Below are 57671 nucleotides of genomic sequence, written 5' to 3' on the forward strand. Positions count from 1 at the left end.
ATAAGCAATTGGATCACCACTGCAGAGCCTCTTCCTATGGTTGTGGCAATGGCTGCTCCCTTTACCCCAAATCCTGGAACAGGACCCCATCCGAAGATGAAAAGGGGATCCAACATGATGTTCAGCAGGTTGGAAATGATCAGCACCCGCATAGCGACAGAAGCATCTCCAGCACCTCGGAAAATGGCGTTGATCAGAAATAGTAACATGATCGTTATATTCCCTCCCAACAGAATCTGGGTATAGCCATAACCCTCCTCTATCAATTCAGGAGAACCGCCCATCAGACTGAGAATTTCCTTAGGAAATACAATCCCAATCGCACTGATCATGGCAGCAACGAGTACTCCCAAAAATATGGCTTGTACTGCCGTTTTACCAGCTCCGGGCAGATCCTTCTCACCAACACGCCTGGCAACTATTGCTGTTACACCCATACTTAAGCCAATGGCAATGGCATAGACGAGAGTGAGAACAGACTCTGTTAGCCCCACTGTTGCTATCGCATTGGCACCCAAGCTGGAAACGAAATAGGCATCCACCAGGAAGAAGATAGACTCCATCATCATTTCCATAACCATCGGTACGGAGAGCATAAAGATGGCCTTCCGAATGCTACCAGATGTATAGTCCTGATGTTCTCCTGCCAGGGCTTGCCTGAAGTGACGCAGGAATCGTTTGATCGTCATGGGATAGGTTGTTGAGCCAAGATAAGAAAAAACCCTCCGAAGCTTGTGCCAGGAGGGTTTTCAATACGGTTTCGAATGACTCTAATGGTTGAGCTCTTCTTCGTTTTCTTGTAAAGGAACGTCTTGAGGAACGAAGTCCTGACCTGGAATCACATAATCCGATTCGTCCTTGTTCAGTTTACTGTAATCATAAGCCCAGCGATACACATGCGGAATAGGACCATCCCAGTTTCCGTGGATGTGCTTAACCTCTGCAGTCCATTCCAGCGTGTTGGAATTCCATGGGTTCTTAGGCCCTTTCTTGCCGTAGAACATAGAGCTGATAAAGTTATAAAGGAACACCAATTGAGCAGCACCAGCAATAAATGCAAAGATGGAGATGACCACGTTTACATCGGCAAGATCATCGAAATATGGGAATGCTGTGTTGGTGTAATAACGTCTTGGCAAACCAGCCATACCGATAAAGTGCATGGGGAAGAATACCCCGTAAGCACCGATGGCCGTTACCCAGAAATGTACATACCCCAGGTTCTTGTTCATCATTCTCCCTTCGAACATCTTAGGGAACCAGTGATAAACTCCGGCGAATAGACCATATAAGGCCGAAATACCCATTACCAGGTGGAAGTGAGCAACTACAAAGTAGGTGTCGTGAACATTAATATCCAGTGCGCTATCACCAAGGATGATACCTGTCAAACCTCCTGTGATGAAGGTAGATACCAAACCAATAGAAAACAGCATTGCTGGATTCAGTTGCAGGTTACCCTTCCAGAGTGTTGTGATATAGTTAAACGCTTTTACAGCTGATGGAATCGCGATAAGTAAGGTTGTAAATGTAAATACAGACCCCAGGAATGGGTTCATACCAGAGATGAACATGTGGTGCCCCCAAACAATTGTGGACAGGAATGCAATTGCCAGGATAGAGGCAACCATAGCCCGGTAACCGAAGATCGGTTTCCTGGAGTTGGTAGCTATCACCTCTGACGTAATTCCTAAGGCAGGAAGCAGTACGATATATACCTCGGGGTGACCCAAGAACCAAAATAAGTGTTCGAACAGTACTGGCGACCCTCCCTGGTTATGTAACACTTCCCCTGCTATGAATATATCCGAAAGGAAGAAGGAAGTTCCAAAGCTTCTGTCCATAATCAGCATCAAAGCTGCCGATAGCAGTACAGGGAAGGAAACCACCCCAATGATTGCCGTGACAAAGAAAGCCCAGATCGTCAATGGAAGACGGGTCATGGACATCCCCTTAGTTCTCAGATTGAGTACAGTTACAATATAGTTTAGCGATCCCAGTAGTGAAGAAGCAATAAAGACTGCCATGGATACCAACCAAAGCGTCATCCCCGCACCAGATCCTGGCATCGCCTGAGGCAACGCGCTCAATGGTGGGTAGATCGTCCAACCAGCCGAAGCAGGTCCAGCCTCTACAAAAAGTGACATAACCATGATCACACTAGACAGGAAGAACAACCAGTAGGAGATCATGTTCAGGAAACCGGAAGCCATATCTCGGGCTCCGATCTGCAAGGGAATCAATAAGTTACTAAAGGTACCGCTCAATCCTGCTGTCAGGACAAAGAATACCATAATGGTTCCGTGAATGGTAACCAGCGCCAGATAGACGTTGGGGTCCATCACACCGCCTTCACCCCATTTTCCCAAAAGGATCTCATAAATTCCGAATTCCTTATCCGGCCAAGCCAGTTGCAAACGGAATAATAACGACATGGCGATCCCAATAAAGCCCATGATCAGACCAGTGATCAAATACTGTTTAGAGATCATCTTGTGATCTTGGCTAAAGATGTATTTGGTCACAAAGGTCTCTTTGTGGTGGTGCTCATGATCATCGTGATGATCAATGGCTGCTGCTGGTGCGTGTGCTGACATATCTTCTCTAGCTTTTTTTTTATTATTGGTTCAATGCCTCGGCCAAAGTTGCTTGCTCGGCCATCCAGGCGTTGAAATCTTCTTCAGATTCTACGATGATCTTCATCTGCATGTTGTAGTGGTTACCACCACAGATCTTGTTACACAATAACAGATAATCAAATTCGTAAGGCTCTAGTTCCTCTTCTCCATTGGCGAGAAGTTCCTGACTCTTATCTCTTCGGATCTGGTTGATGTGATTCACTTTTGCAACGATCTCATCGTTCATTCTCATCTCCTCTGTGGTGATGGTCGGTGTAAAACTGAATTGGGTAACCATACCTGGTACACAGTTCATCTGAGCACGGAAGTGTGGCATGTAGGCTGAATGCAGAACATCCTGAGAACGCATCTTAAACAAGACCTTTCTGCCTACCGGCAAGTGCAATTCATTAACCACTACATCATCCTGAGCATTTGGATCTGAGGCATCAACTCCGAGTTGGTTAACTCCCTCGATCAAACGAACGTTGGCTTCACCCAAAGTGTTGTCACCTCCTCCATAGCGGGCTCTCCAATCGAACTGGTAAGCGTATAGCTCGACCACCATCGGATCGTCCTCTGTATTCACATTCATGATATCAGTCCAGGTAAACAGACCGTAAATGATCAGACCTGCCAAAACGATCACCGGGATGATGGTCCAGATGAATTCGAGTTTGTCATTGTCTGCATAGAAAGTCGCTCGCTGCTCTTTTTTACCTCTGTACTTAAAGGCAAAATAGTGGAGTAACCACTGGGTTATGATTCCTACTATAAAAATGATGATCATAGAGATCAGCCACAACTGATCGATCTGCAGACCATGCTCCGAAGCGGACTCGGGCAACATAACATCACCCCACTTGTAAAAGGAAACAATACACAAGACATAAATGAAGAGCACAAACCCCAACATGAGGTATCCATTGACATTATTGTCCTTGTCGTTAGCAATCTCGGCATTGGCGTCGATCTCAGGGTTGGCCAGTCGCATGATCTTGCCCATCTGCATCACGGCAACTCCGAAAAGAATGATTACTAGAACTACTAAAAATGCGGTCATCTTTATTTTTCTTCTATGCGATTATTAATAATGGAATACTTCACTTTCCTTCAACAATGGGTGACGCTTGACAACAAGCGGCGCTTTACTCAGAGCCGTAAACACGACATAGACAAACAGTCCAAGGAAGAACATAACGGCTCCGATCTCCGGCAAGCCAATACCCCATGAGGTACCTACCGTCGCCGGCATCACCATATTGAAAACATCCACGTAGTGTCCGATCAAAATGACGATTCCGGTCATGATCACAAACCAGTTAACTCGTTTGAAATCAGAATTCATTAGCATGAGAACCGGGAAAATGAAATTTAACGCGACCATTCCAAAGAATGGAAGATTGTAATCCTCTATTCGAGTTACAAAATAAGTAACCTCTTCAGGGATGTTCGAGTACCAGATCAACATGAACTGGGAGAACCAGAGGTAGGTCCAGAAAATACTGAAACCAAACATGAATTTAGCCAGGTCATGAATGTGACTGTCGTTGACCATCTCCAAATGACCTTGAGATTTCAGGTAGATCGTGACCATTGCTATTACAGTAATGGCGCTTACCATCATTCCTGCAAATACATACCATCCAAATAGTGTGGAGAACCAGTGAGGATCAAAGCTCATGATCCAGTCCCAGGACATCATGGATTCTGTAACGATAAAGAATACCAGGAATCCAGCGGATAGTTTGAAATTCTTTTTAAACCAGGTGTTATCCTCTGCATTGTCATTGTGTAGCAGATACTTTCTGGATAGGAATCGATATAGGTTCCATCCAAGCAAGTAGATCACCGCACGGATCAGGAAGAAAGTAGTATTGAGAAAACCACTTTTCCCGGCTATGAGTTTGTCATAATGGTCACTTTCCGGGTCGATCAGTTCTGGGTCCATCCAGTGGAAGATGTGATTGACGTGGAAAGTAGACAACAGCAACAAAACCACAATAATAACCGAGGCAACCGGCAAATAAGCTGTAATTCCCTCCATGACACGAAACAGTACTGGAGACCAACCGGCCTGGGAAGCATGTTGAATGGCATAAAATGCCAGAGTCCCTAACGCAATCATGAAAAAGAAGAATGATGCCACATATAGGGCAGACCATGGCCGGTTCTGCATCTGATGCAAGGTGTGCTCTAGATGCTCGGCCTCGCTGCCGTGACCACCTTCGCCATGATTGGTTCCATGGGCCTCGCTGGAGACTCCGTGTCCACCGGCTTCACCGTGATCTGCAGTTTCTCCATGGCCATCGCCATGAGCAGCCTGCATGGCCGCAACCTCATCGGTATTTGCGGGAACGCTCATGAAACCAGCACCGATACCAATGGCACCCAATACCATAAATACCAGGGCAAAAAGTTTGACTTTGTTCGATAGTGTATACATATCCTTAACTCTTCTCTGTGGTTCTAGTGGTTGTTGTCTTCGTGTTCTTCATCGTGTGGCTCCTCACCTTCCTCGCCCTCAGTATCATTGCTCGGCAAATAAGACAAGGCTTCGGCTACATCGGCCATAGGAACTCGTTCCGGCTCTCCCAACAGGGCAGCCTTAAGATTCATGACGTGATGTGTGATCTGCCAACGCTCTTCTTCAGATGTCTGAGAAGCGTAGGATCCCATGGAATTCAGACCGTACATCTGGACGTGATATACACCTCCGTCTGTGATCTTCCGTCCCGGATCGGCATAACTCGGAATACCAAGGAAAACCTCATTCTTCATGAGTATACCTTGTCCGTCTCCTTTATCCCCGTGGCAAACTCCACAATAAATATCGTATAACTCTTTTCCTTTGGCCAGATTCTCTTCGGTCACAGGAAGCGGGTTCATCAATTCGTCCTTGGCCAGTTCCAGATCGGCAGTTGTGTTCTTGTAATCGTACGGTTGCCATCCTCTTGGGATACTCCCTTCTGCAGGTAGCATGGCGGCCTGGTCATTCGGGAAGATGCCGTATTCTCCGTAGGTCTCATAGCCTACTGGCTCGTACATGTTTGGCATGTACTGGTAGTTGGGCTTGGCCGTGTCAAAACACGATACCAGTGTCAACGACGCTATCGCAGCTATTGCCAGTGAAATATTTTTCATATTAATGTGCATCTTCGTTATCCATTATATTGATTTCTACGGCACCTGTTGTTGCCAAGAAATCGGTAACATCTTTTACTTCACTCTTCCCTGTGTCCACAGCCATTAGGAAGTGGTCATCTGTCGTTCTCACATCTGGATTTTCGGCTTTCTTGAAGGGCCAAAGCTTAGATCTCATGTAAAAAGTGATCACCATTAAGTGAGCCGCAAAGAAAACAGTCATCTCGAACATGATCGGTACAAAGGCAGGCATGTTCTCGATATAACTGAAGCTTGGCTTTCCACCAATATCCTGTGGCCAGTCCTCGATCATGATGAAATTCATCATGGTGATGGCTACAGACAGTCCAACCAGTCCGTAAATGAAGGAACAGATCGCGATCCGGGTATATGGTAGCCCCATGACTTTATCCAGTCCGTGAACCGGGAAAGGGGTGTACACCTCTTCGATATGATAATGCTGCTTGCGGACTTCTTTGACAGCATTCATCAGAATATCGTCGTCGTTGTATATAGCGTGAATGATCTTCGACATAACTGAGTCTTTAGGCAGGGTTGTTTTCGTTATTTTCTGCGGCTGCTGCGGTCAGATCACGAATGATCGGGGCCTCAGTTACCGGCACATAATGCTTGGCATCGTCTCCTTTATCTGCACGTAGATTCTTGTATCGATCACCGGAGCCCTTCAAAATGGACTTAACCTCCGCCTGTGCGATAACCGGGAAGGTTCGCGCATAGAGCAGGAAGAGTACAAAGAAGAATCCGATGGTTCCAATAAAGATCCCAATATCTACAAAGGTTGGTGAGAACATGGTCCAAGAGGACGGCAGGTAATCCCTGTGAAGTGAGGTAACGATAATCACGAAACGCTCAAACCACATACCAATGTTTACGACAATTGAGATAAAGAAGGAGAACATGATACTGGTTCTCAATTTCTTGAACCACATGAACTGTGGTGAGAATACATTACAGGTCATCATGGCCCAGTAAGCCCACCAGTAAGGACCGGTTGCCCGGTTCAGGAAGGCGTATTGCTCGTATTCCACTCCGGAATACCAGGCGATGAAAAGCTCTGTGATATAAGCAACACCAACAATAGAACCTGTAATCATGATTACAATGTTCATCAACTCGATGTGCTGAATGGTAATGTAGTTTTCCAGGTTGGAAACCTTTCGCATAATGATCAACAAGGTGTTTACCATGGCAAACCCTGAGAAGATCGCTCCCGCAACGAAATAAGGTGGGAAGATGGTGGTGTGCCATCCGGGAATCACCGAGGTTGCGAAGTCAAAGGATACGATGGTGTGTACAGAAAGTACAAGTGGCGTTGCCAAACCGGCCAGTACAAGAGAAACCTCTTCAAAACGTTGCCAATCCTTTGCTCGTCCACTCCATCCGAAAGATAGTATGCTGTAAACTCGTTTGGTAAATGGTGTAATGGCACGGTCCCGAATCATTGCGAAGTCCGGAAGTAATCCTGTCCACCAGAATACAAGGGATACTGATAAATAAGTAGAGATCGCAAATACGTCCCACAATAGTGGTGAGTTGAAGTTCACCCATAGCGATCCAAACTGGTTCGGGATCGGCAGTACCCAGTACGCTAACCAGGGACGCCCCATGTGAATGATCGGGAATAACCCGGCCTGAATTACAGAGAAAATGGTCATGGCCTCGGCCGATCGGTTGATCGCCATTCTCCATTTCTGACGGAAGAGCAGGAGTACAGCCGAGATCAAAGTACCGGCGTGACCAATACCTACCCACCAAACGAAGTTGGTGATATCCCAGGCCCAGTTTACCGTGGTATTCAATCCCCAGACACCGATTCCTGTGGAAATGGTGTAAATGATACATCCAATTCCCCATAGGAAGGCCGTCAGGGAAATACCAAAGACGATCCACCAGGATTTATTGGCCTGTCCCTCTACAGGAGCCGCAACATCCACGGTCACATCGTGGTACGTTTTGTTTCCCGTAACCAGGGGTTTTCTAATAGGTGCTTCGTAATGCGACGCCATATCTATTTTTTACTTATTCTATTGATGATATTTAAGCTTCGGTTGTATTTCTGACCTTAGTCTGATACATGACATTAGGCTTGGTTCCGACCTGTTCCAGCAGGTGGTACATACGGTCATCTTTGGACTTCTTGTACACTTCACTGTCGTGATCGTTCACATCACCGAAAACAATTGCCCCGGTATTACATGCTGCAGAACATGCGGTCTTGAACTCACCGTCCTTGACAGGTCGTCCATCGCGTTTGGCATCCAGGATGGTCTTCTGTGTCATTTGGATACAGAAAGAGCACTTCTCCATCACACCACGAGAGCGAACCACAACATCTGGGTTAAGTACCATTCTACCCAGATCATTGTTCATATGGTAATCGAACTCATCGTTCTCTGCATACAGGAACCAGTTAAATCTTCTTACTTTGTAAGGACAGTTGTTGGCACAGTAACGGGTACCTACACAACGGTTATAAGCCATATGGTTTTGACCTTGACGACCGTGAGAGGTTGCAGCAACCGGACAAACAGTCTCACAAGGAGCGTGGTTACAATGTTGACACATAACCGGCTGGAATGCTACCTGAGGATTAGCCGCGGCAACTTCCATCTCACCAAAGTCTGAAAGAGAGCTACCCAATCCGGAAATGCCTTCTTTCTTCTCGGTATCTCCGGAAAAGCTCTCTTCACTGGAGTAGTAGCGGTCGATACGCAACCAGTGCATATCCCGACTCTTTCTCACCTCATTCTTACCGACTACAGGAACATTGTTCTCCGCATGACAAGCGATCACACAAGCCCCACAACCGGTACACGCGTTCAGGTCGATAGACAAGTTGAAGTGGTGACCGATCGAACGATCAAACGAGTCCCAAAGATCGGCATCCGGAGAAGTCACAGGGATCTCTTGGTGATCTTTGGACACTTCTGGAATTGGGTTCCAATCGTGAACGTTCTTGGTATTAAATATCTCTAATGTGGTTTCGCGAATAATATCGCGACCCATCATAGTATTGTGAAGCTGAATACAAGCAAACTCATGCTCTCCTGCAACTTTCTCGATCTGCACGTTCTGAACATTACTAAAGTTCTGATACAGGATATTAGCATTTACTCCTGTCTGCATCTCTTTTTGTACAGCATCGGTTTTCCCGTATCCAAGGGCTAGTCCAACAGAACCTGGAGCCTGACCCGGTTGGATCAGAACAGGAACTTTTTCGATGACCTGGTCGCCAGATGTGATCTTGGCATAACCACCATTCAAGGCGCCATTGGCCACGTTGTAATTGGTGATCCCTAAACTGGCAGCATCAGTTGCAGACATGGTCAGGTAATTATCCCATGATGCACGGGTAATTGGATCTGGCATTTCTTGCAACCAAGGGTTGTTGGCCATCTGGCCATCACCCATTGCTGTCTTGGTATATAAGGTAAGTTCAAACCCTCCGTCTTGTGGTAAGGCCATTGAAGCGGCATCATTGGAGGCAGACTCCATTTCATCAGCAGGCATGACCAGTTCCACATCGGCTGTGTGAACTCCATCGTGAAGCGCCTTGTTCCAAGAAGCCGACCCAAGAATATTGGTTTCCCAATTCTCACGCAGGTACTCGTAGAACGATTGATTACTTCCAGTCCACTTCAATAATGAATCTTCAAATTGACGCGTGTTGAATAAAGGACGGATAGTCGGCTGTGTTAATCCGAAGCTACCCTTTTTGATCTGGGAATCACCCCAAGCCTCCAGGTAATGTGGTACAGCTGCCACCATCTTAGAGGCTGAAGCTGTCGCATCTTTCTTCATGGCAAAGGCCAATGAGAAACTCAGATTACCATATGCTTCGGCAAACTGGGAGGTTGGAACGGCGTAGACTGGGTCTACACCAACTGTGATCACTCCTTTGATTGATCCATTCTGAATCCCGTCGATCACACTATTCATAGCGGAAGCACTGGCCGAGCTGGTCATTTTAGGACGAGCTGTGTCAATTACTTCACTATTGCTGTTGATATTATAGTTAAGGGCAGCGGTTTGAGAGCCAGCATCTGGCAAACCTGTAACGACGACACCCTTGCTCCCTGCCTTGCTCAAATGAGCTTTTGCTTTATTGATGGTTTCAACCACTGATTCAGGTAGACCTGAGGTACTACCATTGGCAACGATCGCATTCAGCACCTTGGCCTGTTGTGAAGGTGTAACAGGCACGCGGACATCCGCATTGGCACCAGAAAGACTCATATTGGCCTCAAACTGGAAGTGCTTTGACATCTTACCTTGATGAGGTACGCGGCTTTTAGCATAGGCGCCTTCGTATCCTCCACCTTGCCAGTCTCCGATAAAGTCTGCACCCACAGAAACGATCACCTCAGCTTTGGAGAAATCGTAATCAGGCAGGGCACGCACACCAAAACGGCTTTGGTAGGCGTCCAATGCACCAGAAGCATTCACAGAATCGAAAGCTACGTGACGTACATTCGGATATTGGTTGGTGAATTGAGCAATCAGTTTTTCCGTAGAAGGACTGGCGAATGTCTTTGTCAGCAAGACAACATCCTGTCCGGCAGAAGCTGTAAGTGCAGAAGCAACTGCATTGTCCAGATCATCCCAACTTACAACATTGCCTCCCACCATTGGGCCCATCAGACGGTTGGTATCGTACAGAGACAACACCGACGCCTGAACGCGCGCATTGACATCGTTGTTCTCGGCCAGGTCATTTCGCTCGATCTTGATCGGACGACCCTCACGGGTCTTAACCAATACAGAGGCAAAGTCAAAACCATCGGCTATGGTCGAGGCGTAGTAATTAGCCACACCAGGAACGATCTCATCCGGTGCTACCACATAAGGAATCGATTTGATCACCGGCCCTTCACAAGCAGCAAGTGATGCAGCTGCCGTAGAGAACCCCACGTACTTCAAAAAGTCACGGCGGGTAGTCGATGAGGCTTCCAGGGTTTCTTTATCACCCAGGAAATCATCGGTAGGGATTGGTTCAACAAATTCGTTCTGTTGCAGGTCCTCGACAATAGAGCTGCTTGGATTCAGCTCCTCAACACTTTTCCAGTATTTCTTGTTCGATGCCATATTGCTATCTGAAAATTTATTCATGCTTGATTAATAGTGGCACTTACCACACTCCAGACCACCCATTTGGGCAGCTGTAAGTTTGTCTACACCATACTTCTTGGAGAGCTCATCATGGATCTTGGCGTAGTATTCGTTGCTCTCTACCTTTACGTTGGTCTCACGGTGACAGTTGATACACCATCCCATAGTTAGCGGAGAATACTGGTACATAATCTCCATTTCTTCCACTGGACCGTGACAGGTCTGACACTCTACACCAGCGACAGTTACGTGCTGGGAGTGGTTGAAATAAGCAAAGTCTGGAAGGTTGTGAATACGCACCCACTTAACCGGTTTGGACTCTCCGGTGTAGGCTTGGTTATCAACATCCCATCCAACTGCCTCGTATAATTTTTGGATCTCGCCGTCGTAGAATTCCTTGGTGTATCCATTGGCCAAATCTTCTTCTCCATTGTACTCGGCAATGTTCTTGTGACAGTTCATACATACATTCAGGGAAGGAATTCCTGAGTGCTTTGACTTACGGGCAGAACTGTGGCAGTATTTACAATCGATCTGGTTAGTACCGGCGTGGATCTTGTGTGAGTAGTGGATCGGTTGAACAGGAGCATATCCCTGATCGACACCTACTTGACTCATCCAACCGTAGGCGAAGTAGGCCGCAGAAAGTAGTAAGAAGATACTCGTAACAAGAACCAAGAACTGATTTTGAACAAAGGCTCTCCAGATCGGAACTCGTTTTTGCTCTTCCGGGTATTCTACTCCATTCGCTTCTGCGATCTTCTTTAGCGTCCCGTTGACCAAAATCAACATAATCACCAACAGGGCAAAGATCAAGGCTAGTGCGACTAGGATGATGTCGTTGGAAACTCCGCTATCGCCTCCTCCAGTTCCTTCGACTGCAACCTGAGCAACAGCTGGTGCTTTCTTCTCCGTGTAAGTGTAAGCGATAATGTTATCGATATCGGCATTGGACAAGGCCGGGAAGGCCGTCATCACCGATTGATTGTATTCGTTGAAAATGGCAACCGCCTGAGCATCTCCGGCTTTAACCATTTCCTGACTGTTCTTGATCCAGCTGTACAACCACTCCCGATCGTACTTGTCGCCCACCCCGTAGAGTGCAGGCCCGGTCGCCTTACTGTACAACTTGTGACAAGCGGCACAATTTGCTTTAAATAAAGCCTCCCCTGCCGCCGTGTCGATCACAGCTGTTTCCTGAGCAAATGTTGAAGTGGAAAATGTTAGCAGAAGGGCTAACAGAGGGAGTGATAATTGAGCGGCTAGCTTACTTAATCTCACCTTTTGCATACTAATGGTTAAATTTTGTCTCTTGCTTGGCATGATTTTCGCCTTATTTTCTGCGCTTCGGCAGGCCGTTTATCGTGCCAGAAATAACTGTGCAAAAGTAACGCATAAAGTCGATTTTCGAAATCCAAACAAACTGTTAACAACTAATTTATAACCATTCTAAATAATAATATTTTGACCGTTGAAGTTATTAAGTGGTACCTTTGCCTAGAACGGTCGGAATTAGCTTGAATATTATGATGCGTAACACACTGATAGCCTCTATTTTAGCTTTATTATTAAGCCCTTTTTGTCAGGCCCAACAAGAAAGCTCGGACATTCGACAAGATGAGAAAATACCGGAGCTGCTTGAACTGAAAAAAACACTCGAAAAAGAGAACAAATTAAGTAACGAATTCACCGTTCAGTTGTTCTATGGGGACCTCAAATCGGCCGAGGAGGTCATGGACGATTACAAGAAATTTTACACCACTTGGCCGGCCTCTTTGGAATACGAAACTCCAAACTACAAAGTATGGGTTGGAAGTTTCGGAAATCGACTGGATGCGGATAGGGCATTGCTCAAGCTCAAGGAGAAATTTCCATCGGCCTTTATACTGCGGCCGAACATTCAATAAAAAAAAGCGACCTCGATGGGTCGCTTTTCTTTTTTTATCCATTCGCTGATTACAGCGTTTTCTTCACGGCAACCTCTTGGAAGGCTTCTACGATATCTCCTTCGCGGATGTCGTTGTAATTCTTGATCTGCAGACCACATTCGTAGCCTTTGGCCACTTCCTTCACATCGTCCTTGAATCGTTTCAATGAGGATAATTCGCCGGTGTAGACAACCACTCCTTCTCGAATCAAACGGATACCTGAATTTCGGAAGATCTTTCCGCTGGTTACCATACATCCCGCGATGGTTCCAACCTTGGAGATCTTGAACGTCTCGCGGATCTCCGCCGTTCCTGTAATCTCCTCCTTCAATTCCGGAGACAGCATACCTTCCATGGCATCTTTCAGATCATTGATCGCATCATAGATGATGGAATAGGTCCGCACATCGATCTCTTCCTTCTCTGCCAGTTGACGGGCGTTACCCATAGGTCTTACGTTGAACCCGATGATAATGGCATCCGAGGCAGAGGCCAGAAGCACATCACTCTCCGTGATAGCTCCAACTCCCTTGTGGATGATATTCACTTGAATCTCCTCTGTTGACAGTTTCAGGAAGGAATCTGTAAGGGCCTCCACAGAACCATCCACATCCCCTTTTAGGATTATGTTCAGTTCTTTGAAATCCCCCAGTGCGATTCGTCGTCCGATCTCGTCCAGGGTAATATGACGTTGTGTTCTAACGGATTGTTCACGCTGCAGTTGCATACGCTTATTCGCGATAGACTTGGCTTCGCGCTCGTCTTCAAATACGTTGAATTTATCACCTGCCTGAGGTGCTCCATCCAATCCTAGGATTGAGACAGGAGTCGATGGCCCGGCTTCCTTCACGTCATTACCGCGCTCGTCGTGCATGGCCTTTACTTTACCACTGTGCTGACCAGCCAGGACATAATCTCCCACTCTAAGCGTTCCCGCCTGAACAAGTATGGTACTGACATATCCTCTTCCTTTATCCAGGAAGGCTTCTACAACTGTACCTGATGCTACTTTTTCGGGATTGGCCTTTAGTTCAAGCAATTCCGCTTCCAATAGGACCTTCTCCAAGAGTTCGTTCACTCCCTGCCCAGTCTTGGCAGAAATATCATGAGATTGGATCTTACCTCCCCAATCTTCTACCAGTAAGTTCATATTGGCCAGACCTTCCTTAATCTTATCCGGATTGGCTGTAGGCTTATCGATCTTGTTGATCGCAAATACAATGGGCACAGATGCCGCCTGGGCGTGAGAAATGGCTTCTTTGGTCTGAGGCATGATATCATCATCTGCCGCGACCACAATAATAGCCAGGTCTGTTACCTGGGCCCCTCTGGCACGCATGGCGGTAAACGCTTCGTGACCAGGTGTATCCAGGAATGCGATCTTTTGACCGTCCTCCAGGGTCACACCATAAGCCCCGATATGCTGTGTGATGCCTCCGGACTCACCGGCAATCACATTTTCTTCACGTATATAATCCAACAGGGATGTCTTACCGTGGTCTACGTGACCCATGACGGTAACGATCGGAGCTCTGTGCTGCAGATCTTCTGGCGCATCCTCCTCTTCCTGGATGGATTCTTCAATATCGGCGGTAACAAATTCTACTTCAAAGCCAAATTCCTCAGCAACTATAGATAGTGTCTCGGCATCCAGTCTTTGATTCATGGTCACCATCATTCCCAATGACATACAAGCAGAGATCACCTGGGTTACCGGCACGTTCATCATTGTCGCTACCTCGGAAACGGTAACAAATTCTGTTACTTTAAGTAGTTTACTGTCCGCTTCCAGTTGGGCCAGTTCTTCCTCCGTCTTTTTACGGTGAACATCCCGCTTCTCCCGGCGATATTTGGCCCCTTTACCTTTATTGGATTTCCCCTGTAGCTTTTCCAGGGTTTCCCGTACTTGTTTCTGTACTTCTTCGTCGCTAGGCTCCTCTTTCGGAGTTCTGGCGCGGCCTCTTCGCCCTCGGGCATCGCCTCCACCACCGCGTCCACTAGGTGCTTTGCTTATCCTACGTCTTCGGCCACGTTTCTCTTTGGGATCTTCGGGCTTGGACTCTGGTTTTTTCTTCTTTTCCGGCTTCTTGAATTGAGAAAGATCGATTTTCTTTCCCGTGAAATTGGGCCCTTCCAACTTTTGGTAATTGGTCTTGACCTTTTCCGGTCCGCTGGGTGCCTCAGGCTTTTCTTCTGTCTTTTCTTCTACCTTCTCTTCAAGCTTTTCCTGAGGTGCTTCGGCCTTTTTCTCAGCTTTTACTTCCTCAACAGGCTTCTCTTCCTTCTGAACCTCAACTTCGGGAGCCTTTTCCTCTGCAACCTCTGGAGCAGCTTTCTCTTCCTTAGCTGGAGCTTCTTTCTCTTTGGTTGGCTCGAGGTCGATGGTTCCAACTTGCTTTGGACCATCCAGCTTAGCTTGGGCACGGATCACCTCTGCAGGTTCAGATTTTTGCTTCTCCTCCATCTCCTTCTCCCGAGCGATCCTCAGCTCCTCCTTCTCCTTGCGTTTCTCTTCACCTACCTCCTTGGAAGCTACTTTCTTGCTCTTGTCCGTTTGAAATTCGTCAAAGAGCGCCTCGTATTCCTCGGCAGAGATTTTGGTTGTTGGTCGAGCCTCGATCTCGTAGCCCTTGGAACTTAAAAAGTCCACGGCTCTATCCAGGGAAATATTGAATTCCCTTAAGACCTTACTCAACCTCTGTGTTTTAACTTCGGCCATATATTGCTAAACTGCTATTCGCTTAAAACGATTGTAAAAGTAGCTAAACTTTCGGCTACTCTTCAAATTCTTCTTTTAATATGTTGATCACCTCCTGTATGGTTTCTTCCTCCAGGTCGGTTCTGCTGACCAGATCTTTCAGGTCCTGCTCCAATACACTCTTCGCAGTATCCAGACCGATCTTTCTAAACTCGTCAATGATCCATTGATCGATCTCATCCGAGAATTCGGTCAGCTCTACATCTTCCTCGGCACCTTCTCTCAGCACATCGATCTCATAGCCAGTCAATTGACCAGCCAATCGGATGTTGTGACCGCCACGGCCAATTGCCTTGGACACCTCTTCAGGCTTCAAGATCACCTCGGCCCGCTTGTTCTCTTCATCGATGGCGATAGAGGTAACACGTGCAGGGCTCAATGCTCTTGTGATGAACAAATTCAGGTTATTGGTGAAGTTGATCACATCGATATTCTCGTTGCCCAATTCCCGAACGATACCGTGAATACGTGACCCCTTCATACCCACACAGGCACCAACGGGATCGATACGGTCGTCATATGAATCCACGGCCACTTTAGCCTTCTCCCCAGGAATACGAACCACTTTCTTTACCGTGATCAATCCATCGAAAACCTCTGGGATCTCTTGTTCGAACAATTTTTCCAGGAACATAGGATGTGCCCGAGACATAATAATTGCCGGCTTGTTACCTTTCAATTCCACACTCTCAATGATTCCGCGAACGTTATCTCCCTTGCGGAAGAAATCCGATGGAATCTGGCGATCCTTGGGCATGATCAGTTCGTTGCCTTCATCGTCCAGCAAGATTACTGCTCGGTGACGGATGTGATGAACCTCAGCCGTATAGATCTCGCCTTCCAGCTCCTTGAACTGCTTATAGATATTGGTATTGTCGTGCTCATGGATCTTGGCGATCAGGTTTTGACGCAAGGCCAGGATGGAACGCCTTCCTAAGTCAATCAGCTTTACCTCCTCGGAAACATCCTCGCCAATTTCAAAATCTTCCTCGATCTTTTGGGCTTCCGTGAGGGAGATTTCCTCATTAGGGTCCTCAACATCCCCATCTGCCACAACGATCCTGTTTCTCCAGATCTCCAAATCCCCCTTATCCGGGTTGATGATGATGTCAAAGTTTTCGTCACTACCGAACTTCTTCTTCAGAGCATTTCTAAACACATCTTCCAGGATAGCCATCAGGGTAACCCGGTCGATCAGTTTATCGTCCTTGAATTCAGAAAACGAGTCAATTAACGCTAAATTTTCCATGTCATCTACTTAAAATGTTATCATCACTTTTGCTTCTTGTATATCATCGTAGGCCAATTGGGCCTGCTTCTCTACGGTCACTTTACCCTTGCCAATCGGTTTGGGCTCCCTGACCTTCCAGGTCAGGATAATTTCATTGTCATCCGCCTTCTCTAGCTTTCCTTCAATAGTCTGGTCGTTGGACCTGACCTTCAGTTTTCTACCGATATTCTTTTGATACTGTCTGGCCATGGTTAAGGGTTCGCTCACCCCGGCAGATAAAACCTCCAAGGAAAAGTCTTCGGACTCCCTGTCCAGGTTGTGCTCTATGGCACGGCTGATTTCGATACAATCCTGAACTTTTACACCTTTATCGCCATCGATGATCACCCGGATCTGATTGGCTTCGCTTACCTCCATATTGATCAAGAAGAGATCGGGACGATCCTCTAAGGCGCTGTCTAAAAGTTGCTGAACTTGCTTTTTCATGAATTATGGCTATAAAAAGAGGGGACTTTCCGTCCCCTCAGCTGTGTTGGCCAATGATTTCGGTGCAAATATACGCTTTTTTTCAGTATCCCAAAAACCAATTATCCCTACAATTTTTGTATCTTATTCAATGCTACACATCTAACATCCCCATCATGAAACGCATTCTAGTTCCAACGGATTTTTCTGAAACAGCCCATAATGCCATGCAAGTGGCTGCGCAACTCGCTCGTCGATACGATGGGGAGATCATAATGCTTCACTGCCTGGAGATTCCCCTGCACTTGAGTACCGCCAGGGAAACCGGCAGTTTGCCCGATGGGCTCTTCTTTATTAAACTGGCCGAAAAGCGTTGTTCAGAGATCTTGGAGCAACCCTTTTTAAAGGATGTGGTGGTCCACCAGGTCATTGGACACGATGAGATTTTCAGGGATGCGGAATTGATCACCCAAAAACAGAATATTGATGCCATTGTGATCGGGTCTCATGGAGCCAGTGGATTCCAGGAGATGTTCATTGGAAGTAATACAGAAAAGATTGTCCGCACAGCCGCAGTTCCAGTTCTGGTAATCAAAGGGCATCATCAAGATTTTGAAATCAAAGATTTCGTCTTTGCCACCGACTTTACTGAAGAAGGAAAATCGGCCTATAAACAAGCCAGGAACTTTCTAACGGATACAGATGCCCGGATTCACATGCTGTTTGTGAACACACCAGGAGATTTCAGGACAAACCAGGAGATCAAAGAGCAAATGAGCCAATTCATTGAAGGTATACAAGACACTAATTACACCTTGAACATCTACAACGATCAAACGGTAGAGAAAGGGATTTTAAACTTCTCCAATGAGATCGGCGCTCAGCTGATTGGAATGGGAACCCATGGCCGGAAAGGACTAGCGCATTTCTTTAACGGCAGCATCAGCGAGGATTTGGTGAATCATGCCCAACTGCCTGTTATGACCTTCAGGATCTGATTAAGCTACTTTAAAAACGTTTCCCCAGCATTCGGGTTGTAGGTATAGCGGAAGGTATACGTTCTATCCTGATCTATTTCTGGATCCGGATTTTCTGGAGAGTTCAAATAGTAGCTAAGGACCTCCATCTTGGCAAAATGACCATCCCGTGTACGAAAAACCAATGTTCTGCCTGAAATTGGAGCAATGATCTGGTCATTATTCTCTAACTGATACCATCCCAATTCGGGCGCATCGGGAATAGCCCATTGCCCTGGAGCATCCTGCAGAAATGAGAGCCCATCAGCGTTTAAGACCTGGTCATAAGGAAGTTCCACAACCAACCCACCAACATCGGCATTACGAACCGGCTCGCCTATTACGCCAACTTCATCCCCACCATTTACGGCTATTGTCGCCCCTCTGAAAGCCACATCCCATTCTTGAGTATTTCCGGTACTAAAGCCTCCTATGAGATCAAATCTTCTAAACGGACCATCGTCCGGAACGTTTTCTGAGCCAATAGCCCGCAAATTGACAATGGTATCCCGAAACAGTTCCATGAGCACACGAATATCAGATCTGTAGATCTCCTCATTTAATCGAAAGACCTTTACCGTGCTGTTACCACTAGGAATAACCCGGTTAACCAATACTGACATCAGTGTATCATTTACTATGGTAAAGTTGGCCTGCACATCAGAAATCGTTACCCTTATGCCGACCTGAACTTCAGGGAACCCCACACCTAAAATATCAAATGCAGAATCGTACCTGACCTTGGATGAAGGGATATCGGTCACAGTAAATTCTGGCACGGTCACCTCTCGTAACTCAGGATCTTTGCTACATCCAATGATGAGGCTGAAAAAAATGAGCAGGAAGAAAAGATTGGGTCTTTGCATAGCGCTGGGGAAATTACGGATTATTGGCCGATTGGTGAATATAGGTTAGCTACAAATAAGCAATCTCCATTACATCAGACTATCGCATTATCACTAAAAAGAAACGTCAATGATCTCTTTAATATTTGAGGATTCGTAATTTTGAATGGAGATTAAAAACAACACAGATGAATTCTACAATTGAACAACTTCTGAACGATCAGATTAAATACGAAGCCCAGGCTTCTATGCAATATATGGCTATGGCCTCTTGGGCCGATGCCAAAGGATACAGCGGAGTATCCAATTTCTTTTACGCACAATCCGAAGAGGAACGAATGCATATGACCAAACTGGTCAAGTTTGTCAACGAAAGAGGAGGAAATGTGATCATCCCTTCATTGGATCAACCTGAAGCGGACTTCGGAGGACTACTGGCCCTATTCGAAAAATTCTTAAGCAGCGAGATCTTTGTGACAGAAAAGATCAACCACATCATTTACGAGTGCTTGCAAAAGAAGGACTATAATGTCCACAACTTCATGCAGTGGTATGTGACGGAGCAGCTGGAAGAAGAAGCTACAGCCCGGACACTGCTAGATAAGCTGAACATTATTGGTGACAACACTTCAGGATATTACCTTTTTGATCGGGACATTGAAATACTGGCAGCCGAAGGAGGCGACACAGAAGAATAAAATAAAAGCCGAACGAAACGTTCGGCTTTATTATTGGTAGCAACTATACGTTGACTTCTATTTACTCTTTGAGCATGACTGTCCGGGTAACACTATTGAATGGCCCCGGAATCATATTCCCATCGGCGTCGATAAGTTCGAGGGAAATTGTCACCTCTCCTAATGGCAATCCACTCATCACATGAGGAGCCCATTCAGAAATAATAAATTCCGTCCCGTTTATAGTCGCCTTTACTTTGTTACCATCCTCGGATAAAGTGGTATTCAGTACAAAGAAATCAAGCAGGACATTCTCAACATCCTTACCTGCGTACTCACCCTTCGGTCTGCTGTAGATCAATGTGGGGGCTTCCATATCAAGACCATTAGCATCCTGTGGATTGTCGCCAACCTCCAGTTTTCGAACCACAACCGAGTTTTCGTTCTTTACAGATTCATGGTAGGATCTGCTAAGGAAAGCCACTAAGTGATGCACCCCATCGGGTACTTCCTTGCTAAAAGCGGGCTCGTAATGCGCAGAATAGGGTTGATTATTAAGGATGAAATGTATGTGTTGCCCTTTACCAGAATTAGCAAGACGCTCAGCATTTGGTCCTGATGTTTGAGCTCCCAACTCGTAATTCTCAACTTGGAATTCAAAATCGATCGCCCCAGCGGCCACGATAGCCTCCCCTGACGGATTGTTTAACATCAGTGCAGCATCTTCGTAGGCCGGAGAGCCCTCCAGCTTAACCAAAGTTAGTTCAGGTTGAGTCTCTTCGACTACCTCCTGTTCTACTTCTACTTCTTGTTCTTCAGTGTTTTCCTTGGTTTGTTTACACCCAACCGCTACAAGCGCAAGAATGAGTAAAACCAGGATAGATTTTGGTGCTTTCATGGTGATGGTCTTTTGTTTTTTATAAGGAACCTTAAAATTACGCATTTTCGTGCTATGCGTTCAAGGAAATATGGATATCTACCTAGGGGCACCATTCCCCTCCCGGGACAAGCTATCTTTTTCAATCATGCGGCCCAAATGAAATAAGGAGAGGCATGGATGATTCTTGAAACGTGATCTCTTGATTCAAGAATTTGGCATGGCTAATTCTCTATAAGTCACATCCCTCGCTTAACGGCAAACCATAGGCCCATTCACCTAGCGCTTCTTCGGGTTCTTTGTCCAGATCAGGATCAGAAAAAGGACTATTTGGAGTACGCAGCCAACACCCCATAAGGTGAGCAGGTAGCTTTTATTGCGTTGCATCACAACATAGTCGGCGATACCCGCCTTCCAGAACATCCATTCGTCGGCTAGGGAAGAGGCCATATTCCAATGCCCGGTTTCCAAAACGATCACACCCGATCCCGTTTTAAGGTCGATCCTTGCGGCAGTGTTAATGGCGTTGTTTCCGCTACCATCGTGACCGATGATTAAGGAGTTTTGATCGTTTTGACTATACAAATGTGGGCCTAATCCATATACCCCGATATTGTTGATAAAGGCTTCAGCTTGGCTCTGTGAAGCGATGGTCTCCTTGGAAAGTACTGGGTTGTCCATGAGTTGCACCTGCAAGAACTTGGAAAGATCACCGGTGGTCGTATAGAGCCCGGCTGCAGCAAGTGCTGTAAACTGATTCATCTCCCTGGTGGAACCATCATCCTGAAAGACTTGAGCCAATTGGGTCCTTGGTGTAGCGCCAAATGCAAAAGTAGAGTTGAGCATGCCTAATGGCTCCAGGACTTCTTCTTTCATATAGGTTTCGAACGATTGACCACTGATCTCTTCGATCAAGAGTTGCAGAATGGTGTAACCAGCACCCGAGTACCTGTATTGGGAGCCCGGCTGGTAGCCAACAATGGCGACCCCATCCGAATAATCCGTGTCTGCTGCTCGCGTGAGCGACTCTTCCAGGGTCTGGATTTCTTGACCGGGAGGAAATCCGCTATAACCCAGCTCATCGATCAGTCCAGCGGAGTGCGAGAGTAACCTCCGAACGGTGACCAAACTATTGTCAAATTCGCTTTTTGGTAAATGCCACCGGCTTAGATATTGATCGACAGGCTTATCGAGGTCCAACCGTCCATCTTCGACCAACTTCATCACTCCATAAGAGGTCACCCACTTACTGATAGAGGCAACAGGAAAGACAGTGTTTTGATCGACGGTCTTGTCTGCAGATTTGAAGAAAGTCTCCACCACTTGACCATCTTCAATCAAAGTCATGGCCAAATTACCCACGGATGATTCCTGTACCTTTTCTTGAGCCGCTTCTATAAAACCTTCCGGACTGTCCAGCTTGTTGAGTGGTCTAAGTAAGAAACCATCAATGAATCCAAAACCGACAAATGCGGTCCAGAGTACTAGAACAAATAGAACGATAGAGATGCGTTTGAGTAACTTCATGAGATAGTTGCGTTTAAGGTTCCACATTGAGTTGACCCAAAAATGAACTATTCGCATGACGCAATGGTTCGAATAGCTGTTACTCGAACCTTTTAGTTCCAAATTATATGGAATCAGCTCTCCATACTGCTGCCTGCAGCATTTCGGAATTGCGAAGGGGTCTGTCCGGTGTTCTTTTTGAAGGCGGTATTAAAGGACGATTTGGAGTTAAATCCTACTTCGTACATGATCTGTTGGATGTTGAGATCGTTTTGTGTCAGTAGACGACAAGCTTCTTCTATGCGGTAGGAATTGATATAATCGTAAAAGTGTTGTCCCAAGACCTTATTGATCAAAAATGAGAGTTGCCTTTCGGAGATGTTGGTCTGTTTCGCCAGATCTTGTAGGGTCAGGAAGTTGTCCAAATAAGGCTTCTGGGCAGACATATGGCTCGATAGATCCGCAATCTCTTGTTCGTAGGATTCAGTTTCTTGCGGGTCTGACAGCGCTTGAGTAGTTGCAATGTCCAAATCGACACCGCTAAACAAATAAGGTGTACGCATGGTCTTGATCACAAACCAACAAATGATGATCAGGGCAAATGCAAAAATGATCAGGTTTAAGAGTTCGAGTCTTTGTTCATTCAGAACCAACCGCAAGAGCACCAAGCAATTGGCTATAAGATATAGGATAGTGGTGTTCCTCAACCACTTATATACCCCGCTATGAACCGAATAATTAGCCAACCGTATTTGTTTGAATCGCGACAGGGTCACAAAGATCGCTACGAAATAGGCCGCATACTGTAACTGTGTGGTGACGATATTTAGGACATCGATTTCCCGGGTCACTTCAGTGGAGAGAAGCAATACATAAAAGCCGACAAATGGTAGGGCATGCCAGAGCTGTTTCCATCCAATTGGATAGTTGGTAAAGCAAGTTTTCTTGACATAGAAATACAAAAGAGGCATCTGCAGATAGGCAGAAGCATTTCTAAAGTGGTCTAAAACTGGATAATTCGAATAGACTTTTCTGAGGAATATGGCAGACAGATCGAAGGATATGACAAGCAGGAAGATCGCAAAGAAATAATTGGCAATCCTGTTCTTGGATTTGGTAGTAAACAGGAAAACTGCCAACAGTATTAGCAGAAATACGGTAATTTTTCCAATATCCCCGATCATAGATAAGAGGTTGTTTTGAGTTGCATTAAGATCCAGTCAATCAATTGTGGCTTCTACAACTTGTAAATACCATTGATTCGATTAAAAAATTCATCAAATCTCTTCAGGGCGCTAATAAATGTATTGTGAATCCTTTTTCCAAATTCAGATTCGTTTCCAAAGGAGCCAGGTGGTGCGCAGGCCCATGAGAGCCCTAAGTAATAGAAACAAAAAACCCGAGCAGAATGCTAGGTTAATTTGATAAGGGTAACTCAGAGTAACTCATAAACACAACGGATACATCTTTGAACTGGGAATGTCTGGAGCTGAGGGTTTTGTAATTTAATTAAGCGACAAAACCCTCCTCTCCAACCACCCACATCTGTGGGCCAAAAGCATATTTCGCTTCACCCTTCACTCCTGACCTTTCACCCAAAAAACAAAAGCCCCGAGCGTTTGCTCGGGTTAATATTGTTGGCCCACTAGGGCTCGAACCGGGCCGAATGTCTTCGAAGAAGTCGAAAGGTCCAGTGGACCTTTTGAAATGAGGAGCCAGGTGGTGCGCAGGCAGGTGAGAGCCTAGCAATAAAAAAACCCCCGAAAATCTCGGAGGGTTTGCGTTGGCCCACTAGGGCTCGAACCTAGACTCTTCTGAACCAAAATCAGACGTGTTGCCAGTTACACCATGGGCCAATACCATAATGAGGATGCCCATTTTTAAAGGGCTCACATTGATTACTGGACTCTGCACCCAATTTATAAATAATCTTACTCCACCTGCAACTGTAACACTTTAAGGGTGCAGAATGGGGTGCAGAACATCTAAAACAATTAATAATATGAAAACAGCTATCGTAAGAAAACGCAAGTCTGTAACCATCCAGTACCTTGTTAACGGCAAACAGTTCAGATTGTATACAGGTATGGCCGTTGAAGACAATGAATGGACCAAAAACAGAAATCAGTAAACTCCAGAAACCCTGGTTACATGTCTATTAATCAAACAATTTTAAAAATTAGAGGTGAAGTTGAAACATATCTCATAGACCTGAAGCGCAATAACCTTCCATATGTACACTCTGATCTAAAAAACCTCCCCCGAGTGATCGAGGGAGGTTTTTGTTCCAAGCGCTCCTAAACTTATTCTTTTATAATCTGATAAGTTATTTGCTGATCCGCAGTTTTAATCAAGAAAAAGTACGTAGCACTTGCTAGTTCAGAAATAGCAATGGTCATTTGACTGGTCACGCGACTTGCATCCAGTTTTTTAACAAGACGACCCGTAATATCATAGATGCTAACAGCTTCTAAAGGGATGTTTTGTGGATTGCTAAGTTGTACAAAGTCCCTTGCCGGGTTTGGATACATCGCCAGACTGGAAATGTCAAAACCACTCTCTTCTATTGATAATACACTATCCACAGTAATATCGAAGGTACAAGAGGTCTCATTACCCCAAGCATCGGCTACGGTAATACTAACAGGATGCACCCCAGAATCTAACAAATCGCCTACTGCCGGAGACTGACTCACTAACGTTACAGGCCCACCACAATTGTCTGCAACAGCTACCGCTCCAGAAGCAATAAAGTCTTCCACTTCATATGGTGTGCCTGCTGTGATTTGAACCGTTAGCCCTGTTGGGCAATCTAGCACAGGCGCAAACTCATCAACCACTGTAACTGTGGCCGTACAAGTAGCAGCATTACCAGAAGAGTCTGTCACCATTACCGTTAACGAAACTGCAGTCCCTACATCATCGCAATTAAAATCTACAATGTCTGCCATAACGGTGTCAATCCCACAAGCATCATCCGCCAGAACCAAAAGATCGGAAGGATCAATACTTGCTTCACCGTTCTCATCCAAAGAAACGGTTAGATCCATACAACTTACCGTTGGAGCCGTTACATCTTCCACAGTAAGTATCGCTGTACAAGTAGAGGTATTTCCATTAGCGTCTGTTGCTGTAAATGTCACTGTGTTCTCTCCTAGATCATCACAAGTAAAGTTGCTTGGAGATACACTAAAAGTAAGGTTAGTCCCTCCGCAAGCGTCTACAGATCCACCATCGAAAATAGAGGCATCTGTGATACTGACCATGCCAAAGGCATCTAACTCTAAACTTACATCTTGACATAACACTGTTGGAACTAAACCGTTCTCTACTGTTACAATAGCCGTACAACTGCTGCTTAACCCTTGCCCATCGGTTGCAGTAAGAGTGACCGTATTAGGACCAAGATCGGCACACGTAAAGGTGTCGATATCAATTTCCAAATTTGTGATTCCACAATTGTCCGTAGATCCTCCATCCAAATCGCTCGCAACAATCGTAGCGGTGCCTGTTGAATCAAGCAACAAAGTGATGTCTTGACAGACTACTATTGGCGAATCATCGTCGGTGATTGTAACTGTAAAACTACAAGTAGCGACATTCCCATTAACATCTGTAGCCGTAAATTCAATGATCGTTTCCCCAACAGGAAATACACTACCACTAGGAAATCCCATGGTCTGAACCAACGACGCAATACCACAATTGTCAAACCCAGCAGGCGTTGGAAAAGCAACAACAGCACCACAATTACCACCATTGGTCCCGCTTACAATATCTGCAGGACAGCTAATCTCTGGTGCCTGATTATCTTCAACGGTAATGGTTACCGAACATACATCGGTATTGCCATTGCCATCCGCTACCGTCCAGGTCACTACCGTATCTCCTAAGGGAAGTACCGCTCCAGCTAAGGTGGCCGTTCCGTTTAAATCATTGCTAAGGGTAGCCGTGTTACAGTTGTCGGTAAAGGTAGCGTCAAACTCTACACCTTGTACCGTGTAATGGCAGACCCCCGCATCGGTGTCTCTGCTCGCGCTTGCAGCACACGTAATTAACGGCGCCTCGTTGTCTTCAACGGTAATGGTTACCGAACATACATCGGTATTGCCATTGCCATCCGCTACCGTCCAGGTCACTACCGTATCTCCTAGGGGAAATACCGCTCCAGCTAAGGTGGCCGTTCCGTTTAGATCATTGCTAAGGGTAGCCGTGTTACAGTTGTCGGTAAAGGTAGCGTCAAACTCTACACCTTGTACCGTGTAATGGCAGACCCCCGCATCGGTGTCTCTGCTCGCGCTTGCAGCACACGTAATTAACGGCGCCTCGTTGTCTTCAACGGTAATGGTTACCGAACATACATCGGTATTGCCATTGCCATCCGCTACCGTCCAGGTCACTACCGTATCTCCTAGGGGAAGTACCGCTCCAGCTAAGGTGGCCGTTCCGTTTAGATCATTGCTAAGAGTAGCCGTGTTACAGTTGTCGGTAAAGGTAGCGTCAAACTCTACACCTTGTACCGTGTAATGGCAGACCCCCGCATCGGTGTCTCTGCTCGCGCTTGCAGCACACGTAATTAACGGCGCCTCGTTGTCTTCTACGGTAATGGTTACCGAACATACATCGGTATTGCCATTGCCATCCGCTACCGTCCAGGTCACTACCGTATCTCCTAAGGGAAGTACCGCTCCAGCTAAGGTGGCCGTTCCGTTTAGATCATTGCTAAGGGTAGCCGTGTTACAGTTGTCGGTAAAGGTAGCGTCAAACTCTACACCTTGTACCGTGTAATGGCAGACCCCCGCATCGGTGTCTCTGCTCGCGCTTGCAGCACACGTAATTACCGGCGCCTCGTTGTCTTCAACGGTAATGGTTACCGAACATACATCGGTATTGCCATTGCCATCCGCTACCGTCCAGGTCACTACCGTATCTCCTAAGGGAAGTACCGCTCCAGCTAAGGTGGCCGTTCCGTTTAAATCATTGCTAAGGGTAGCCGTGTTACAGTTGTCGGTAAAGGTAGCGTCAAACTCTACACCTTGTACCGTGTAATGGCAGACCCCCGCATCGGTGTCTCTGCTCGCGCTTGCAGCACACGTAATTAACGGCGCCTCGTTGTCTTCTACGGTAATGGTTACCGAACATACATCGGTATTGCCATTGCCATCCGCTACCGTCCAGGTCACTACCGTATCTCCTAAGGGAAGTACCGCTCCAGCTAAGGTGGCCGTTCCGTTTAAATCATTGCTAAGGGTAGCCGTGTTACAGTTGTCGGTAAAGGTAGCGTCAAACTCTACACCTTGTACCGTGTAATGGCAGACCCCCGCATCGGTGTCTCTGCTCGCGCTTGCAGCACACGTAATTACCGGCGCCTCGTTGTCTTCAACGGTAATGGTTACCGAACATACATCGGTATTGCCATTGCCATCCGCTACCGTCCAGGTCACTACCGTATCTCCTAAGGGAAGTACCGCTCCAGCTAAGGTGGCCGTTCCGTTTAGATCATTGCTAAGAGTAGCCGTGTTACAGTTGTCGGTAAAGGTAGCGTCAAACTCTACACCTTGTACCGTGTAATGGCAGACCCCCGCATCGGTGTCTCTCGTGTCATTTACAGCACAACTAATTACTGGTGCTTCATTATCTTCTACAGTAACTGTTGCCGTACAGGTTGCACTTTGTCCAGCAGTATCTGTTACGGTTAAGGTAACGGTAACCGGTGTACCAATATCTGTACAATCAAAGCTTACAGGCGCTATCGATAGGCTTACGGATCCGTTGTTATCAAAAGAACCATTATCAACATCGGCAGGGTTTAGTGTATATGCACCGTTACTGTCTAGATTGACAGTTATATCTTGGCACATTGCTACTGGAGGAGTATCAGGCAAATTATAAACCCGCACATGACCACGACCAACAGGTTGAATACCATTATTACCGTTATATGGAGCTCCTATTGCCAGACGCAAACCATCAGCACTCATACTAATACTAGAACCAAACATATCAAGTGCTGATTCGCCGTCTATATCGGCTACCAGTTGTATCCAGTTGTTGCCATCCCATGTATACACACGAACATGTCCAGACAACCACCCATTGTCATTACTAAGCGCCCCTATAGCCAATCGCGAGCCATCAGCATTCATATCAATTGCACGACCAGAAGAGTCTCCGAGTGCTTCACCATCAATATCTGCCCCCAATTGTATCCAGTTGTTGCCATCCCATGTATACACACGAACATGACCACGGCTGTCAGCATTTAATTCGGCCCCTATAGCCAGACGCGAACCATCAGCACTTATACTAACTGATATGCCAGAATAATCGCTTTCAGCTTCTCCAATAATATCGGATCCTAACTGTACCCAGTTGCTGCCATCCCAAGTGTATACTTGTACATAACCATTAGCGCTTACGGGATTGTTATCATCGGGAGCTCCTATAGCCAGTCGCAAACCATCGGCGCTCATACTAACAGAATAACCGAAACCTGTAAAATTATTAACTGGAGATTCGTTACCAATATCTGAACCCATTTGTATCCAATTACTACCATTCCAAGCATATACCTGTACATTATTCGAATGGGTTCCACTAGGAGAATTTACTGTCCTCCCTATCACAAGTCGGGACCCATCAGCGCTTATACTAACAGATATGTTAGAATATCCATCTAGCTCTTCACTAGGAATACTGGCTCCTAACTGCACCCAAGTAGTGCCATCCCAGGTATACACCTGCACATAACCAGAGTCACCAGAGTTTAATGTGGCCCCTATAGCCAGGCGTGAGCCATCAGCATTCATACTAACGGATATGCCGAAATAATCGCCTTCTGCTTCTCCAATAATATCGGCTCCTAACTGCACCCAACCACAACCATTCCATTGGTAAACACGTACTTGCTTAGCGCTATTAGAGGGATTAGTATAAGTTACAGCCATACGTAACCCATCTGCGCTCATGCTAACTCTAGCCCCAAACGATTCCATATTTACATCACCAGTAATCTCAGAGATATAATCTTGTAAGGATTCTGCTACTGTGACGGTAACATCAAAACTACACGTCGTTGTGTTTCCTGCAACATCTGTAGCTTCGAAGGTATTTGTGGTAGTGCCTACCGGAAATTCACTTCCGCTTGGTAATCCTGCAGTTTGTACCACTGAACCTGAGGGCGCGGCAATACTGTTTATAAAAGCCGTAGTGATACTCTCAGTGGTCGCGTTATCTACAAGGCCACTATTTTCACTCGCATAAAGCAGGTAATACAAACGCTCGGTGTTTTGTAGACCTGTCACCTGATGCTGATCTTCATCAGTATCTGTTGAGAAGTTATGAGAGGCTTCTGGATTTTCTGGAATGATAATTAAATGATTCACAGAGGGATCAGAATCTTCATTAGCCTCTGGATTTTCGCGTACCCGCTTTACAAAAATTGAATAGTTTTCTCCATTAACTTGAATTACCGAACTGTATCCGTCGACTATACCATTACCATCAGCTCCAAGGACTCCGTTGATATTGAATTCTGTTATTCCATCCAAATTTGCAGCCAATAGCCACATATTATCGACCTTCTTGGTGATATAACTCCCTGAAGGGCCAAACTCCTCCGAATTAGTTACCGTATTTTCGGCATAGGTAAGTGGAACCTCAGACAAATTAGTGGTTATAAAATTACCTCCTTCATACATATCCGATCCACCATCCGCAATACCTATATTAGGGCCGTCTAACCTAAAATTGTAGGCCGATGGTATAAGAGTAGTTACTGTGGCGCTGTTTCGGTTGAAATTATGAACAACATTTTGTAGTCTTTCGGCTTGGCCATAACTCGAAATGTTATCCTGAATAACAGGTGCATTAAAAACCACGGGGATCGTACAGGAAGAGGATGGTACTTCCAGACTGATGGTTTCCAAGCAAGTCATTTCTGGTGCTTCTGCGTCGACTACGGTGATATCTAAACTACAGGTTGCTACAGCGCCACAAATATCTACTGCGGTGTAAGTTACTGTGGTGGTTCCTATCGGATAAAAATCGGAAGCAGCGGCGTTTATAGTGTTATTATAATCATTACTTATGGTAATTGGGCCCCGTTTAATCAATTGAATAAAATCGTCCTCACACCCAAAAGGAAATCTACTCGTACATCTGTCATTATCTACAAAATCCCAGTCTGCCAAGATAAAATTTAGCGTAGGGCCATACAATGATACCCAGTTATTCCAAGTCTCTTTGGGGATAACAAAGGTGGGATTGATAATGGAAGTATTATAATTATCGGCAACCCCAAATTCAAAGAATACCAATCTTCCATCAGGTCCTACAATGATCATACCTTCCCCCATACCATTAAAGTCACCTTGGTAGTTGATTTCCATTACTACATCTTGGGTTTCTTGGGTAGCACCATACCAGGCAAATGGGGTATTAATGAGATGACCTCCATTATCAAATCTTAGGGGGGTTACCATACCTGCTACTGACGGTCTAAAAACACCCAGGTCATCGGTAACCGCTGGAGTAGGAAGAGTAACGAAGGCACCGGTTTGTCCAGCATCGTTATTTTGTGTAATCGAAGCATTACAAGAAATTACCGGAGCTTCATTATTCACTACCGTTACGGTCGTAGTACAGGAATTACTATTTCCATTTCCATCTACTACTGTCCAGGTAATCATGTTTTCTCCAATAGGAAGTATAGCACCAGCTAGAGAGTCTGCGCCGTTAAAGTCATTTGTGATAGTCACATTAGCGCCACCACGGGCATCAAACTCATAACCTACTACGGTGTAGGTAAGACCTCCAGGATTTGTAGCACGGGTAGCATCTTGCGTACAAAGCAAAGCTGTAACTTCAGGCTCTGTTATGGTAACGAACATACTACAGGAGCTGCTATTTCCATCACCCCCTACTACCGTCCAAGTCACTAGAGTATCGCCCTGTGGAAATAAAGCCCCAGCTAGAGAGGTGGAACCATTAAAATCATTAGTGAGGGTAGTATTCCCTGGATTGTTCACAAAAGAAGGATCAAACTCATCTCCTACCACATTGTAGGATAATAAAATAGGGTGCGCAGCACGGGTAGCATCTTGCACACAAAGGACTAAAGGAATTTCAGGATCTATTACAGTCACGGTCATCTCACAGGAGTTCTCGTTACCATTGCCATCGATTACTATCCAAGTGACTACCGTATCGCCCAATGGTAGTACAGCACCTGCTAAAGAGGTCGTGCCATTGAAGTCATTGATAAGGGTAGCATTACCTGCATTATCAGAGAAAGTAGCATCAAATTCGGTACCTATTACGGTGTAAGTCGATAAATCAGAATCTGTATTACGTGTAGCATCCTGCAAACAAGAAATCGCAGGAGCTTCTGTGTCTACTATGGTTATGGTCATCTCACATGAGTTGCTGTTACCACTGTCATCGGTTACTGTCCAGGTCACTACTGTATCGCCTAATGGAAGTACAGCACCTCCTAATGAGGTCGTGCCATTAAAGTCATTGGTGAGGGTAGCATTCTCTGAATTATCAGAGAAAGTAGCATCGAACTCGGTACCTACCACAGTGTAGAAATCTAGTCCAAGGTCAGTAGGTCGTCCAGTATTTTCCATACAAGAGATGTAAGGAGCTTGGGTATCAACTACGGTCACGGTGATCTCACAGGAGTTACTGTTTCCACTACCATCGGTTGCTGTCCAAGTGATCACGGTATCACCTAATGGAAGTACAGCACCAGTTAGAGAGGCCGTACCATTGAAGTCATTGGTTAGGGTAGCACTCCCTGTATTTTCATAGAAATCACAATTAAGCTCATTTTCTCTTACGGTGTAAGTAAGAACTCCAAGATCCGTATCGCGTGTAGCATCTTCCTCACAATCGATAACAGGCGAAATGGTATCTACTACGGTTACCTGGGCGGTACAACTATCTGTTTGCCCCCATGTATCTGTTATGGTAAGGGTTACTGGAACTATAGTTCCTAAATCAGCGCTTGTAAATGTATTGCGATTTATCGAAAGGCTGTATCCGAAATCATCTGCAGAACCATAATCAATTGTATTTGCATCTATCATGGCATTTCCTGCCTCATCAAGTGGCAACGTTACATTTTTACAAAAGGCCGTAGGTGGGTAATCCATAATGTTGTATAAGAAGGTCCGACCAATATCTAGGCCACCATAGTGTGGAACGCCTACCGCTAAAAAGTTTCCATCTGCAGATAGACTTACTGATGCCCCAAATGCAACGCCTGGTATATCACTTTCTATAGATTGAGTACCTATAACGACCCAATTATTGTCCTGCCAGCGGTATAATTTAGCATAAGATCCTGCTCCAGGTTCATCATCCCATCCTTTGGCTCCAACAGCCAAACGGCTGCCATCGGCACTTAGACTAACAGCAGCACCAAAAAGATCGTAGGGTTGACCTGTTAAATGGCCACCTAATTGATTCCAATTGGACCCGTCATAATCGTATATTTTTACTACACCAGCGAAAGTACTATTAGAGTCGCTCAGTGGCGCACCAATGGCCACACGGTTACCATCGGCGCTTATGCTTAGGGCGTCGCCAAAACGAGTAGTTTGGTATTGTATACCTTGAATATCCGAACCCTTTTGTACCCACGTATTACCAATTATACTGTATAGACGTACTTTTCCAGTAGGACTTACCCCCCTTCTAACGCTTCTAACGGTACCCCTATGGCAACCGTAGTACCATCAGTACTTAGACTAACACTATATCCTAGAGAAGAGTTCGGATTTCCTTTGATTGGACTGCCTACTTGACTCCAAGTGTTTCCATTCAAATCAAATATACGCACTTCACCGGCACTACTATCACTTCCTTCCGCACCTACTGCTAAACGCGTACCATCAGCACTTAAGCTAACGGCATTACCAAAAAAATCTCCTTCTTGATATCCATTCAGTGTATTTCCAACTTGAATCCAATCCGATCCAGAAAAATCATAGACACGCACACTACCAATAGCACCTATGGCTATACGATACCCATTTTGACTTAAACTTATTGTTGAGCCTGATCTTTCAAAAGAAGCCCCATTAATGGGTGGCCCCAATTGGAAACCACTTTGTTTATCATAAACTCTTACCTGTCCATTTGAATAAGTCCCTGAGCTGTTGTAAGGAGCTCCTACAGCCATCACTTGGCCGTTACCGCTTAAACTTACAGCGGTACCGAATTCATCACCTGCGTCTTGACCATCCTTAACCAATATGCTCGTTTGTGCTTGCATACTCATAAAAAACACCAACGCCAAAAAAGCAAGGTGAAATTTTAAAATTGAAGTAACTTGTTTCATTGTAATTCGTTTTAATAGGCTTTATAATTTTTGTTAGTGACAAAAGTAGACCGGCAGCTCTCTCCATAGAATAGAGAGCCCCCCTCAGATTATCTAGGGGTTACCCCCTAATTATTTTGATAAATCAATTTTCGCAAGCACTATCCCATGTTAAGTAGAGCATAATGGCATCGCACAAAGAGCATTTTCACACCCCTTTAATCGGTCGTTAGAAACCCCCAATCACAGCATTGAGCTCGACTGCGGTAATGGCCCTAAATGAGGTGTAACTTTTTGATATCGCTTTGAAGGAAATTTGACATCTGGCTGACTTAAATTATCGGTAAAATGAGTCGATTATGATTATTGAAAAACATTATACCCTACCTCGATCTAGCCAAGCCATATCAATAAGCGATTATTGGAAGATTTGCCTACATACAATGGGTTGGATTTATACGGCGTACCCAATTATTATCAATTGCCTAGCCGTATCGCTTCAGGTTGCTAACCCGACTTATCGCTCAAACATTTTGCTTTGATACAACCGCTACTCGCTCTTTAGTGCAGAACGACGTTTTATTTAGTGGAATAGAGTTCCCCTAAATGCTGCCAGCGCGTTGTAAAAACGAAGCGCTCCTGCTAATTACTTCGCGGTAAAGATTTGAACTCGGTCTACGAATTAAGTTTATCGGTTTATTGATGTATTAGGCAATATCAATATTTAAGATTGGTTCGCTAGCGCTCCGAAAATTCTCAAACTGGGGAAGAATGAATCCCACAGCAAAAATTACTTGATTGATTCTATTTGTTCTGAGGCTAGAAAGCCTAACTAGCAATCCAAAAAGAAAAAGAAGCTCAGCATGCTGTGGTAACGAAAAGCACCATGTGTAGCCATAACCAGTACGGTCATTTCCAACAGTCAATCTTCTGGCTATCTTGATCCGCCAGATCAAGACTCTACCAAAAGCGTTCCAGGTTGATATTCACATCATTTGTATGGTACAGCTGTCCAAACTGTAAAATAGGGTTCTTTTTTAAGACTCTCAACCATCGCTGCCCTGAAACAAACCATTGCTCATATTACTCTTCTTACTTGGAGGCTTTTTAATTCAACCCCTACAAGACTTGCTCAAAAAAAGAGACGATTTCCTTGTATTCCCCGCGCTTGGCATCCATTACAGGGGCAGCACCCCAGCGATCGATTGGATCTGCCTTTGTCTTTCTACTAACCAAGTATTTTACCACCTCCAGTTGACCTTCTGAAGCTGCCAAATGCATGGCTGTTCGGCCATCATAATCTGCCGCATTTAAGTCTACACCAAGAGCTTCCAGACGTTTTATTTCATCTAAATCCCCATTGGCAGCAGCCCATATCAACGCTAATACATGATCAATTTTTGTTTCAAATTTTTTCTTTCTCGGATCTTTTTTACGCCCGTTATTGACCAAATTATCATAATTGTGAAAATTGAAGCGCTCTGTGAGTTTCTTACAAAATTCTACACCCCGCACACTATTGCCGTGTTGATCTAATCGCGGCGACCAGATAGCAATACCCATCACATTAGGGATGACAATAAGGAGTGCTCCAGAAACTCCAGATTTGGCCGGGAAGCCAATGGTAAAAGCAAACTCTCCCGAAAAATCGTACATCCCACAAGAATTCATTAAAGACAAGCAATTTTTAACCGTATTCGGATCAAAAATCTGTTGTCCTGTTTGCGGTTGCATTCCTCCGTTGGCCAATGTACTTGCCGCGTTGGCCATCGCAGAGGCCGTCACCTCGATAGAACAGCATTGAAAATAAAACTCCAGGGTATCTACCAAATTTGTGTTTTCAGGAAACGCCTTACTCTCACTCATAAAATAAGCTAAAGCAAAGTTTCGATCGGCTGTTTTTCGTTCGGATAGGTATACCGAGTTATTGAAGCTGGGTCTAATTCCACCCGATAGTTCCTCCCATGTTTTAAGCACATGCTCAAAACGGTCCGACATATCTAGCTCGGGCTTTAACAGAGCACAACTCATAATGGCCCCCGAATTAATCAACGGGTTGTGGGGTAAGCCGTCTTTGTTAAGCGCCATTTCATTGAAAGAACGTCCACTGGGTTCTCGCCCAATGTGCTGATGCACTTTTTGCTCTCCCAGTTGATCATGAACCATACAGTAATTAATCGGTTTACAGCTAGATTGAAGACAAAAGAGTTCTTGAGCATCTCCAAAATTAAAACTTTGTCCATCGACCGTACATACAGAAAAGCCAAACTTGTCAGGGTCTACCCGGGCCAATTGGGGAATATAGTCTGCAACTTCTCCTGTCCTCACCTCTTTGGTCTCTCGAAAAATGTTGCACATTTCCTCAGCGAAATTAAAAAAGTCCGATATGACCAAATCACCGGTCAATGCTTTCTTCACAATTGCTGTATGCTGCACAATATCTTGAAATTTGTCCGGTGTAATTCTCTGGCCCGTTTTGGTCGCGTTTGATAACTTTTCACGTATGTTACGCAATCGAAAATCCGATCTTAAAATACCTCTACTCTCGAGAGAATGCCACAATTGATCTGGTGTTATATAGCCTGCATTTTTTGTGTCAATGCTGCTAAAAATGGTTTTTACATCAGTTTGTATTCTATCCTTTAGTGATGCATTTTGCAGGTTGTCTGTTGTTTTCATAATGATTTCTTGTGTTGCGAGCAAAAAGCGCTTAGGCCGACTTCTTGTAATTTAAGTCGGAAACAATGCCCTCCTCTTTATAATCAAAACTTCTTTCTCCATGGATCATGACATCTAAACCATGGTCTTCTATACTTTCTGTAACTCTGGCTCCTTTACTAAACAAAGACGCTGCTTTAAATACCAAGTAGGTTCCCACAGCCGAAAATAAAACGACGATCCCAACAGCCTTTAATTGTACCCAAAGCTGACCCGGATTACCGTAGAGTAATCCCGTTGCTTCATTAATTTCAGGGTTGGCGAAAACGCCTGTTGCCAGCGCTCCTGCAATTCCCACTAAACCATGTACTCCAAAAGCATCTAACGTATCGTCGTATTTGAGTATTTTCTTCAATTTAATCGCTCCGAAATAGCCCACAAGCCCCCCTATAATTCCTATGCATAATGCTCCGAAAACGTCCACATATCCAGCTGCTGGGGTAATTGCCACCAATCCCGAAATCACTCCTGTTGAAGTTCCAATCAATGTTGGTTTTTGTGTGTCTTTATATTCGAATAGCAACCAAGCCAGACCACCCGAACAAGCTGCAACATTTGTAACAAGAAATGCATTGGCCGCTATAAAGTCTGCCGCCAACTGACTACCCGCATTAAAACCGAACCACCCAAACCAAAGTAAGGCCGAACCCAATACAGTAAGTTTTACCGATGAAGGCTTTTCTTCTGTTCCAAAATTCTTGCGTTTTCCCAACAACATGCTTACCACCAAGCCAGCAATACCGGCATTGATATGGATCACTGTCCCGCCCGCAAAATCAAGCTCACCAGAATTACTCAAGAAGCCACCGCCCCAAACCCAATGAGCTACGGGACTGTAAACGCAAATAATCCAAAGCGAAGCAAAAATAATCCAAGTAGAAAATTTAATTCGTTCTATTATGGAACCACTAATAATGGCTACTGCAATGGCTGCAAAGGTGCCTTGAAACGCGACGAAAAGATAAGTAGGGATAGTGCCAATGGTGTCGGTAATCTTTATATCTCTCAACAATAAATTCTTCAAGTTTCCTAGCATATATCCATCACCGTCAAAGGCCAAAGAATAGCCTACCACAATCCAAATAACACTGGCAAGGCAAAAAGCAATATAGCTCATCCCAATGGTGTTTAGTACGTTTTTACTCCGTGTTAATCCACCGTAAAACAAGGCCAATCCTGCAGGGGTCATGAGCATAACCAAAGCCGTAGCGACCAACATCCAAGCAGTATCTCCACTGTTAATAGTTGTTTCGGCATTTTGGGCAAATCCTACCATCGGTAGAAAAAGCCCAATTGCTGTTGTATAAGTTTTAGTTTTCATAATTTTCTGAGTTTTCTTTCAAATTTCATCACTTCATCAAAATCATTTCGCCTTCTTGCCAGCACTAAACGAGCTTGATATTGTTTTTTTAAAGGTATTTTTGCCATTAGAATAGGTTTTAAATAAATAGCATATCTCTATACTTTGGAAGCCTCCAGGATTGATCGGAAACTGACTTTTCAATTTCGTCGACATTCTCCCTAATTGGATCGAATAAAACCTGTATTTGATCGGCATAAAATTTGGACTTCCGGGTAGTGTCTTTAATGGCTTGCGCTTTGAGAACATTACCCTTTAATTCACATAAGTATAGGCGCACATTATCTTGAAAATCTGCCAAAACTTCTAATTCATTTTTTACTGTTTGAGCGGCATTAAAAAGCCCCATGTCCGTAAAGCCGTCTCTTATGTTCAATGCATCCTTTAAATGAGAAGCTACAGAGGGAAGCACATAAGTTTGGATCAAATCAATTAGCGAATCTGCTTCGGTTTGTATTTTATTGATATAGTCTTGTTGCATCACCTCATACCTGGCTTGAGTTTCACGTTTAGATAAAACATCTTGATTGGCAAACAGGGATTTTGCATTTTCTGAGTTAAACCCTTCCAATGCATAGGGTGTAGACTTTATGTTCGCTAAGCCTCGCTCCTGAGCCATGGCTTGCCATTGTTTATCGTATCCATTACCATTAAATATAATGCCCTCACTTTCGTTCACATATTGCTGCAATACCTCAACAATAGCATCCTCTTGTAATGTTCCTTTCTCTTTAAGATCCTCGACCGAAACATAAAACTGGGAAAGTTGCTCGGCTACCATGGTATTGAGTGTAGTCATCGGCAAAGAACACGACGCACTTGAGCCTACGGCTCTAAACTCAAAACGATTCCCAATAAATGGAAATGGAGAGGTTCGGTTACGATCCGTCTTGTCCAAAGTTGCTAAAGGGATTTTGGGAACGTCTAATTCCAGAACCATTTCCTTTACCTGTGGTTTTTTGCACAACCCATTGGTTTTAAATCGCTCTAAAATGGCTGCCATTTCCGATCCTGTGAATACAGAAATAATTGCTGGAGGTGCTTCGTTTGCACCCAGTCTATGATCATTCCCTGCAGTAGCAATGCTAGCTCTTAATACATCTGCATAGGTGCTTACTGCTTTTATAACATTGATAAAAAACGTTAAGAAATAAAGATTACTTTCTGGATTACTTCCCCCTGCTAATAGGTTGGTTCCTGTATTGGTAGCCATGGACCAATTGTTGTGTTTTCCACTACCATTGAGTCCTTTATATGGTTTTTCGTGCAAAATCGCACGAAGTCCGAATTTCTTCGCAGTATTTTGCAAAACACGCATGGCCAGCAAATTATGATCTGTTGAAACATTCATCTCTTCGTAAACGGGAGCGCATTCATACTGTGAAGGAGCTACCTCATTATGTCTTGTAAGTACAGGAATCCCAAGCTTAAGACTCTCCATTTCGTAGGCTTTCATAAAATCTTCGACGCGTTCGGGAATTACCCCAAAGTAATGATCGTCACATTCTTGCCCTTTTGCCGATGCTGCACCAATTAACGTTCTTCCTGTTAATGCCAAATCTGGCCGTTTTCTAAACAACGCTTCATCAATTAGAAAGTATTCCTGCTCCCAGCCTAAGGTAGCTATGGTGCTGGTAACCGCTGGATCAAAATACCGACAAACAGGAATCGCCGCTTTCTCTAGTGCTCTCAACGATTTTAATAAGGGCGCCTTATTTCCCAAGGATTCTCCGGCGTACGAAACAAAAATGGAAGGGATATACAAGGTTTTCCCATTTTTAGTCTTTAGGATAAATACAGGAGAGCTTGGATCCCATATGGTGTAGCCTCTGGCCTCTGCAGTATTTCGAAGCCCTCCAGACGGAAAACTCGAGGCGTCCGGCTCTCTCTGCAGTAGTTCACTTGCTGTAAGACCTTCAATACCCTTTTTTTGATCATCTGTCGATGGCTTATAAAATGCATCATGCTTCTCTGCAGTTCCCCCAGTCAATGGCTGAAACCAATGTGTAAAATGTGTTGCACCTTTATCCATTGCCCATTTTTTAATGCCATCTGCAATAGATTCTAATAGTCGATTATCTAAGCGTTTGCTTGTATTCTTTACTTTAATCATTGCCAAATAGGAGTCTTCGTCGAGATATGCCTCCATGGCATCGGTATTAAAAACATCTTGCCCAAAAATATCGGAGATCTTTGTTGGAAATGATGCCATATCCTGTTGTGTTTGTTGTGTCCTAATCGGATTAGTATTTTTCATGATTGTACAGTTATTATAGTTTTAAATATTTGCGTTATACTTCTTTTACAGGAACAAAACTAGGTTGCTTGTAAATAGCTTAAAATAGGCAGCAACACTCATTTTGTCTAGGGGTTTACCCCTATTAAATCTATCTGTTAGAGTACTGAAAGTAGTTCGTGGTATTCTAAAATGGACCTATCATAAATTGAGATAGGTGCAGATGGTTGTATCCATTACAGCAAGTCTATTGGGGAGCGCTAGATCTACAAAAGTCCCGTTAACTCCCGGTCTGTTTACCACGAATTAAGAAGTACTCATCATCCTTATTTACAGCATCAATATGTCTGTGTAAATTGCATACTGAGAACAACATCATGCTGTAAATCGTCTGGTTAGAGCCAATTTCTATCGGTTAGCTGGCTGGATGTTCCAAAATCAAGCGTATGTTTTATCACATCTCTTTTTACTGGCCGCTAAAGCTTTACAGTGATTGATGTAATTTAACTGCGCCTCGAAGTCTTTTCCAAGACTCCATATCCTGTAGTAAAGTTCATCTTTAGCTTTCATAATGGAATTGGTTTACAAATAAGGTCAATACTCAATGCGTTATCTGTAGCGTCTTTTACTATTCCATATGACTCCATGAGAACGAGTTAAAATTGCGTTACAAATAGGATTCCCGGAATGCTGTTGCTTTACATTGTTGTGCTTAACTAAAAACAAGTTACTGGTTGAAGCACTTGTGCGTGTTGTTGTATACATAATTATTCGTTTTTGTTTTGTGCAAAAGTATGTAGCACTCCAGTGCTCGGAAATAGAGAGCACTCCTCATTTTACATAGGTAGTACCCCCCAGAATCCAGATTCTTTAATCATACGGTCAAACTATTTCCTTACAGGGAACGCGTAGAATGTTTTATAAGCACTAGGTCCGGTTTTAATTATTGAGAAAGGTTGCTACGGACAAATAGAATACTTACCCACATAATGGGTAGTTGCAGAGTACCATAAACAGTTGATTTTTGATGAGAAACCAACATCCCATTAAAACAATATAACAGATGGTGTCCAAAAAAGAAATATGGCCCAGTGGTATGTTGGGAAATTAGGTGCGATTATGTTGTTAGACGGCTTGCATCTCTACTTAAAAAACCGTCCGTCCACCACTCGTTCTTTACCGCTACAGGCGGTTTAATAGAGCATGAGTCGCTCCATTTAAAAACAATTAAGTAGTCGTGGGCAATGTAAAGGAAATGGTCGTACCTACTCCTTCAACACTGAAAGCTTGGATACTTCCCCCATTTTTGAGAATAAGACTGTTACAGAGCTCCAACCCCAGACCTGAACCCTTTTCGTTATCCGTTCCGTAAGTGGTAAAGTTTTTATTCTTTTTAAAGAGTTTCTTGACTTTTTCCTCTGGTATTCCGATACCTGTATCTTTAACGGTTATACAAATTGTCCCCTCCATAATTTTACCCTCTATGGTAATACGATCTCCGGCCGTTGTAAATTTAATCGCATTCGAAATTAAATTTCGAAGTACCGTTTGCACCATATTGCGGTCAAAATAGGCTTTCAAAGACGATGGCACCTTATTGGAAAGAAGTACTCCCTTGCGCTTTGCTTCTTTATTGAAAAGGGTTATGTTTTGGGCTACAAGTGGTTGTATTTGCTGTGAGGAAGGTTCAAAAATCATTTCTCCCTTTTGCGCTATAGACCATTCTAAAAGGTTGTCCAGTAGAGCACTGGTATTTTCGTGGTCACGTCCTAACATGGAGATTATCTCCTTGCGTTCCACTTTGCTCAAATCTCCCTGCTCAAGAAGCATCAAGCCCATTTTAAGCTGTCCAAATGGGCCTCGTAAGTCATGCGCAATTACCGAAAACATTTTATTTTTCATGTTATTGGCCTCCTGCAAATCCTCCTTCTGTAACTCGATCTCTTCTTTTTGTTGCCGTATTTCTTTAGTGGCAACCCTTACTTGACTTAGCAATTCTTGCTGTCTTTTCTTTAAGGTACGCAAGCGCATTCTAACGTAAGAATATAACAACAGTATCACTAAAAAAGCATAACAAGTTCGGGCCCACCAAGTGTGCCACCAGGGCGGAAGGATTTTAAATCTATAGGTGTATTCCGGGCTCCAGATCCCAGAAGCGCCCATCGCTTTTACTTTAAATGTGTACGAGCCATAACTCAGATTTCTATAATCGGCCTTATTCTCGTAGCTGGGTTTAGACCATCCTTGTTCCAGCTCTTCTATTGTATGACTAAATTGAACACTATGTGGAGCGATCCAGTCAATTGCCGAAAAGAAAAACGAACATTGTTTTTGAGAAGGCTGTGCCACTAAATCCAAGGGCAGATTGTAGAAGGGCAAAGTCTTGCTAAATGTAAATGGCAAGCCCTCCTGGTTTTCTATTGCGTTAAAGTCATAAAAAGTATCGTTGAGTTCAATCCTGTTTAAAAAAAGACTAGGAACGGCAGGGGTTTCTCTCAACATTTCAGGGCTTTTCTTGGTTATATTCACCACATTCGAGAGCCAAAGGGTTCCTTGGCTGTCTAAGAGGGCATCTCCACCAAAAAAAGAGAGTTCCGGAAGTCCATCCGACTCAAAGTAAGACCGTATTGAAAACGGTGTGGAAGAATTGGAGGCAACTGTGTTAGGAGTAAAAACAGTAATCCCTTTCTCCGTTGTAGCCCAGATTCTCTTATTGGAATCCTGCTGTAGTGCCCAAACTACATTGTCGGAGAGACCATCACTAGTGGTATAGGAATTAAATTTTTCCCCATCAAAGGTTGAAATTCCACCACCTAGGGTACCAATCCAGAGCAATCCATCGGTATCGACAAAAAGGGTGTTTATGGTGTTTTCACTTAGCCCCTCGCCCTCACCGTAATACGTAAAGGTTTCACCATCGTATCGTGCCAAACCCGCATTTGTAGCCATCCAAATAATCCCGGTACTGTCGGCAGTAATATCATTAACGGTATTATTTAAAAAGCCATTTTCTTCTTTATAATAATGAATTTCATCCCCTTTAAAAAGTGTAATTCCTTCGGCAGTCCCTGCCCAGATGTGATTCTGTTGATCGACATAAACACAATTTACAGAAGCACTCGATAAGCCATGCTCGGTGGTATAATTGGTTAGGTGAGTACCATTATAAGCGCTAAGTGCCTCACGCGTTGCAAGCCAAATAGTTCCTTGAGCATCCTCTGCCAAATCGGTGATGTTATTTGACAAGAGTCCTGTTTGGGTGGTAAAAGAAAGCAATTCATCCTTTTTAATTACCGAAGCTCCCCCAGAATCGCTCCCTATCCAAACATTATTCTGTCGGTCTTCGAGCAAAGCCTTATAACCAGGGACAACGATTCCAGATTTTGGGGTTAGGTAAGAAAAAGAATCATGCCGAAAGATTCCAAGTCCACCTCCGTCCGAAGCAAACCAAAGGTGGTTATCTGTATCGACATAAAGCTCTATGATGTCATCGCTAACCAATCCCTCTTTTTCTCCATAGCGATAAAATTGATTATTTCGATATTCAAAAATACCCGATGTACTCGAAGCGATCCATATGGAACCATCATGGTCCTCTACAATAGCCGTGATCATCCCCATCCTGGCTTGTGTATCGGCAAACGTATAAAGGGTATCTTCTGTGTAACGGTAAACACCTTTTTGACTCCCTATCCATAAAGCCGATTTAGAATCTATGAAAAGTGCTCGTACACTCTCACTCTGGAGTCCGTTCGCTTGTTGCAGGAGCCTAAAATTTTTTCCGTTATAGATAGCCAACCCTCCTTCGGTGCCAAAATATATATTCCCTTCTTCATCGCCCGTAATGGCATACACTCTATTGTGGGGCAGACCCTCGAAAGTTGTGAAAAGGGTAAAAGAAAATCCGTTATAGTAGACAGCACCTTGGTAGGTCCCAAGCCAATAACCTCCGTCTTTATCGGGATAAATGTCGGTAACAAAATGATGGGGAAGCCCCTCTTTCTCACTGATATTGGTAAAGGATAGACCGTCATAAATGGATAGGCCTCCTTCTGTACCATCACCACGTGTACCTATTAAAATATGACCGTTGACATCTTCCGAAACTTTCCATATGAAATTTGAAGCCAAGCCCTGTTCTTTGGTATAGTGCGTAAAACTTTGACCATCGTACATACTGAGACCATTGTAGGAGCCTACCCAAATGCGTTTTTTTGAATCTTGAAATACGCAATAAACGTAAGAGGTAAGCATTCCTCCAGTGACATCAAGTGACTTTATATCGAAAGGAATACTTGTATTTTTATATTTAGGTGAAAGTGCTCTTTTTCGTGGAAGCTGCTTCCTTAATATACGCTCTCCAGCCAAAGAAAGAGGCACTCCTGTGAGAAGTGTGTCTCCAATCCCGTTAAGCAGCCAAGGCGAGTCTTGTGAGCTGTTATTTTTAGGCTCCAGAAGGAGTTTATAAGGAATGCTCTTTTTAGTTGTTGAAAAAGGGATGCTGTTTTCTTCCAATTTATTTGGAGCCAATACCCCAATGCCAACTGGGTTGGCAGTGGCTAAAGCACTCTTTTTAATTATCTCGGGCTGAATGCGCAGTGGACTACCCGTTTGAATTATAGTACCAAAATGGTTAACGATTCCCGCGCTATCCTTGTCTTGCTGCAGTACAAGGGGCTCGTTGCTCACATCCGACTGGTTTGTTGCATCCTGCAACAGGCTGTCATTTCGATCCCGATCTCCACATGACAGACAGAATAGCGCTATAAGAAAAAGAGGAAAAAGTCCATATTTGCGGGACTCCATAGGAATCAAATAATTAAGTTTACTATTTTTGAAAGACCACTGTTACAAGACTATTCATAATAAAGGTATCTTTCTACTATCCAAATAAAGGAATTATAAATTAAATATGGATCCCATTAAAAGCTCATTAACAGAGCTCTGACCAATGACCCAAATAATAGAAGTCCTTATTGCCGAAGACCACCCCATTTTTAGACGGGGATTAATGGAAATTATTCGTAAAGAGCCCGGAATAAACGTAGTTGCCAGCCTCAGTAACGGTATGGAAGTAGCTAATGTTGCGAGTAAATGTAAGCCTGATATTGTATTACTCGACATTGATATGCCTTTAAAATCTGGATTGGAGGTGGCAGCAGAGTTACAAGCTGCTCACACCAATGCTAAAGTTATATTTTTAACTTCGAATAGTTCCTATGCTATCTTTTCTGAGGCAATTGCCTGTGGTGCTAAGGGTTATATCTTAAAAGACAATGCGATAGAGGACACGGTAAACTGTATAAAAACCGTAGCGGATGGCAAAATGTATATCACGCCTTCTTTGTCTGAGTTTTTAGTGAAACAATCTACCGATAGTGGGCACAATTCGAAAACAGAGCTCACCGACAAGCTCACTGCATCGGAGATGCGAATTCTCCAATTAGTGGCTCGGCAAAAAACCAGTAAAATGATCGCAGAATCATTATTTGTTAGTATTAAGACGGTCGAAAACCATCGTTCTAACATTTGTAAAAAATTGGGACTCTCCGGTGCCAACAGCCTCCTTAAATTCGTGTTGTTGCGCCCTGACTTATTTCAAGAGGAATAAAAGTCAATTAAAATAATCGATAGAAGACTCTCCGACCCTTTTTGTTTAATCGTCCAACTCCTCTACCAACGAGGCCCTATTCCCCTCCCAAGACAAGTTAAAGGTTTGATTCTAGAACGTTCCATTCGGCATGGACCTTCTGGTGTAGATTCACAAAAGCAGCAGAAACAAAAAAAGCCTCTCCAATTAAGTAAAAGCCTTTCATCGGTCTTTCGACCACATTGTTTGATCGTCCAACTCTTCCAGCTAGGAGTGTCATTCCCCTCCCGAGACAAGTTAAGTATTAACGCTCTAACATTTCCATGGATCTAGATCGGACTTCTGACCATTTAAAAATACAAAACCCTGCAAACTCAATGTTTACAGGGTCTATAAAATTACACTTGTTGGCCCACTAGGGGACCGAGCGTTAAAAAAATGTCCAGTGGACATTTTTAGCGAAGGGCCAGCTGGCGGGAGGGCGTGAGAGCCCGATCCATAGGAATAGAAAAAGGCCCCAAACTTTTGTTTGAGACCTTTTTTGAATTTGTTGGCCCACTAGGGCTCGAACCGGGCCGAATGTCTTCGAAGAAGTCGAAAGGTCCAGTGGACCTTTTGAAATGAGGAGCCAGGTGGTGCGCAGGCAGGTGAGAGCCTAGCAATAAAAAAACCCCCGAAAATCTCGGAGGGTTTGCGTTGGCCCACTAGGGCTCGAACCTAGACTCTTCTGAACCAAAATCAGACGTGTTGCCAGTTACACCATGGGCCAATACCATAATGCGGATGCAAATTTAGTAGAAACTTTCAGTTGCACAAACAAATTTAGCCAAAAAAAGAGGCGCCATCCTTAGGAATATTTTATCATCCAACTACTTATATTATTAGTAAATTCGCCCCAATCATTATCCGCTAAGTGCATGGATTCGTTCAATTTCAACAAATGGAATAACATCTTGGGGTGGTCGGTTTTTGGGATCGCCCTGCTCACCTATTGGCTCACTGTCGAGCCAACGGCCAGTTTTTGGGACGCAGGTGAATACATCGCTACCTCCAGTAACCTGGAAGTAGCTCACCCACCAGGTGCACCGCTGTATCAGTTACTCGGAGCATTTTTCTCCATTTTTGCAATGAGCCCGAACAGCATCGCCTTGACCATCAACTTGATGTCTGTTTTTGCCAGTGCTTTCGCGATACTGTTTATGTTCTGGTCCCTCACGCTACTCTTACGGTCGGTGGTGGGACAACATGTAGAGATCACTACAAATCACGCCAAGGCCATTTTGGGAAGCGCGGCAGTCGGATCACTGGCCTTCACTTTTACGGATAGTTTTTGGTTTAGCGCTGTAGAAGCAGAAGTCTATGCGTCTGCGGCTTTTATCATGTCTGTATTGTTCTATTGCGGGCTACGCTGGGAGCGCGAGATGAACCAACCGCGTGGCAACAGATGGCTGGTATTGATCGCCTTTATCGTTGGCTTATCCTTTGGTATCCACTTTATGGGGCTGCTTACCATACCCGCTATTGGACTACTTTACTATTTCAAGAATTACAAGACCATTACTCTCAGGAATTTCATCATCGCCAATGTGGTGAGTGTGGCTATACTACTGTTCATCTTTAAGCTACTACTCCCCTTGACCTTGAAGTTCTTTAGTGGAATGGAACTATTTTTTGTCAACCAAGTTGGTCTTCCTTTCAATTCCGGTTCTATTATTGCGGGACTGTTCTTCATTGCCTTGTTCTTCTTTGGGTTAAGATACACCCGGAAGAAAGACTATGTGAATCTGAATACAGGCTTACTTTGCATTCTTTTCATTTTCATTGGTTTCTCCAGCTGGTTGATGTTACCCATTCGGGCCAACGCCGGGACTGTTATCAACGAAAACAACCCGAACAACGCCAGAGAACTTCTTGCTTATTACAACCGGGAACAATACCCGGAGACCCACTTATTCTATGGCCCTCAGTTTACGGAGATCTACGCTGGTTTGGACCCTAGAAATCCGTACAAGGATGATAAACCAAAATACGAGAAAGACGTAGAGGCTGGGAAATATGTGGTCGTGAACGATTATAAGAATGCCGGTCAAAACCTGGACGATGCCCACAAAGCATTTTTGCCGCGGATGTGGAGTTCGGAACACGCCGCCAATTACCTGGAATATACAGATGGTCTGGAGTTTTCCATTAAACGGCAATACCGGGGCGAACAGCGTTTGGTCGATGAGGTAAATGCCTTCAAACAGGCCTACCGAGAAGGACTGGTTGACAAGGGCCAGTACAATGAGTTCTTGCAGACTTATGGGCAATTCTTCGATGTGGAAAAACCCAGTTTCTGGCACAATATCAGCTTTATGTTCCAGCACCAGTTCTCGTATATGTATTGGCGTTATTTTATGTGGAATTTTACAGGTCGCCAGGACGATGTGCAGGGACAGGGAACCATGCTACACGGAAACTGGATCTCAGGGATCAAATTCCTGGATGAGATGCGCCTGGGATCCCAGGACGATCTTCCAGATCCGGTGATCAACAACGGAGCACGTAACACCTATTATTTCCTACCGTTGATCCTGGGGGTTCTGGGATTGGTCTTTCACTTCAAGAACGACAAGAAGAGTTTTTGGGTGCTGTTGGTCTTTTTTCTGTTCACCGGACTTGCGCTCAAGGTTTACCTCAATGAGCGGCCTTTCGAACCCCGGGAACGGGATTACGCTGTGGTAGGATCCTTTTATGTCTTTGCTATGTGGATCGGGTTTGGTGTATATGCCCTTTTCGAAGTTGTCAAAGATTACATCAAACCAAAATTGGCCCTACCTGTTGTACTTGGAGCTACCTTGTTGGCAGCCCCCGTTTTACTGGCAACACAGAACTGGGACGATCACGACCGTTCTAATCGTTATACAGCCAACAGTATGGGGCAAATGTACCTGGACAGTTGCGCAGAAAATGGCATCTTATTCACCATTGGAGACAACGACACCTTTATGCTCTGGTACAAACAAAACATCGAGCAATATCGCCAGGATATTCGGGTTGTATGTACCGCCTTGTTCGTGACCGACTGGTATATAGACGACATGAAGAAGAAAGCCTTTACCAGCGATCCTATCCCATCACAATTGACTCATGAGCAGTATCGAACGGGCACAAGGGATTTCATCTTCTATCATGGTACGGACTTTAACAAGGCCATAGGCGATTTCGAACGCGTAGAAAATGGAGAGATGACCCTGGAAGACTTCCGTAGAAGGAATCCCGGCGCTGCAGAAGAGATCCGATTCCTGGTGAATAACGGGACGGATATCGAGACCTTGAAGCGAAACGGAGATACACTGGATATCAACACCTGGATGAATTGGGTTGCCAGCGACGAACGCCCTACCCAGGTAGAACTGAACTCAGGTAAATTCGCACACTCATTCCCTACCAAGAATATCCGAATTCCGGTAGACAAGGAAGCCGTCTTGCGAAGTGGTATCGTCAAACCAGAGGACGCGGATAAGATCGTTCCTTATATTGACATCAATCTTTCTGGGAACATCATGTACAAGAACCGGATGATGATGCTGGACATCATCGCCAACAACAACTGGGATCGACCAATTTATTTCTCAGGTGGAGCCTTTGGTGATGACGATTATATCTGGATGAAAGACTACCTTCAATTGGAGGGTGTGGTGTACAAACTGGTTCCGATCAGAACACCTATCGACCCGGATAACCCTTTTGATATGGGCCGAATTGATACCGACAAGATGTACGATATCGTGACAGCCTGGGATTGGGGTAATGCCGGTACCGACCTCATCTACCACGACACAGAAACACGTCGTAATGGAATCACCTATCGTTCAAATCTGGCCCGACTAGCAGAAGCCTTAAGAAAAGAAGGCAAGAAAGAAAAGGCGATCGAGATTCTTGATCTGGGCATGGAGAAAATGCCGGTCAAATATTTTGAATACTACTCCTTATTGGAACCGTTTGTGCTGAATTATTATCAGCTGAACGAGCCGGAAAAAGCACGAGCAGTATTCGAAGAGGTAGCCGCCATCTATCAGCAGTACTTGCGCTATTACAGCGGATTGGAACTGAGCAGACAATACGGTGTTGCGGACGAGGTGATCTCCAATATGGAACGTTATCGCAGCCTGATCGATATCGTGATCATCTTTGATGAAGAGCAATATGGACGTGCCAAAGCTGCAGAGTTTAATGGCTATCTGAAACTATTCCGCCAATTTTACGGAGACGAACAAATAGACGAGCCCGGTGGACCCACTGAGGCAGAAGCAGACATCTTCGATGGAATTCTAGACAGCACGGGCACCGATTCGGCAAATTAGAACGTTTGAGACGCTACTTGTTTAAGACCCCATCATTGGCCGCAAAGATGTGGCCAGCCTATTTGTGGTCCATACAAGATGATTCCAGCGTCTATCTTACCTTCGATGATGGTCCTATTCCCGAGGTCACGCCTTGGGTACTGCAGGAGTTGCAAAAGTTCGACGCCAAGGCAACCTTTTTCTGTATTGGGAACAATGTCCGGAAACATCCCGAAATCCTTCAGCAAGTAATAAAACAAGGACACCAGTTGGGTAATCACACCGACTCTCATCTCAATGGAAAGGACACTCGGTTTGAGACCTACCTTCAAGATATTTTGAAAGCTCAAGCCGAGTTGGATCGGTTTGGTACGAACAGGTCCAAGCTCTTTCGCCCTCCCTATGGGAGAATAAAAAAAAGACAGGGACGTGCTTTAATTGCTCAGGGGTATAAAATTGTGATGTGGGATCTCCTGAGTGGAGATTTTGACCCGTCCCAAAGCCCGGAATATTGTTGGAAACAAGTAAAAAGACACCTAAGTCCTGGCTCGATCGTGGTCATGCACGATAGCGTGAAAGCCAGGGAAAGATTAGAATACGTCCTGCCTCGGACTTTAGAGTTTATTCAGAAAAAAGGGTGGAGCTGTAAGGCGATCGATTGATCAAACAAACTCTTGTACCAGCCCGATCAAAGTATTGGCATCCTGCTCGCCACTCTGACGCCATTTCATTTCACCATTCTTATAGATCATCAGGGTAGGTAATCCTTTGACCCGCAGGGCCTCGGCCAATTCTTTGTTCTTGTCGATATCGATCTTGATGACGCGCGCTTTATCCCCTAAGGCCGCTGCAACATCGCGTAAAACCGCATGCATATCGGTGCAGGCATCATCCCAGTCGGCATAGAAATCCAACAGGACAGGAACACGCGTTTCGATTAATTCGCCAAATTTTGACATCTAATTCGAAGTGTTAAGGTTGAATGCTACCTACAAATATAGTATTTCCAAGGGATTAGGCTGTGGCCCTGCGCTTTTTGAGCTGAATAACGGTTACCTCGGGCCAAATTCCGACTCGGCCAGGATATCCGATAAAGCCAAACCCGCGGTTAACGTTGATGAAGCGGCCCACATCTTCGTAAATTCCAGCCCATTGCTCATAGCGATATTTTACCGGGCTCCACTTGATCAGTCCAGGGATCTCAATCCCAAACTGCATCCCGTGGGTATGACCACTCAACGTAAGGTGGAAGTGCCTGTCATCCTGCAAAACCTCGGCCTTCCAATGGGACGGATCATGACTCAATAATATCTTGAAATCGTCTCGAGTAAGCCCCTGAGATGCTTTTGCCAGATCGCCGGCCTTTTTAAAACCTCCGGCTCCCCAATTCTCCACACCGACCAAGGCCAGTCGCTCGCCTCCTCTTTCGATGAATCTACTCTCATTGAGCAAAAGGTTCCAACCCATTTCTTTTTGGAGATCTTTCAGGTCTTGCATGTTCTTTTCCTTGGCTGCCTGAGATTCCCATTGACGATAATCACCGTAATCGTGATTCCCCAATACAGAATAGACACCATCTCTGGCCTTCAGTTGACCAAAAAGATCCTTCCAAGGCATCATTTCCTCGGCGGCGTCATTGACCAGGTCCCCAGTGAAGACAATTAAGTCACTAGCCTGTTCGTTGATCAGATTGATCCCATAACTGATCTTATCGCGGTTGTCGAAGCTCCCACTGTGAACATCACTGATCTGAGTAATGGTATAACCATCGAACTCATCCGGTAGATCATCGTATTCCAAAGAATATTTCAGCACCTTGTAGTTATACTTTCCACGAACCATTCCAAACAAAAGGGAAGAAAATGGGATGGCCGCTAAAGCGACAGCTACTCCACTGATGAACTTACGTCTGGAAGGAATAAAAAAGCCCTTGTCACTTCCTCCTAACTTGGATATAGAGGCCGCAATGACTCGGTATACATCCTCGCCAAACATAAAGGCGACTAAAAGAAACTTGGGTAAGAAGACGGCTATGAACAAACCAAAGGTGTACATTCTTGCCGGATTCATTACCCTGGACGGACCAGTTGTTATCTGATAAATGAAGGCCCCAAGGACCGTCACAGATACCACAACATACAGCCAATGAATCCAATTAGTCCTTGTCAGGGTCCGTAAAGCCTGAAAGGCATAAATATCGATCGCTATATAGATCGCAATAAAAATTATCCAGCGTAGCATACTCCCGATCAAGTTGGTCGGTAAAGATAATTGGAAACCCGCGGGAATAGGGGTTCCTTTACGATTTTTTAACGTGATTTTGTATCTTTCACCATATCACGACACATGTCAATCACCTACCGATTTCTCGTATTGTCTTTCCTGCTGATCAGTTGCAAGAAAGAGCAAGACACAGCAGTTACCGAACCCATTTCTGATCCAACGACTTACGTCGATCCATTCATTGGCACCGGCGGTCATGGACATACCTATCCCGGTGCAACCATGCCGTTTGGGATGATTCAAATTAGTCCGGATACTCGTCTGGAGGGCTGGGATGGCTGTTCAGGCTATCATTACAGCGACCAATACATTTATGGATTTTCCCATACTCACCTCAGCGGTACGGGAGTAAGTGACTATGGAGATATTTTGCTGATGCCTACAGACAGTTTGATCTTTCATAACGGAGCAGACGGAAGACCGGGATATCGATGGGGATTTAGTCACGAAAATGAGGATGCATCACCAGGCTACTACCACGTCCTTCTTGACTCCACCGGGATTGAGGTAGAGTTGACGGTCACTGAACGGGCGGGCATACATCGTTACAACTATCCATCCTCAGAGAACCAGCACCTCATCTTGGATCTGGAACATCGGGATCAACTGATAGACTTTGACATTAAAACTATATCCGATCGGGAGATCTCAGGATTCCGACGCTCCAAAGCCTGGGCCGAGGATCAACATCTCTACTTCTACATTCGGTTTTCACATCCCTTTGAGAGCCCGACCTTCTTCCATCGTGATCCGGACAGACGGGACAGAATGGGCGGATTTACCTTTGTCAATCCAGACAACGATCCTGTCACTGTGCGCATTGGGATCTCTGCTGTGGACGTAACCGGTGCCCAAAAAAACCTGGAAGCGGAAATTGGAGACAAAAGTTTCGAACAAGTTCATTATGAAGCCACAGAGGTTTGGAATCGACAACTGAATAAGATCAAGGTGGGCTCTTCCAATAGAGACCATCTAACCAACTTTTATACGGCCTTATATCACACCATGATCGCCCCAAATCTGTATCAGGATGTTGATGGCCGTTATCGGGGTATGGACCTGGAGATACATCAAACGGAAGATTTTAACTACTACACTGTATTTAGCTTGTGGGATACCTATCGGGCAGCACATCCCCTGTACACCATCATCGAGCAGGAGAGAACGGTCGATTTCATCAATACCTTCCTCGCCAAGTACGAAGAGGGCGGGATCATGCCTATTTGGGACCTGGCCGGGAACTATACGGGTTGTATGATCGGTTATCATGCAGTCCCAGTGATTGTGGATGCTTATCTAAAGGGTATTGAAGGTTTTGATGCCGAATTGGCATTCGAAGCCATGAAGCACAGCGCCATGCAAGATAAATTGGGACTGGAGGCCTTTAAAGAACTCAATTACATCCCGGTGGAAAGAGAAAGCGAATCGGTGTCCAAAACCCTGGAATACGCCTATGACGATTGGACCATTGCCCAAATGGCCGAAGCGCTTGGGAAGAAGGAGGATGCGAGTTACTTCAACCATAGGGCCTTGGCTTACCGAAACTTATTCGACCCGAAATCTAAATTCTTAAGAGGTCGGATCAACAACCGTTGGTTCTCCCCATTCGACCCCTATGAAGTCAATTTTAATTATACTGAAGCGAACGCCTGGCAGTACAGCACCTATGCACCACATGACATAAGTGGACTGATTGCCCTTCATGGCGGGAAAGCAGGCCTGGAGGACCACCTGGATAAACTCTTTACTGCCCAAAGCCAAACCTCGGGCAGAGATCAGGCAGATATTACTGGATTGATCGGTCAGTACGCACACGGGAACGAACCCAGCCATCACATGGCCTACTTGTATAATTACTTGAACAAACCGAGTAAGACCCAGGAAAAGGTGAAACAGATCCTGACGGAATTATACACTCCCACTCCCGATGGAATTTCCGGGAATGAAGATTGTGGCCAGATGAGTGCCTGGTATGTGCTGAGCTCAATGGGTTTCTATCCGGTTACTCCCGGAAGCAATCAATATATTATTGGATCACCTTTATTTGAACAGGCGGAGATCCAACTGGAGAATGGGAACATCTTCCAAATTATTGCACCAAAAGCTAGCGACCTAACTTATATAAAGAATGTATCGTTGAACGGAACGGAATTGAACCGGACCTATATCACTCATCAGGAGATTATGGCTGGTGGCGAATTGACTTTCCAACTCTCAGAAGAACCCACCAATTGGGGGACCAAATCTGAGCAGACGCCTCTGGCTGAAGTTGACGACGCTCAATTTGTTGCCCTTCCTTTTATTTCTTCTGGTCAGTTGGCATTCCAGGAAATGACTCAGATAGAGCTAAAATCCATTCAGGAGGATGCCCGGATCTTCTATCGCCTAGACGACCAAGATGTTTTTGAAATCTATGATGGACCCATTGCAGTAAAGGAAGAAGCCTGGCTGTCTACCTATGCCAGTCTGGGGGATCTTGAGAGTCCCAGAAGTAGAACCCGATTGAGAAAGATCGATCCCAACTTGAAAATAACCCTTGAAACGGAATATGCCAACCAATATAACGGAGGTGGGCAACAAGCCCTTATCAATGGCCAAACCGGCGGTCAGGACTTCAGAACCGGAGCTTGGCAGGGTTACCAGGACACCGACCTAATAGCGGTGATCGACCTCGGAGAGGTCAAGGATATCAGTTCTGTTAGGATAGGCTTCCTTCAGGATCAGCGAAGCTGGATCTTCTATCCGACGAAAGTGGACATCAGCCTGTCTGATAGTACTAGTTTCCTGGAACCTGATCAGACTGTCGAAATTGCGGCAGAGGTTCCATCGGATCAAAGTGAGATCAAACGCATTCAATTCGACATACCAACCAAAAAGGCCAGATACCTCAAGGTACATGCCCGTAATTTTGGCGATCTACCCGATTGGCATCTGGGGGCAGCCCACAACGGAAAAGCCTGGCTCTTTGTCGATGAGATCGGAATAAACCAACAACCATGAAAAGAAGAAAGTTCATTCAGAATGCATCCCTGAGTAGCCTGGGGGTGGTTGCCGGAGCAAACGCACTGGCCTGTAAAAGCGGTGAAGAAGAAAATGCTGCTGCTCCTGCCAAGGAGGAAACAACGGAGGATCCAGGCGGACCAGTAGCCATCGCTACCTGGAATGTAAAGAATGCCACAGCCGGTGCCTGGCAGGTACTGGATCAGGGGGTAATGCCCTTGATGCGGTGGAAGCCGGTTGCCGTGTAGAAGAAGCCAATGCAGAAGGACAATCCGTTGGGATCGGAGGCCTCCCAGACAGGGATGGATATGTAACCCTGGATGCCTGCATCATGAACAGTCAGGGAGACTACGGAGCCGTGGTCTATCTTAAAGACATTAAACATCCCATTTCGGTAGCCAGAAAGGTTATGGAAGACACCCCTCATGTACTCCTTGCTGGTGAGGGTGCCAGGCAATTTGCCATTGCCGAAGGGTTTGAACCTGAGGACCTACTGACAGAAGCTTCGAGAAAGGCTTGGGAGGACTGGAAGGTCAAATCGGAATACAAGCCGATTATAAATATTGAGAACCACGACACCATTGGGATGCTCACCAGAGATGCCGACGGAAACCTTGCTGGAGGTTGCACTACTAGCGGGCTGGCTTACAAGATGGCCGGCCGAGTTGGGGATTCACCCATTATCGGATCCGGTTTATTCGTTGATAATGAGGTCGGCGCTGCAACGGCGACTGGATTGGGCGAAGAAGTACTAAAGACTGTGGGAAGTTTCCTGATCGTCGAATTGATGAGACAAGGCAAAAGCCCGCAACAGGCCTGCGAAGAAGCCATAGGCCGTATTTTAAAAGGTAACCCGAATTACAAGGACTTCCAGGTGGGTTATATCGCCATGAATAAACAAGGAGAAACGGGTTCTTATTCTATTCATCCCGGGTTTACTGTTACATGTTACCGAGACAATAGCAACGAAAGTTATCCTTCAGATCACGCGATAGACTCCTAGCTTCATAGGATATTAATATCTGATTATCAGATATTTGAAATGAATAAAGCGCTAAGAAAAACTTAACGCCAAAAGGACCTACTTCAAAATTTTGTAATATTGTGTTACATAAGTAGGTTGATCCCTTACGGGATCGATCAAATTTGGGGCGAAAAGTCATCACTCTGTGGTGACTTTTCTATTTTTTGAGACTAATTCTGTGCAAAAACCATTTCCCCAGAGGTCTCTTTCTCTTTGAATTCCTTCACCAGATCCAGGGCATCGGGCACCACATCCGAGCACAGGATGATCAGGGAGCCTTTCCTGGCGTTGCTGACCGCGTGGGTAATGGCCTCTCTTTCCGAAGGGATGATGGTCGTCTTTTTCTGTGGATCTTTCTCCTTGATACCGGCATCCAGCATGGAGATCAATTGCTCTTCGGTCTTTCCGCGCAGATGCTTATCCTGTCTGATAATGATCTCGTCGAACATCTCGGCTGCTATGCGTCCCATCTCGTTGTTATCCTCCTCTCTCCGGTCTCCGATCCCAGCAATGATCCCTACCTTGACCGTCGCGTCTAATTCGTTGGTGAATTTCTGCAAGGCTCTCATCCCGGCCGGGTTATGGGCATAATCCAACAGGATCTGGAAGTTCTCAAACTTGAAAAGGTTCAGCCTGCCAGGAGTCTGATCCGCAGAAGGCAAAAATGTTCGCAAAGCTGCTTTCATATCTTCGATACTGATCCCGCGTACATTGGCGGCAATAACAGCAGCCAGCACATTTTGGATCATAAATTTGGCCTTCCCTCCATAGGTGAGCGGAATTTGATCGGCCTTCATGATCCGCATTTTCCATTTACCGCGGCAAAGGGTTACATAGCCATTCTCATATACAGCAGTGATCCCTCCTTTGCGTTGCAATGCTTGTACCCTGGGATTGTTCTCATCCATAGAGAATAGTGCCAGGTTACAATCGATCCCTCGTCGCATCCCGAAGACCAGGTCATCGTCCGCGTTCAGTACCGCATAACCATCGGGAAGCACGGTCTCTGGAACAACTCCTTTGACCTTGGCTAACTGCTCCACGGTATGGATCCCTTTCAATCCCAGGTGATCGGCTGCAACATTAGTCACCACGGCCACATCACAATTAGCAAATCCGAGACCGGCTCTGAGTAAACCACCACGAGCACACTCCAGTACAGCGAAATTGACCGTTGGATCCTTCAGGACGAATTCTGCACTGGCAGGACCGGTACAATCTCCCTTCATCAGTAGTCGGTTCTGAATGTAAACCCCATCTGAAGTGGTATATCCCACCCTGTGGCCACTCATTTTCGCCATATGGGCGATGAGGCGGCTGGTCGTTGTCTTTCCATTGGTTCCTGTGATAGCCACAATGGGGATCCTACCCGTATCTCCCTGTACAGGGAAAAGCTTGTCTACAACAGGGGCGGCCACATTTCGCGGTAATCCTGTGGTCGGTGCCAGGTGCATTCTGAACCCAGGGCCTGCATTGACCTCCAAAACTGCTCCTCCAGTCTCGGCCAGTGGTTTGCTGATATCCGTGGTCATGATGTCGATTCCACAAATATCTAGATCGATTATCTTGGAGATCCGCTCTGCCATGGAAACATTGGCCGGGTGGACGATATCC

The 57671-nt window shown here is 45.1% G+C and carries 33 protein-coding genes, 2 tRNA genes and 1 pseudogene (2 of these 36 cut by a window edge); 9 read left to right on the forward strand and 27 right to left on the reverse strand.

Annotated elements, in window-relative coordinates:
* The 9 genes from BST85_RS09860 to BST85_RS09900 form a co-directional block, all read right to left on the reverse strand.
* Positions 1 to 689, reverse strand: partial view of an MATE family efflux transporter gene (locus BST85_RS09860; RefSeq protein ID WP_104813086.1) — the 5' portion only. The gene continues 703 nt to the left of window position 1, outside the view; the window shows 689 of its 1392 coding nt (coding positions 1-689); its start codon is at positions 687 to 689; the stop codon falls past the left edge of the window.
* Positions 690 to 770: 81 nt separating this feature from the next.
* Positions 771 to 2597, reverse strand: a complete 1827-nt coding sequence (locus BST85_RS09865) for a cytochrome c oxidase subunit I (RefSeq protein ID WP_104813087.1) — start codon at positions 2595 to 2597, stop codon at positions 771 to 773.
* 22 nt (positions 2598 to 2619) lie between these two features.
* Complete coding sequence (locus tag BST85_RS09870; protein WP_104813088.1) at positions 2620 to 3681, reverse strand: cytochrome c oxidase subunit II; 1062 nt, start codon at positions 3679 to 3681, stop codon at positions 2620 to 2622.
* Positions 3682 to 3705: 24 nt separating this feature from the next.
* The gene (locus BST85_RS09875; RefSeq protein WP_104813089.1) at positions 3706 to 5064 is read right to left on the reverse strand and encodes a quinol:cytochrome C oxidoreductase; all 1359 of its coding nucleotides are present in this window, start codon (positions 5062 to 5064) and stop codon (positions 3706 to 3708) included.
* A gap of 23 nt (positions 5065 to 5087) precedes the next feature.
* Positions 5088 to 5762 (reverse strand): c-type cytochrome, encoded by a 675-nt coding sequence (locus BST85_RS09880; protein WP_104813090.1) that lies wholly within the window; start codon positions 5760 to 5762, stop codon positions 5088 to 5090.
* Position 5763: 1 nt separating this feature from the next.
* Positions 5764 to 6297, reverse strand: a complete 534-nt coding sequence (locus tag BST85_RS09885; protein ID WP_104813091.1) for a DUF3341 domain-containing protein — start codon at positions 6295 to 6297, stop codon at positions 5764 to 5766.
* A gap of 10 nt (positions 6298 to 6307) precedes the next feature.
* Complete coding sequence (gene nrfD / locus BST85_RS09890; RefSeq protein WP_245917675.1) at positions 6308 to 7789, reverse strand: NrfD/PsrC family molybdoenzyme membrane anchor subunit; 1482 nt, start codon at positions 7787 to 7789, stop codon at positions 6308 to 6310.
* A gap of 31 nt (positions 7790 to 7820) precedes the next feature.
* A complete protein-coding gene (locus BST85_RS09895; RefSeq protein ID WP_104813092.1) occupies positions 7821 to 10868 on the reverse strand; it encodes a TAT-variant-translocated molybdopterin oxidoreductase in 3048 nt (1015 codons plus the stop codon).
* 30 nt (positions 10869 to 10898) lie between these two features.
* Positions 10899 to 12182, reverse strand: coding sequence for a c-type cytochrome (locus BST85_RS09900; protein ID WP_104813093.1), 1284 nt, complete (start codon positions 12180 to 12182; stop codon positions 10899 to 10901).
* A 236-nt stretch (positions 12183 to 12418) separates the two neighbouring features.
* On the opposite strand from BST85_RS09900, the gene BST85_RS09905 reads away from it, so the two are divergent.
* The gene (locus BST85_RS09905; protein WP_104813094.1) at positions 12419 to 12799 is read left to right on the forward strand and encodes an SPOR domain-containing protein; all 381 of its coding nucleotides are present in this window, start codon (positions 12419 to 12421) and stop codon (positions 12797 to 12799) included.
* Positions 12800 to 12848: 49 nt separating this feature from the next.
* On the opposite strand, the gene infB is transcribed toward BST85_RS09905, so the two are convergent.
* From infB to rimP, 3 genes are read right to left on the reverse strand one after another with little or no spacing between them, the layout of a single operon-like run.
* A complete protein-coding gene (gene infB, locus BST85_RS09910) occupies positions 12849 to 15539 on the reverse strand; it encodes a translation initiation factor IF-2 (RefSeq protein ID WP_104813095.1) in 2691 nt (896 codons plus the stop codon).
* A gap of 55 nt (positions 15540 to 15594) precedes the next feature.
* Positions 15595 to 16827 (reverse strand): transcription termination factor NusA, encoded by a 1233-nt coding sequence (gene nusA, locus BST85_RS09915; protein ID WP_104813096.1) that lies wholly within the window; start codon positions 16825 to 16827, stop codon positions 15595 to 15597.
* A 9-nt stretch (positions 16828 to 16836) separates the two neighbouring features.
* On the reverse strand, positions 16837 to 17295 hold the full coding sequence (gene rimP / locus BST85_RS09920) for a ribosome assembly cofactor RimP (RefSeq protein ID WP_104813097.1): 459 nt from the start codon (positions 17293 to 17295) through the stop codon (positions 16837 to 16839).
* Between the two features lie 155 nt (positions 17296 to 17450).
* Here rimP and BST85_RS09925 point away from each other — a divergent pair, with 155 nt between their 5' ends.
* A complete protein-coding gene (locus BST85_RS09925) occupies positions 17451 to 18272 on the forward strand; it encodes a universal stress protein (RefSeq protein ID WP_104813983.1) in 822 nt (273 codons plus the stop codon).
* A 5-nt stretch (positions 18273 to 18277) separates the two neighbouring features.
* On the opposite strand, the gene BST85_RS09930 is transcribed toward BST85_RS09925, so the two are convergent.
* Entirely contained in the window at positions 18278 to 19156 is an 879-nt protein-coding gene (locus BST85_RS09930; RefSeq protein WP_104813098.1) for an HmuY family protein, read from the reverse strand.
* Between the two features lie 167 nt (positions 19157 to 19323).
* On the opposite strand from BST85_RS09930, the gene BST85_RS09935 reads away from it, so the two are divergent.
* Positions 19324 to 19833 (forward strand): ferritin, encoded by a 510-nt coding sequence (locus tag BST85_RS09935; protein WP_104813099.1) that lies wholly within the window; start codon positions 19324 to 19326, stop codon positions 19831 to 19833.
* Positions 19834 to 19894: 61 nt separating this feature from the next.
* On the opposite strand, the gene BST85_RS09940 is transcribed toward BST85_RS09935, so the two are convergent.
* From BST85_RS09940 to BST85_RS09955, 4 genes are all read right to left on the reverse strand, one after another.
* On the reverse strand, positions 19895 to 20710 hold the full coding sequence (locus BST85_RS09940) for a hypothetical protein (protein ID WP_104813984.1): 816 nt from the start codon (positions 20708 to 20710) through the stop codon (positions 19895 to 19897).
* A 258-nt stretch (positions 20711 to 20968) separates the two neighbouring features.
* Positions 20969 to 22216, reverse strand: coding sequence for a serine hydrolase domain-containing protein (locus tag BST85_RS09945; protein ID WP_104813985.1), 1248 nt, complete (start codon positions 22214 to 22216; stop codon positions 20969 to 20971).
* Between the two features lie 113 nt (positions 22217 to 22329).
* On the reverse strand, positions 22330 to 23379 hold the full coding sequence (locus BST85_RS09950; protein ID WP_104813100.1) for a helix-turn-helix domain-containing protein: 1050 nt from the start codon (positions 23377 to 23379) through the stop codon (positions 22330 to 22332).
* 599 nt (positions 23380 to 23978) lie between these two features.
* Positions 23979 to 24051, reverse strand: a tRNA-Gln gene (locus BST85_RS09955).
* Positions 24052 to 24197: 146 nt separating this feature from the next.
* On the opposite strand from BST85_RS09955, the gene BST85_RS14595 reads away from it, so the two are divergent.
* Positions 24198 to 24326: a hypothetical protein gene (locus BST85_RS14595; RefSeq protein ID WP_281259705.1), complete on the forward strand. Its 129-nt coding sequence runs from the start codon at positions 24198 to 24200 to the stop codon at positions 24324 to 24326.
* A 172-nt stretch (positions 24327 to 24498) separates the two neighbouring features.
* On the opposite strand, the gene BST85_RS09960 is transcribed toward BST85_RS14595, so the two are convergent.
* The 6 genes from BST85_RS09960 to BST85_RS09985 form a co-directional block, all read right to left on the reverse strand.
* A complete protein-coding gene (locus BST85_RS09960) occupies positions 24499 to 32751 on the reverse strand; it encodes an HYR domain-containing protein (protein WP_104813101.1) in 8253 nt (2750 codons plus the stop codon).
* A 134-nt stretch (positions 32752 to 32885) separates the two neighbouring features.
* A complete protein-coding gene (locus tag BST85_RS09965) occupies positions 32886 to 33542 on the reverse strand; it encodes a WD40 repeat domain-containing protein (protein ID WP_104813102.1) in 657 nt (218 codons plus the stop codon).
* 1098 nt (positions 33543 to 34640) lie between these two features.
* Complete coding sequence (gene glsA, locus BST85_RS09970) at positions 34641 to 36200, reverse strand: glutaminase A (RefSeq protein ID WP_104813103.1); 1560 nt, start codon at positions 36198 to 36200, stop codon at positions 34641 to 34643.
* A gap of 31 nt (positions 36201 to 36231) precedes the next feature.
* The gene (locus tag BST85_RS09975; RefSeq protein WP_104813104.1) at positions 36232 to 37560 is read right to left on the reverse strand and encodes an ammonium transporter; all 1329 of its coding nucleotides are present in this window, start codon (positions 37558 to 37560) and stop codon (positions 36232 to 36234) included.
* A gap of 118 nt (positions 37561 to 37678) precedes the next feature.
* Positions 37679 to 39856, reverse strand: coding sequence for a glutamine synthetase III family protein (locus BST85_RS09980; RefSeq protein WP_104813105.1), 2178 nt, complete (start codon positions 39854 to 39856; stop codon positions 37679 to 37681).
* Positions 39857 to 41062: 1206 nt separating this feature from the next.
* On the reverse strand, positions 41063 to 44641 hold the full coding sequence (locus BST85_RS09985; protein WP_104813106.1) for a ligand-binding sensor domain-containing protein: 3579 nt from the start codon (positions 44639 to 44641) through the stop codon (positions 41063 to 41065).
* Between the two features lie 145 nt (positions 44642 to 44786).
* Between BST85_RS09985 and BST85_RS09990 the strand changes: the two genes are divergently transcribed.
* Complete coding sequence (locus BST85_RS09990) at positions 44787 to 45446, forward strand: response regulator (protein WP_104813107.1); 660 nt, start codon at positions 44787 to 44789, stop codon at positions 45444 to 45446.
* A gap of 675 nt (positions 45447 to 46121) precedes the next feature.
* On the opposite strand, the gene BST85_RS09995 is transcribed toward BST85_RS09990, so the two are convergent.
* A tRNA-Gln gene (locus BST85_RS09995) sits at positions 46122 to 46194 on the reverse strand.
* Positions 46195 to 46342: 148 nt separating this feature from the next.
* On the opposite strand from BST85_RS09995, the gene BST85_RS10000 reads away from it, so the two are divergent.
* On the forward strand, positions 46343 to 49771 hold the full coding sequence (locus tag BST85_RS10000; protein ID WP_245917676.1) for a glycosyltransferase family 117 protein: 3429 nt from the start codon (positions 46343 to 46345) through the stop codon (positions 49769 to 49771).
* Positions 49772 to 49776: 5 nt separating this feature from the next.
* Positions 49777 to 50412 (forward strand): polysaccharide deacetylase family protein, encoded by a 636-nt coding sequence (locus BST85_RS10005; protein ID WP_245917677.1) that lies wholly within the window; start codon positions 49777 to 49779, stop codon positions 50410 to 50412.
* On the opposite strand, the gene BST85_RS10010 is transcribed toward BST85_RS10005, so the two are convergent.
* Together BST85_RS10010 and BST85_RS10015 are read right to left on the reverse strand one after the other, a co-directional pair.
* Positions 50413 to 50709 carry a thioredoxin family protein gene (locus tag BST85_RS10010; protein ID WP_104813109.1) on the reverse strand — a complete coding sequence of 99 codons (297 nt, stop codon included), beginning with the start codon at positions 50707 to 50709 and terminating at the stop codon, positions 50413 to 50415. It abuts the gene before it with no gap.
* Positions 50710 to 50764: 55 nt separating this feature from the next.
* Positions 50765 to 51991 (reverse strand): metallophosphoesterase, encoded by a 1227-nt coding sequence (locus BST85_RS10015; RefSeq protein ID WP_104813110.1) that lies wholly within the window; start codon positions 51989 to 51991, stop codon positions 50765 to 50767.
* 105 nt (positions 51992 to 52096) lie between these two features.
* Here BST85_RS10015 and BST85_RS10020 point away from each other — a divergent pair, with 105 nt between their 5' ends.
* Both BST85_RS10020 and BST85_RS10025 read left to right on the forward strand, forming a co-directional pair.
* Positions 52097 to 55033: a GH92 family glycosyl hydrolase gene (locus BST85_RS10020; protein WP_104813111.1), complete on the forward strand. Its 2937-nt coding sequence runs from the start codon at positions 52097 to 52099 to the stop codon at positions 55031 to 55033.
* Positions 55030 to 56036, forward strand: a pseudogene (locus tag BST85_RS10025) (isoaspartyl peptidase/L-asparaginase family protein). The gene BST85_RS10020 and the pseudogene BST85_RS10025 overlap by 4 nt, the downstream one beginning before the upstream one ends.
* A gap of 191 nt (positions 56037 to 56227) precedes the next feature.
* Here BST85_RS10025 and cphA read toward each other — a convergent pair.
* A protein-coding gene (gene cphA / locus BST85_RS10030) for a cyanophycin synthetase (RefSeq protein WP_104813112.1) crosses the window boundary here: on the reverse strand, positions 56228 to 57671 show its 3' portion. It continues 1196 nt past the right edge of the window; 1444 of the gene's 2640 nt are visible here — the last part of the coding sequence; its start codon lies beyond the right edge, outside the window; it ends in the stop codon at positions 56228 to 56230.

This window comes from Aureitalea marina (genome assembly GCF_002943755.1).
In the GTDB taxonomy this organism is placed as follows: domain Bacteria; phylum Bacteroidota; class Bacteroidia; order Flavobacteriales; family Flavobacteriaceae; genus Aureitalea; species Aureitalea marina.

Bases quoted from the DNA above. Each gene is read 5' to 3' on its own strand.
- glsA (WP_104813103.1), bottom strand. From the start codon at position 36,200: ATGAAAACAACAGACAACCTGCAAAATGCATCACTAAAGGATAGAATA.
- BST85_RS09925 (WP_104813983.1), top strand. From the start codon at position 17,451: ATGAAACGCATTCTAGTTCCAACGGATTTTTCTGAAACAGCCCATAAT.
- BST85_RS10000 (WP_245917676.1), top strand. From the start codon at position 46,343: ATGGATTCGTTCAATTTCAACAAATGGAATAACATCTTGGGGTGGTCG.
- BST85_RS09895 (WP_104813092.1), bottom strand. From the start codon at position 10,868: ATGGCATCGAACAAGAAATACTGGAAAAGTGTTGAGGAGCTGAATCCA.
- BST85_RS10015 (WP_104813110.1), bottom strand. From the start codon at position 51,991: ATGCTACGCTGGATAATTTTTATTGCGATCTATATAGCGATCGATATT.
- BST85_RS09880 (WP_104813090.1), bottom strand. From the start codon at position 5,762: ATGAAAAATATTTCACTGGCAATAGCTGCGATAGCGTCGTTGACACTG.
- BST85_RS09885 (WP_104813091.1), bottom strand. From the start codon at position 6,297: ATGTCGAAGATCATTCACGCTATATACAACGACGACGATATTCTGATG.
- BST85_RS09950 (WP_104813100.1), bottom strand. From the start codon at position 23,379: ATGATCGGGGATATTGGAAAAATTACCGTATTTCTGCTAATACTGTTG.
- rimP (WP_104813097.1), bottom strand. From the start codon at position 17,295: ATGAAAAAGCAAGTTCAGCAACTTTTAGACAGCGCCTTAGAGGATCGT.
- nusA (WP_104813096.1), bottom strand. From the start codon at position 16,827: ATGGAAAATTTAGCGTTAATTGACTCGTTTTCTGAATTCAAGGACGAT.
- BST85_RS09965 (WP_104813102.1), bottom strand. From the start codon at position 33,542: ATGAAACAAGTTACTTCAATTTTAAAATTTCACCTTGCTTTTTTGGCG.
- BST85_RS10010 (WP_104813109.1), bottom strand. From the start codon at position 50,709: ATGTCAAAATTTGGCGAATTAATCGAAACGCGTGTTCCTGTCCTGTTG.
- BST85_RS09875 (WP_104813089.1), bottom strand. From the start codon at position 5,064: ATGTATACACTATCGAACAAAGTCAAACTTTTTGCCCTGGTATTTATG.
- infB (WP_104813095.1), bottom strand. From the start codon at position 15,539: ATGGCCGAAGTTAAAACACAGAGGTTGAGTAAGGTCTTAAGGGAATTC.
- BST85_RS09930 (WP_104813098.1), bottom strand. From the start codon at position 19,156: ATGCAAAGACCCAATCTTTTCTTCCTGCTCATTTTTTTCAGCCTCATC.
- BST85_RS09870 (WP_104813088.1), bottom strand. From the start codon at position 3,681: ATGACCGCATTTTTAGTAGTTCTAGTAATCATTCTTTTCGGAGTTGCC.
- BST85_RS09865 (WP_104813087.1), bottom strand. From the start codon at position 2,597: ATGTCAGCACACGCACCAGCAGCAGCCATTGATCATCACGATGATCAT.
- BST85_RS09900 (WP_104813093.1), bottom strand. From the start codon at position 12,182: ATGCAAAAGGTGAGATTAAGTAAGCTAGCCGCTCAATTATCACTCCCT.
- BST85_RS10020 (WP_104813111.1), top strand. From the start codon at position 52,097: ATGTCAATCACCTACCGATTTCTCGTATTGTCTTTCCTGCTGATCAGT.
- BST85_RS14595 (WP_281259705.1), top strand. From the start codon at position 24,198: ATGAAAACAGCTATCGTAAGAAAACGCAAGTCTGTAACCATCCAGTAC.
- BST85_RS09940 (WP_104813984.1), bottom strand. From the start codon at position 20,710: ATGAAAGCACCAAAATCTATCCTGGTTTTACTCATTCTTGCGCTTGTA.
- BST85_RS09990 (WP_104813107.1), top strand. From the start codon at position 44,787: ATGACCCAAATAATAGAAGTCCTTATTGCCGAAGACCACCCCATTTTT.
- BST85_RS09975 (WP_104813104.1), bottom strand. From the start codon at position 37,560: ATGAAAACTAAAACTTATACAACAGCAATTGGGCTTTTTCTACCGATG.
- BST85_RS09980 (WP_104813105.1), bottom strand. From the start codon at position 39,856: ATGAAAAATACTAATCCGATTAGGACACAACAAACACAACAGGATATG.
- BST85_RS09985 (WP_104813106.1), bottom strand. From the start codon at position 44,641: ATGGAGTCCCGCAAATATGGACTTTTTCCTCTTTTTCTTATAGCGCTA.
- nrfD (WP_245917675.1), bottom strand. From the start codon at position 7,789: ATGGCGTCGCATTACGAAGCACCTATTAGAAAACCCCTGGTTACGGGA.
- BST85_RS09935 (WP_104813099.1), top strand. From the start codon at position 19,324: ATGAATTCTACAATTGAACAACTTCTGAACGATCAGATTAAATACGAA.
- BST85_RS09945 (WP_104813985.1), bottom strand. From the start codon at position 22,216: ATGAAGTTACTCAAACGCATCTCTATCGTTCTATTTGTTCTAGTACTC.
- BST85_RS09905 (WP_104813094.1), top strand. From the start codon at position 12,419: ATGATGCGTAACACACTGATAGCCTCTATTTTAGCTTTATTATTAAGC.